Genomic DNA, 57,671 nt, shown 5'->3' on the forward strand with positions numbered 1-57,671 from the left:
TCTTCCGATCTGAGCAATAGATGATGGCCGCCGGCGTCAACTTCTCCGAGGCGACCTGCGGTGCCTGTATCGGGATCGGCCACGTGCCCGCGTCCGATTCCATCTCGCTGCGGACCTTCAACCGCAACTTCGAGGGCCGCTCGGGAATCGAAGACGACAACGTCTTCCTCTGTTCGCCGGAGGTCGCCGCCGCCGCGGCGATCAAGGGCGAAATCGTCGATCCGCGCGATCTCGCCGAGGAAGAGGAGGGCCTCGAGGCCCCCGGCGTCGAACTCCCCGACGAATACGACGGCTCCAAGACGGACCTCATCACGCCCGACGAGGCCGTCGACGACGAACTCGTCAAGGGTCCGAACATCGGCGACGTGCCGCTGAAGGACCAGCTCAGCGCCGATGTCGAGGGTGAAGCGCTGCTCAAGATGGAGGACAACATCACGACCGACCACATCATCCCTGCAACGCAGGACATCCTGATGTACCGGTCGAACGTCCCCAAGCTCTCCGAGTTCACGCTCTCACGCGTCGACGATACGTTCGCAGAGCGCGCGCTCGACGCCGATGGCGGCTTCCTCGTCGCCGGCGAGAACTACGGCCAGGGCTCCTCGCGCGAGCACGCTGCCCTCTGTCCGATGTATCTCGGCATCGAGGGCGTCCTCGCACAGAGTTTCGCACGGATCCACCGCGCGAACCTCTTTAACTTCGGGATCGTCCCGCTCCAGATCGACGAGGACACCTACGAGAACATCGACCAGGGCGACGACGTCGAAATCGTCGACGACGTCTACGACGCCGTCACGAGCGGTCAGGAAGAGTTCACCGTCCGCATCAACGGCGAGGACGAGTACACGGCGGTCCTCGACGCCTCCGAGCGCGAACGCGACATTCTCGCGGCCGGCGGCAAGCTCGCCTGGACGAAAGAACAGGCCGAGGGCGCAAGCGGCGCGGCTCCGGCTGACGACTGATCGGGTCAGTCGATTTGCGGATGTTTTTTTGCACGCAGTGTTCGTGACCCGCTGAAGTATCTGTCTCGAAGGGCGAGCGCGCCCAAGTAGTCCGTTCGGGCCTCGGTTTACCCGCTTCGTGTACGAGTAAATCTAAGACGTAAAGAGGCGAGTCGTTAACTAGGTACTATGGACGATCCTTCGCGTGATTTCCTCACCGAATTGCTCGAGACGCCCTCCCCATCGGGCTACGAAACCCGTGGCCAGCAGGTCTGGGTCGACTACGTCGACCAGTTTGCGGACGACGTTCGAACGGACGCTTACGGAAATGCCATCGCAGTGCACGAGGGAGCGCCCGATGCATCCGGCGCACCCGAAATCGTACTCACCGGCCACGCCGACGAAATCGGCTTCATCGTCAAATCGATCGACGATAACGGCTTCGTCAGACTGGGGCGAATCGGCGGCTCCGACCCCTCCGTTTCGAAGGGCCAACACGTCACGATCCACGCCGCCGGCGGTCCCGTCGAGGGCGTGATCGGGCAGCACGCGATTCACCTCCGCGAGGACGAGTCGGAGACCGACATCGAGGACCTCTGGATCGATATCGGGGCCGAAAGCGAGGACGAGGCGCACGACCGCCTCGAAATCGGGGACCCGATCACCGTCTCCTCGACGGTCTCGTGGCTTTCCGAGACGCGTCTCGCCGGCCGCGGCCTCGACAACCGGGTCGGGACGTGGGCCGCGGCCGAGGGGTTCCGGCAGGCCGTCGAAACCGGCACGGATGCGACCGTCTACGCCGTCTCCACCGTCCAGGAGGAAGTCGGGGGCAACGGCGCACGGATGGTCGAGTTTGACCTCGAACCCGACGCCGTCGTCGTCGTCGATGTCGGTCACGCCGTCGATTACCCCTCCGCGCCGAGCGAGAAGACGAGCCAGATGGAACTGGGCGGCGGGCCGGCACTCGGTCGCGGCAGCACGAACCACCCCGCCGTGTTCGACGCACTGCGCTCGGTTGCCGACGAGCGCGAACTCGAGGTACAGATCGAAGCGCTCGGCGTCGGGACCGGGACGGACGCCGACAGTTTCTTCACCGCGGCGGGGGCGATTCCGTCGCAGGTGGTCAGCGTTCCGAACCGCTACATGCACACGCCCGTCGAAATGATCGACACCGACGACCTCGAGGAAATCGCGGCGCTGCTTGGTGCGTTTGCGAGCCGGGCCGACGAGTTCACGCCGTTCGCGGTCGATATCTGATCTGCATCCGAATCGGCGGTCGAACCGATGAGTACCACCGGCGGCCTCGCGGACCGAAGCCGTCATCCGCCCGTGCCCGGTAGCTCGAGCGAATGCCGACTGGACACGAAAACGAGGGGTACCGACGGTTGTTCGAGACGGACGGACTCACGTTCGGCGCTGGATTCCCGCTTACCGGCACGAACCGATCGACGCCCGACCCCGAGGCGGAGATTCGGCTCGCGAAACGCGCCGAGGCGGTCGGCTTCGACGGCCTCTGGGCGCGCGACGTGCCGACGTACTGGCCGAAATTCGGCGATGCAGGCCAGACGTTCGACCCCTGGCCGTGGCTCTCGCACGTCGCCGCCCACACCGACGGGATCGCACTCGGCACCTCGAGTATCGTCCTCCCGCTTCGACACCCGATCCACGTCGCGAAATCCGCCGCGACGGTCGACCGACTTTCGGACGGGCGGCTCGTCCTCGGGGTCGCCTCCGGCGACCGCGATCCGGAGTACCCGGCCTTCGGCGTCGACCGCGACGAGCGCGGCGCGCTGTTTCGCGAGCACGTCGAAACCCTTCGTACGCTGTGGCGCGACGAGTTTCCCGAGCGCGAGGGACGGTGGGGCCGCCTCGACGGTGCACTCGATGTCGTGCCGAAACCGACGGCGGAGACGATTCCGCTGCTCCCGACCGGGAATGCCCGCCAATCGCGAGAGTGGATCGCCGAGCGCGGCGACGGCTGGCTGTTCTATCACCTCCCCGAGCGCACGCTGACTGGCTACCTCGACGACTGGCGGGAGGCCGCCGGAGAAAAGCCGTTCGCGATGGCCATCCGAGCTGAACTCGCGGACGATCCGACGGCCGATCCGGAGCAGTTACACCTGGGCTACCGGGCGGGCACCGAGTGGTTTCAGGACTACTTCGGACGGCTCGCTGAACTCGGCGTCGACCACGTTATTGTCTCCATCGAGAACGACGATCCGGAGCGGGGAATAGAGCGGTTTGCAGCGGCGATTATCGACGCGGACTGAGCGGGACGCGTATACGGTCGCGGTTCGAACGCTCGCTGCCGGGCCAGCGTCCCCATCACTGCTCGCTCGATTCGTCGTATTCGAGTTCAATATCCGGCGACGAGGTGCCGATCCGGAGGTGGTTCTGGTGGGCGTAGTGGCGATGAGCGAGCGCGAAGCCACCGAGGGTGATGACGACGAACCCGGACCAGGCGGCAGCGGGGAGTAGCGAAAACGGGACGATATCGAGTAGCGTTCCGCCGAGAACCACGGTGACGAGCGCCGTCAGCCCGAGGTAGTAGTCGCTCCAGGAGAGGTTGCGTCCGCGGACGGTATCCATATAGATTTTGACGTCGTCGAGCACCGGCGTCGGTTCGACGGTACCTCGGTCGCGGTCAAACTCGAGGACGCCGGCGTTGTCCATCTTCGGCAGGTGGGACTGTTGCAGTGCCGTATAGACGCGTTTCCGGTCGCTACTCGAAACCTCGTCGAAGGCGAGGTCGTCTTCGCTGGCGGCGATCGACTGTGAGAGTGTCCCGATATCGACCCGTTCGTCCCGGTAGATGAGCGTCTGAAGGATGTGCCGCCGACGGCGGTTTGCCAGTAAATCGAAGAGTTCGTCTTCGGTGAGTTCACCGTGCGCTGACTCCGGTTGTGAGAGCTGTCCCTCCATCACGAGTGCTACTCCGACCCCTGCATCAGTTAGAGAGTCTACATTTCCCTAGATAAAACTATCTATCGAAAAGAGAATCTGCAATGGTACCAGGAGTCAGAGGCAACTGTGCGATAGATCAGGAGCGCTGTGCTTGATTGTGTCGTCCCATAGCGGAAAGTAGTGATCGTCCCTGTCCGTCGCAGTCGATCGTTGTACTCTCGACAATTTCGAGATTGTGTCAGACAGTAAGAGAGATTATTCGTGGCGGAATCGGTTCCTCGCCACGCTCGTCTGTCACGCGCGAGTGAGGGGGATGAAATCACGGATTGTGCTCAGAGAACGGAAAGTCAACGCCAGCAATACTGGGGACAGGTGACGGAAGTCTCGCATTTCGACTCGTTGATACCGCGGTCAACGGTCGTATTACAATGATCCCACAGCCGTTCGGCGTTCTCGTAGCGCTAACGCACGGAGTGGGCCAACGGTGTGGCACCCCCATCACCGATCACGCAGGCGTCTCGATCCTCGATCGGCCCACCCGTGCGTTCAGCAGCAACGACAATCGATATGCTCACTGCTATGCACGAAGACGGACGGAAGTCGACAGGAGATGGGACCGACACCGATCAAATTTCGCTCTACGTCTACGAGTTCGAGACCGACGAACTCGTGGATGCGATTTACGACGCCGAGTCAATCGTGATCCCGGACGTGGGCGATCGCGTCTCGTTCGTCGAGGCCCGGGCGGACGGGGACCTCGAGACGGAGTCGGTCAGCTATCGGGAGGAGTCCGAAGCGGCGACGTACGTGGTCAGACAGCGGGAGATTACCTACATCTCGGTGGACTACGATATCGATGGCCTGCAACAGAGCGACGCGCTCGTTTCCGAGGTCAAACTGTGGGTAAGCAGCGATGCCGAAGACCGAGGGCTGGGTCGGTCAACCCGGTGAGTAGCGGTCGCAAGCGCTCCGCAAGCGCTCCGCAAGCGCTCCGCAAGCGCGACTGACCCAGTGCGCCGAGGGTATCAGAACCGATCCAGCCCGAACATACCGATCTCGTGGTCCGTCTCGTCCTCGAGCGCCAGATCGGCCATGATCTCGCCGACGACGCTGGCGAACTTGAATCCGTGACCCGAGAAGCCGGCCGCGACCGATACCTGCGGATGCGCAGGAAGGGTATCGATCACGAAGTGGTCGTCCGGCGTATTCGTGAACAGACAGGTCTCCAACCGCATCGTCGGCCCCGCCCCCGCCGGGAAGTACTGCTCGGCGAACTCGCGCAACAGTCGCTCGTCGGCCTGCGTCGGTTCGCGCTCGAAGGTGTCGGGATCGACGGTCTCCTCGCGGTGGTTGTACCGGCCGAACTTGAACCCGGGAACCCCGTGAATCGGAAAGCCGTAGAACCGCCCCTCGGGAACCTGCAGGTTCCAGACGGGGAACGCCTCGGGGTCGAAGGCGGCGGGTTCCTCGGGTTGGAGCCAGGCGAGAACCTGGCGCTCGGGGACAGCGAGCCCGTCGAGTTCATCGATGAACTCGGCGGCCCACGCGCCCGCGGTGACGACGAGTTCGTCGGCCTCGTAGGCGCGGTGGTCGGTTTCGACGCGGACGCCGTCGTCGGCGATCGGCTGCCAGTCGACGACGCGTTCGCGGGCACGGATGGTCGCGCCGTGTCGGTGGGCGCGGTCGACGTGGGCGACGATACACTCCTCGGGAACGAGAAAGCCGCCGTCGGGCTGGGAGACGGCCTCGTAATTCTCCGGGAGCTGGTAGCCCGGATAGCGGTCGGAGAGTGTCGCACTCGAGAGTACCTCGTGGTCGAGGTCGTGTTCCTCGCAGGAGCGCTTCGAGCCCTCGACGAGCGGGTCGCCGCGCGGACCGGCGTCGATGGAGCCGGTGCGGTACAACAGCTGGCGGTCGTGGTCGCTCTCGAGTTCGGTCCACAGTTCGTCGGCGCGACGGAGCAGCGGGACGTAGGCCGGGTGTTCGTAGTAGGCGAGACGGAAGATGCGAGTGATGCCGTGTGAGGACCCGTAGCCGTGGGGCACATCGTAGCGTTCGAGGCCGAGAACGTCGACGCCGCGTGCGGCGAGGTGGGCGACCGTTGCGCTTCCCATGCCACCGACGCCGAGCACGATAACGTCGTACCGGTCTGTCATGTGCGGTGATACGACGAGGGTGTCGAAAACCCTTCCTCACTGTCTCACCAGTTACCGGGAGTCTCGTGCTCGCTCGCGGAGGTGATGCTGTTGGCGACGTTCGCTGACGTGGTCGAGGCCGTCAGCCAGTTCGTCGCGAACGGCCGTTTCGAACGTCTCGACATCGGTGAGAAACACCCCGGAGAACTCCTCGACGAGTTCGTACGACCACTGGTCGTTGATCGCGCCGGCGGGGAGGTGCTCGTCGCGAAGCTGGTTGGCCCACTCATCGTGGCCGGCGTTGCGAAGTTCGGCTTCGGCGTCTCTCATGCGGTCCATCGCGTGCCCGAGTTGGTGGTGGAACTCGAGGAGTGCGCCGTAGGAACGATGGAGATTCTCGATGCCGAGTTGGAGATCGTGGAGGGCGTCGAGTTCGTCGTCGGTGAGGTCGAGTTCGAACGCGGGATGAGTGGCGTTCTGAGAGGTGTCTGTGGTCTCGTCCGAGGCAGTGTTCGTGTCCGCGGCTGTGTCGGTGGTATCAGTTTCGGACGCGGAATCACGCGCGTCGTTCGGTGTCGGCATAGCTAGCCGCCCCACGAATAGGACCAAGAGCGTTGTGGGCGCAAGTGAGGAGAACACCGGTGTACCGTTTGAGAACGGCGGCTGCACTGATTCTCGTGTGATTGCGGACGAGGCTGATCGTCTACGCCGTGAACTCGTACAACTCGTCGCCGACGTGGTGTAGCGAGTCGACGACTTTCCCCTCGTTACCGGCCATCTCCGCGCCCTCGACGCGCGCCCGGCCGACGGCCAGCACCTTGCCGTGGGTCTCCTCTGCGATGACGACCAGATCGTCCGGTGAGATATCCTCGGTGGCCACCGTGATTCCCGGGCGCATCACGTCGGCACCGTCGCTGACGAACGAGATTGCGCCGGTATCAACCGTCACGAGTCGTCGCTCGGGTTCGTAGGCGTTCGCGCCGCGAACCGTCAGGAACGGCTCCTCGTCGAAGAAGGCAACCCGGGGCTCGCCGTCGATCAGGATGACCTCGCGATCCGCATCCTCGAACTCGACGCGCTCGTAGGCGTCGCCGTCGAGGGAGACGCCCAGTTTGTCGGACAGATCCGTTTCGAGTTCGGAAACGTCGTCGCTGCGAAGGTGGTGACGGGATTTAACTTGCATACTCGCCCTACCTGCTATACCCATTTAACGGAATAGGTTTAGCGCGGTGATTCGCCGTCTCCGTCCGGGATATCGATGGCGCACATATCGTCATCCATCTTCTCGCAGTCATCGTCGAACTCCCGGTGGGATCGGAATCGATATCGGCCGGCCGCACCACCAGCCCATCCATCGGCGAACAGGAACAGGGACAGGGACAGGGACAGAGCCAACTGCCCCGAGACGTGCTCGGAGAGTCGGGGAAACCACTATCCCCCCGTGGCTGGTAGTACCCCGGACCGCGTTCGATGGCCAGCGAATACGTCTTCATCAGCGACCTCCACATGGGCGGCGACGAGCAGCTCACGGCACTCGATTTCGAGGCGGAACTGCTTGACTTTCTCGCCGAACTCGAGGAGCGCGGCGGCGACGTCGAGCTGATCATCAACGGCGACGCTTTCGGACTCTGGGAGTACGCCGAAGTGACGGGGACGGAGAAACTCGACCGGGTGATCGAGGACCACCCGCGCGTCTTCGAGCAGTTCCGCGCGACCGGCGAGGTGATCGACATCCCCCTCATCCCGGGCAATCACGACTACGATCTCGCTTGCTACACCTCGTACACCGATCGCCTCGCGGCGTATAACATCGTGCTCGAACCGGTGGTTTCGATCACGCGCGAGGTCGATGTCGACGGCGATGACGGAGACGAAACGCCGCGAATTTGGATCGAACACGGCCAGCAACACGACGCGAACAACCGGATGCCGGACTGGGGAAATCCCGACGCGCTCCCGGTCGGGTACTTCGTCGTCCAGCGGATCGTCGCCGCTGCCGGCCGTTACTCCGGGCGAGCCAGAGGCGACTGGCTTCGCGACATCCAGTCGGTCGCGCCGATGGAGGAGATCCCGCGCTGGCTCCTCTCGAACTACTTCTACCGGGAGATGAGTCCGTATCTTCGAGCCGTCGTCGTCCCGCTGTTGCTGTTTTTCAACATCACGCTTCTCTACCTGTTCGGGACCGTCCTCGAGGTGATGGGTATCCTCCCGTCGGCGTTTTTCACCGATAATCCTGTCATCCACGCACTCGGTATCGGCGCGGTCGTTCTCGAGTTCATCATCGCGATCAACGTCGTCGTTATCGCGATTCTCCTGTTGCTCGCGATCCCGCTGTGGCTGTTCAGACGCGATCTCAGACGGACGCTGGATCGTTTCGGGGTTATGCTGTCGGGCGTCCGCGTGGGGCAGGGGGACGAACCGTTTTTGCGTGCAGCAAGGGACGTTCTTGAGGCGAACTCCGACGTTGCCGTCTTCGTCTACGGGCACACGCATCGGGCATCGCTCACTCAATGGGGTGACCGACTGGTCATCAACACCGGGACCTGGCTGAAAAAGCTCCAGCACGTCGAGACCTGGTTTTCGCGGCTGCCGGGCATCTACTACCCCTCCTTTCGTCTGAACTACTTCCGGATCTTCCCCGAGGGGGACCGGATCGTCGTCGAGTACGAGGAGATCGAAACGGATCAACCGCTAGATCTCACCCGCTTTCAGCGACTGGTCGCGCGCCGTCCGCCGGCGGCGGAACCGATTCCGGCGCGAACGGTGATCGACCCGAACGGGACGCTTGAGACACCCGATGGCGCGTTCGAACGCGATTCCGACACTGGCGCTGACGCTGACCCCGGTTCCGGAAAGCCATTCGCGACCGTCGACGGAAGCGACGGCGACCGTGCAGACGCCACCGATCGGACGGGCGAGGAACGCGACTAGCCCGGTTCGTCGGGTGGAGTTCTGTCTCGTCCGATTGTCGGGTAGATGTGGCCGGTCACGGCAGCGGGGATGGCTATTCAGCACCTCGCGTCGAGAGATACCCGTATGGTCAGGGTACTCGGCGGCGAAGGAACGGACCGAATGGAGGGGATGAGCGACGGCGTCTTCGCGATCGTTCTCACGCTCCTGGTGTTGCAGTTCGAGGTTCCAGACGTTCCCGCGTCGAGGCTCCCGGCGGCGGTCGGCGACCAGGAGACGCTGCTGGTCAGTTACCTCCTGAGTTTCGTCGTCGGTCTCTACTGGATTATCCACCACAATCTCTTTCAGTCGATTACCGGTCACGACCGCGTGCTGCTGTGGCTGAATCTCCTGTTCTTGCTCTCGATTTCGTTTCTCCCGTACCCGACGGAGATTATCGGAAGCTACGGGACGCAGTTCGCCTGGACGGTGTACGCCATCAATTTCGTCCTGGTCGGTGTGCTCATGACGAGCGTCTGGGCCTACGCCACGCGCGCGGGATTTACGGACGACCGGATCGACGAGCAGGATGCGCGACTGATCTCGATCCGCGGACTCATCTCGCCGGTCGTGTTCGTGCTCTCGATCGTCGTCGCGACGCAAAGCCTCTCGCTGGCGTTTTTCACGCCGCTTTTGATCATCCCGCTACAGTGGGTGTGGGTCCGGTACTACCAGCGACGAACGGGCGCATCAAACGTCTTCCAGGACGCCGAATAGTCCCGAGCGAGACCGATTGACTGACCGAACACTCCCGCCCGAGCGAACGTGTGACAATTGCTAAGTAACCACATGGCCTTCTTACACCTATGTGGCCATGGTCCTCTCGCTCCCGTACCGCGACGGTCACGTGTCTCGCCTGCGGCGATAGCGTCTCACGGTCGACCGCCCGCGAGTACGACAAATACGGCGACCGGTGGGACCGCACGGACAAAGCGTTCGAACACCTTTGTCCCGACTGCCACACTGACCTCTGTCACCACCCGCGCGATGAACTCGAGGACCTTCTCGTCGAACTCCGCGCCGGCGAGGAGGAGACGGAGACGTTTCTCGAAGGGTACCTCGCCGCTGTCGAGGACCGCTATGGCCGCGTCGAAGAGGAATCCTGACGCCATGTTTCGGCGTCGGAGCAGCCACTGTCCTCAGCCGAATCGGTCGAGTCCCGACTGGTGGCGGCGCTTTCCGGCGGGGTTCCGACGCCAGGCCGTCTGCCTATCGCGTTCGGCCTCGAGTTCGACGTCGGAAGCCGGTCCGGAATCGTAGCCGGGACAGGACGGTCCGCACTCCGAGTTCGCGTCGACGAGTCGGTCGCGCCACTCGCAGTACGGCAGCGTCGCGCCGTCCGCGTCGGTCGGCGTGCAGGCCTCGCAGTCGGGAAAGTTGTACGTCCGCCAGCCCTTGCCGTAGGCTCGTTCGGCAAGTCGGCGGCGTGCCCGGGCCTTCGCAGTCGCCGTCACGGGTTCGATTGCCGCGTGACCGGGCTCGAACGCGAGCAGTTCGATACCCGGCTCGTCGGTCGGGAGCGGCGTCGGTTCGCGAACGACCTCGAGTTCGATCTCGGCTGCAGACGGACCCGAATCCGTGCGGTGAACGCGCCAGACGCCGACTTCGTCGGGAATCCGATTCAGGTGCGCCCGCGTGACGTAGCTCTCCGTCGCCAGCACGACCTCGTCGACCAGCGCGAGGCTCACATCGGTGCGCAGCTGTCTCTCGAGGTCGCCCGGTCGGCCGAGATCGGGCTTGTTCTCGATGCCGACGATGCGGTCGTACCAGTCGGGATAGCGCGCGACCTGTCGGACGAACTCGCGGCCGTTGCGGCGTTCGCACTCGAAAAAGCCGATCTCGCAGGCCCGGTCGACCGCCCGACGCGCGCGGTCCGGGTGACAGTCGAAGGCCCGCTTCCAGTAGCGGGCGCGACCGAGACCGACGGCGGATTCGATAGCGGCGTCGGGAATCTCCGCGCTCGTGATCGCCGTGCGGTCGTCGAACTCCGACCCGGGTTCGACACAGACCACGTCGAGAATCCGACCGCCGGGGTCGGCGACGCTCCCGCCGAGTTGCCGGGCCACGAGCGTATCGGTGCCCGCAACCGGTTGCTCGCGGGACTGCTCTAGGTGCGCACAGAGCGCGAGTTCAAACGCGAACTCGGTCACGAGGGATCACTCGTACTGTGGGTGGCGAGCGAGAAAAGGAGTCGGATTCGCGGTTGGTACCGGTCGATCGCTGGGTCGAATAGCGTGTCACGACCGTACGCCGATCACGTAACGAATCGGTGTCGCACCCGCCTGAGGACGAGGAGGGTTGCGACGAACGGGCCAACACCGTCGAGGAACACGGCGAAGAGGACCAGAACGGGGCGGTCGCCGATGACGGTGACGATCGTGAACGCGATGAGCGCCGATGCAACGAGCAGGACCGACAGGCCGACGGCGATACCGGCGGCCGTAAGCAGACCGTACCCGGGAAGCGGATCGATCGGACGAGGGGCGATCGGTGCGTGCATCATCTCTCGTCTCGACCGAGGCGTCGCTCGCCGATAAGTGTAGTCTGAAAAATATTTCAGTACGATCGCTAACTGAAATCCGTTTCATACGGACTGCTGTCAGTCATTTCCGGCGCAACCGCAGGACGATCCGCGGTTGCGCCGGGAAATCGTTACAGTAGACCGTATCAGTCGTCGACGGTCCGGGTCTCGAGCACGTCGAGATCGCCGTTCATCGTCACCCGCAACTCGTCGCCCGCGAGCGGAATCCGAACCTCGAGTTCGAGTGGGTCGCGCGAAACGAGCCGAGTGAACTCGTCGGCGACGCACCACGGCAGCGTCCAGTACGGCCGCTCCTCGAGCGAGACGCCGCGTTCGCGGTGGAACGAGACGACGGCGGAGTGATCGAGCAGGCGGAGCCCAGCGGCCGAGCACAGCGTGTGTGCACACTGGCGACACTCGTGGTCGACGCGGAGGCTGACGCCGAGACAGCAGTCGTCGTCCTCGACGATGTGCGTCTCCATGCGCCCGCTGCACTCCGGACAGACGCCGTCGGCGGCCAGACAGTGGAGGTGCCGAACGCGCTGGTCGAACGCGTCGGCGATTTCCGCTCGCGTTCGGTCGGTCAGCCCGCCGGGCGGAAACGCGTACTCGCCGTGTCCGTGGCCGCAGTCGACGCAGGTGATCGCGAGCCGTTCGTCCTCGTAGCTCGCGGTCAGCGAACTCCCGCAGTCGACACACCGGCCCGCCACGGGAAACGGGTCGATCGATGGGTGTTCGTTGAACGAGCCCGCGATCACCGAGCGGACGACCTTCTCGCCGGCGTGTTTGAACGCGTAGCCGTCCGCTTGCTGGGTGACGAAGTGGCCCGTGAGTTTCTGGAGATGGTAATTGAACTGTGCAGAGTCGCGCATACCGACCTCGCGCCGCAGGGTCGAGAACGAAACGGGCGACTCATCGGCCGCCCACAGTGCTTCGAGGATCGACAGCCGAGCATCGTTTGCGATCAGGGCGAACGCGTCTGCAGGGTCGAGACAGTCCGTACACTCGAGAACACTCTCGCGGTCGCCTGCCGTATCCGGCTTGCTCATACCCCTCGTATGCGTGCGGTACCCAAAGTAGTTGGCTCAAGGCAGTTTTTGTAAGCGTTCCAACAATCAGTGCGAGGCGTGTGAGCGGAGGCGGACGGCGGTCGAAACGAGTCCAAGACAATGACACTCACGAACAGGACCGTCGACCCGGTGAAGACGCCCTCAGAACAGTAGGTTTATCAATCGCACGGGGGAAGCCCTATCTAAGATTACTCATCGTCTTATGGCAGGAACTCAACAACCGGAGGTGAACATCGGGCTCGTCGGCCACGTCGACCACGGCAAGACGACGCTGGTACAAGCCCTGAGCGGCTCGTGGACGGACCAGCACAGCGAGGAGATGAAGCGCGGTATCTCCATCCGCCTCGGCTATGCGGATGCGACGTTCCGCGAGTGCCCCGACCGCGACGAACCCGAACGCTACACCGTCGAGGAGGAGTGTCCGGACGGCACCGAGAGCAAGCCGCTTCGAACCGTCTCGTTCGTCGACGCCCCGGGCCACGAAACCCTGATGGCGACAATGCTCTCCGGCGCATCGCTGATGGACGGGGCCGTGCTGGTCGTCAGCGCCAACGAACCCGTGCCACAGCCACAGACCGAAGAGCACCTGATGGCGCTCGACATCATCGGCATCGAGAACATCGTCATCGCCCAGAACAAGATCGACCTCGTCGACTCCGACCAGGCCCGCCGGAACTACGAACAGATCCAGGAGTTCGTCGAGGGCACCGTCGCCGAGGACGCCCCCGTCGTCCCCGTCTCGGCCGGCCAGGAGGTCAACATGGACCTGCTGATCCAGGCAGTCGAGGAGGAAATTCCCACGCCGGAACGCGATCCCGACGCCGACGCCCGAATGCACGTCGCCCGCAGCTTCGACATCAACAAACCCGGGACGACCGCCAGCGACCTCGCCGGCGGCGTCCTCGGCGGCAGCCTCGTCAAAGGTGAACTCGAATCCGACCAGGAGATCGAAATCCGCCCCGGTCGCGAGGTCGAAGAAGGCGGCCAGACCGAGTACGTCCCGATCGAAACGACGATTCGCTCGCTGCAAGCCGGCGGCGAAACCGTCGACAGCGCCACACCCGGCGGCCTGCTCGGAGTCGGCACGGGACTCGACCCCGCACTGACGAAAGGCGACGCCCTGGCCGGTCGCATGGCCGGCCCACCGGGCTCATTACCGCCGACCTGGCAGCAGTTCACGATGGATGTCGACCTCTTAGAGCGCGTCGTCGGCACCGACGGCGGCGAAGTGGAGGAAATCAGCACCGGCGAACCGCTGATGATGACCGTCGGGACGGCAACGACCGTCGGCGCGGTAACGAGCGCCCGCGAGGGCGAGTGCGAGGTCAACCTCAAACGCCCCGTCACCGCCGACCCCGGCGCGAAAATCGCGATCAACCGCCGGATCGGCGCTCGCTGGCGGCTGATCGGCCTCGGAACGTTACAGGAATAGGGCCGAGACAGACCGATACACGATGAGCACCCGAGTCGCCCTCGACACGAGCGCGCTGATGATGCCAGTCGAACTCGACGTCAGACTGTTCGACGAACTCGAGCGGCTCCTCGATTCGTTCGAACCGACGACGCCACAGGCGGTCATCGAAGAACTTCGCCGGCTCTCCGAGAAGGGCGGCCGCGAAGGCACCGCCGCGAACGTCGGTCACGACCTGGCAACCGAGCGCTGTCTCGTCGTCGACACCGAGGCATCCTACGCCGACGACGCGCTGGTCGAACTCGCCCGCGAGGGCACGGTCGACTACGTCATCACGAACGATCGACCACTACGCGATCGGGTACTCGAAGCGAAGAGACCGGTAATTGCATTACGCGGGAGAAACAAGTTAGCGATCACTCAACCATAGATGTACAAACGGGTTAGATTGAAGGATACGGTGGAGGTACCGCCGGAGGAGCTCGGCGACGTGTCGCCGACGCTCGTCAAGCGACTGCTACAGGATAAACTCGAGGGACGCATGGACGAGGAAGTCGGCAGCATCGTCTCTGTCACCGAGGTACGCGATATCGGTGAAGGGACCGTGCTTCCGAACCGCCCAGGCGTCTACTACGAGGCCGATTTCGACGCCGTCACGTTCGACCCACAGATGCAGGAAGTCGTCGACGGAACCGTCGTCGAAGTCGTCGAGTTCGGCGCGTTCGTCGGGATCGGCCCCGTCGACGGCCTGCTTCACGTCTCCCAGATCAGCGACGAGTATCTGGCCTTCGACGCCGAGAACCAACAGCTCGCCTCGAACGAATCAAACCGCACGCTCGGTGTCGACGACGCGATTCGCGCCCGCATCGTCACCAAAAGCATCGACGAGCGAAACCCCCGCGACTCGAAGATCGGGCTCACGGCAAAACAGCCCGGCCTCGGCAAGCACGGCTGGCTCGAGGAAGACCACGAAAAGCGCGAAGCGACCGCAGGTGAGTAACAATGGCATCCGACCGTCTCGTCTGTCGCGAGTGTCACCGGGTCAACGATCCGGACAGCGAGACCTGTGACGCCTGTAACTCCTCGTCACTGACGGAGGACTGGGCCGGCTACGTCGTCATCGCCCATCCCGAAGACAGCGAGATTGCAAGCGAAATGCAGGTCACCGAGCCCGGCGCGTACGCGCTCAAGGTTCGGTAATCGCCACAGCCGCCGTGACACCCGACGATAGCAGTTCGACCGACGCCAGCAAACGCGACTACGAGGAGCTACTGGTACTGCCCAAGGAACTTCGCCACGAACTCAAAGAGCCGATGGGCCCGATCGAAACCGACGCCGACCGCCTTCTCGAAACCGTCGACGGCCCGCTTATCACTGTCGGCGATGTCGTCACCTACCACCTTCTCGCGGCCGGCCGCGTTCCCGACATCGCGTTCGTCGACGAACGAACGAAACGCGACGCCGTCGACGCAGAGATCCGTGAGACCGTCGCAACCGAGCCGACCCACGAAGTCATCAATCCGCCGGCTGAACTCTCTGGCGATGTGATTCGCGCGCTACGGGAAGGGCTCACTTCCGACGAGCCCACGACGGTGCTGGTCGACGGCGAGGAGGATCTAGTTGCCGTCCCCGCAATTGCCGCCGCGCCCGAGGGTGCAAGCGTCGTCTACGGCCAGCCCGACGAGGGGATGGTCCACGTGACGGTGACTGCCGAGCATCGCGCGGAGATGCGCGATCTCCTCGAGCGCTTCGACGGCGACGTCGAGCGGCTCTGGGAGTTGCTCGAAATTCGATCGTAGGATCGTAGGATCCGTAGAATCGACCACACGAACTCTCCTTTGCGCTTCGAATTGCGATTCGCAATAGCGGCTCGCAGCGATTCAGAAAACGTATTACCTGACGGACGTGTTCCCCACTATGAGAAAGGCGATCAGTGCCGCGCTCGGGATCGGGCTGGCAATCGGCGGGACGTTATACGTCATGTTCGATTCGAACTTGTTCCTGATCGCCGCCGTCGTCGCACTATACACCGGGTGGGGCTACTTCGCCGTGCGGTATCGCCGAGTACTGATACGCGAGTTCCCGCAGTTCGATCGGTCGAGGGATCGACTCGGGTACGCGATCGGGCTGTTCGGTCTGAGCATCGGTCCTATCGCGTTCAGCCAGCAGTTCACCGCGGGCGATCTCAGCATCCAATTGTTCGTCGGCTACATCGGTGTCGTCGGCTTTTTGCACACCGCAAGCGCCGCGGCTGTCGAGGGCGAGAGCGAATCTCAGTAAGGCCGCAAACGGGGATCGGCTATGCGACGACCGTGTGCTCGAGTACGCCGATACCCTCGATTTCGAGTGCAACGGTATCGCCGTCTTCGAGCCACCGCCCGAGTTCGAGTCCGCAGCCTTCGCCGACGGTGCCGCTGCCGATGACATCACCGGGGAAGAGCGTCTCGGACTGGGAGACGTGTTCGACGATGTCGGCGAAGGTGTGGTACATCTCGTCGACGGTGCCGTCGGACCACACTTCGCCGTCGACGCGAGCGGTCATCGGTGCCTCGAGCACGTCGATGTCGGCTGCGGGGACGAGGTAGGGACCGAGGCCGTTTGCGAAGTCCTTGCCTTTCGCGGGTCCGAGTCGTCCGTTCATCTCCTCGCCCTGGATATCGCGGGCGCTGAAGTCGTTGAAGATCGTGTAGCCGGCGATGTACTCCGCGGCGAACACTTTCTATAGTAGACGTTAGAAATAATTGCTCGTCTCCGGGAGCGAGAGCTGATCAATAGCTGTATCAATCGCTGTTGTGAGCTCGTTGAGTGNTATAGTAGACGTTAGAAATAATTGCTCGTCTCCGGGAGCGAGAGCTGATCAATAGCTGTATCAATCGCTGTTGTGAGCTCGTTGAGTGAGTCAAAGAAGCGATTGCTAAGTGCCGCTTGGAGTTGTCTCCAGCACTCTTCGACCGGATTTAGCTCTGGTGAATACGCCGGCAATGTGACGAAGGCGAGGTCGTCACGGGCCGCCAGGTCCGTGACGGCCGACGCCCGAAAATACGGCGCTCCATCCAACACAATAATCAAGTCATCCTCGAACTCTTGGCATAACGCGAGAATGAAATGTTTTGCGTGATCGGCAGTCACGTACTCTTCAAACCGAGAGAAAAATCGATCACCGTCCTCGGTGATCGCGCCTAAGAGACACGTCCAGTCGCGTTGTCCGGACAGTTCAACAGACGGTCGCGTGCCGCGCGGAAACCACGCGGCACGCGGCTCAACTTGCACGGATTTCTTGGTTTGATCAATACAGACTACTGTGGCGTCCATTTTCCGCCGCTTTTTTTGAGTTCCTCGCGAAACGTTTCTTGGTCCTCAGCATCTGATTCGGCGGCTGTACGGCGTGGTTTTTGGAAGCTCAATCCCGCTTCTTTGAGCAACCGCCGGCAGCTTGGGATTGAGTACTCGACATCGTAGGTCTCCTCGAGATGGTGCTGGACGAGCGCCGGCGTCCACGCCGGCGCGTCGAGCCCAACTTCTTCAGGGGATCTGTGGACTNGACATCGTAGGTCTCCTCGAGATGGTGCTGGACGAGCGCCGGCGTCCACGCCGGCGCGTCGAGCCCAACTTCTTCAGGGGATCTGTGGACTGTTTCTTCGAACTCTTGCTGCTCTTTTTCTGAGAGTTTTCTCTTTCTCCCAGATCGATGAGCATCAGTAACAGCCTGCTCAAGCGACTCGTCAGTATCGAGTCGCTTGAGCCAACTGTAGATTGTTCGCCGGCCGGTGTTATGCCACTCGGCTANCATCAGTAACAGCCTGCTCAAGCGACTCGTCAGTATCGAGTCGCTTGAGCCAACTGTAGATTGTTCGCCGGCCGGTGTTATGCCACTCGGCTAGTTCAGTCTGTGTAACGCCGTTTTTGTACGCAATTGCTGCTAACAGCCGTTGTGTCGACTTCCTTCCCTCGACGTTGTCGAGTGCGTCGTGAAGTTCTTCGACAGAGATCTCGTCGAGATGATCCATTAGAAGCTTCAACAATCTATGGGCGGAAAGTTCTAACGGTTACTATAGNGTGAAGTTCTTCGACAGAGATCTCGTCGAGATGATCCATTAGAAGCTTCAACAATCTATGGGCGGAAAGTTCTAACGGTTACTATAGTTCAATTAACCAACAATCAACCCATCTTGTTCGGATGTTGGTTAAGTTGAGTTTTTTGCGCCCGGGAGAAGGGCGCAGGGCACGAGACGATGCAGTCGCACGTCGACGAGGATTCCTCAACTGAGGTGACTGAGATGAAAGATCCAGAGTCCAGAACCATCTTCGCTGGCGTCGATGGGCGTACCGACAACGAACTACCAGAGTGGTACCGAGAGCGACACGGGGATGCAGACCCTGTGACCTTCGCCGAGGCGATTCGCGATCTTCCGCAGGCCGTCGAGACGACCGTGGCGTACCAGAATCCGTACACCGACGAGTGGGTCGAGACAGAGCGGTTCAACGCGCTCGTCGAGCCGAGTCGGGCTCAGGAGCAGGCCCGAGATGAGGACGCGGACACGGACCCGTTGTTCCACGTTCCCACTGACAGCTACTCGATCATCAACCCAGTCGACGTCTACGGCCCGCTGGAGGAGGTCCTCCGCGAGGAGACCATCGACGAGACGCCGTTGGGCGAGGTGATGTTCGGCGAGATTCGGCGCTACCGGGGCGGCGGCGAGGTCCACATGGACATCATGTTCGACGGCCTCGAGGTGCGCCTTCCCGGCCGGTCGGACCCGATCACGATGGGCGTCACGTCAGGCTACGACTTCTTCGGCGAGCACGCCGTCTACGTGGAAGGGTTCGCTCAGGATGGCTACTGCTCGAACACGATGCGCTCGCTCACCGACAAAGAGGTCATCAAACAAGTCGGCGACGTGCGAAACTTCCGGACCTGGTGGGAGGAGCTCCTCGCACAGGTCGAACTCGTCGCCGACGACCTCTTCGAGTTCATCCGGGACGCCCAGGACATCGACCTCGATTTCTCGGAGCTCCCGTTCACCGTCACGGAGTTCTACACCCTGCTGGGGTTCCCGGACTACCTGGCCGAGCGTGCCGCCGGCGATGCAGAAGCCAATGCGGTGTCCCCATTCGAGATCGACATGTGGACGCTGCATTCCGGCGCTACGTACGCGCTCACACACTTCTTCCAGGGGAAAGAAGGGGCTTCTCTCGATCAGTACGTCCGTATCGCCAACGATATCCTGTTCAACCCGGAAAGCACGATCGAGCGCGTCGAGCAGGCCTACGAGCAGGAGTTAGAGGCGGACGGCGACGACGGGTCGCAGGCATCGCTGGCCGGCGAGCGGGCGCTCGCGAGCATCGAGCGCGTCAGCGACGACCTGCAGGAGAAAGTCGAGCAGTTCGAAGAGCGGGAGGATGCGCTTCGCGAACGGTTCCAAGACGCGATGGCCTGACGCCGCGACGGTGATGTAGTCGTTTGTTCTGTCTTTCTCACCCTTGAGGGGTGGAGGGTCAGGCATGGAACAATCCACAATCAGCGACGGGAGTGACGACGAATTCCCACCTGAGAAGCGTCTCGAAGCACCGAATTACCGATTGGTCAAGGCCGGTATCGCGACGATTCCCGATATGGAGACCCTGCAAGAGTGTGTTGCCTACGAGAACGCCAACCAGAATCGAACGCAGATCCTGCGCCGGCTCAAGTGGAAGGCCGAAGAGCTCCGTGAGGGCGAAGAGTAAGCTCTGTCCTTAACCAACATACTCCGCGTGAGTTCCCCTATCGTTGGTTAACAGACTGTACCTCGGTTTTTCGGACCCCTGAATGGGTGCGGGGCAGCCAGCAGCGACCTCGCGAACCCAATCATGTCCCTCGAGCTGAGCGCCAGCACCGCCCGCGAAATCGCCGCCGCCAGACAAGCAGACTACGTGGCGTTTCTGCATCGAGCCCCGTTCGTGGCCGATGCTCTAGCCCTCGGATTTCTCCCCGGGTTTCGGGAAGACTGTGGGTATCAGACGAATCAGTACCTGAACCTCGAGATTCCCGTCGGGATGCTCGACAACGATTTTCGGAATCCCGATCTGGAGCGGTTCGTCAACCGTTTCTTCGAGTACGAACCACAGGTCGGGGTCATCGGGGACGTCGACGAAATCGACGACGTCGACGCCCACGTCGCTGCTGCTCGTGAGATCCAAGCGAGCTACCCCGAGGCCGAGCTCATCGTCGTTCCGAAGTCGCGGGCGGTGATCGACGCGATACCCGAGACCCTCGTCCTCGGGTATTCACGGGGATACGCCGACCGCCTGGCCCACGAGTTCTCCGACCCAGCCGATTGGAGAGGGCGGCGCGTCCACATCCTCGGCGGGAGTCCGCCCAAGCAGCTCGACGCCATTCGACAGTTGACCCGACCGACACTCACGGACGAGCCACCAGCCGACATCGTCGGCGTCGACTGGAACGGGTTGCATCGCGGCGCACAGTTCGGTGAGTTCTGGACGGCCGACGGCTGGGACGACAGCGGTCGCGACGCCGACCACGTCACTGTCCGAAAGACGGTGCGCCACAGTCTCGCTCGCGTCCGTGAGTTTTGGAGGACCCACGGAATCTGGCCCGAAACGACACCGCAAGAAGAGGGGCTCGACGTCGAGTACGAGAGACCGAGTCCTGCCGATCTCGAGGACGCCGCCTGTACTGAGTGCGGGACGAACGTCTGGCGAACTCGCCGCGGCCCGTACGTCGCCGAGTACGATACCGGCGCAATCTGTGGATATTGCAGCTACGAGTGCTACTTCAACCACCGTCACCGGAACAACCTGGAGGAGATCGCCGGCGAGCAGAGCGTCTACCTCCCGCCGGCATGATTTCGTGAATTGTTTTTTGTGCCCCCGAAAGGGCGAGAGCTCTTTCGAAAGCTCTCAGAGGTGACTTCCAGTGAGTCAACAACAGCGTCCTGACAACGTCTCGATCGACGAGATCCCGGTCGATATCGACAACACGCAATCAGCGGAGGTCGATCCCGCCTACGTCCCCGACGAAATCGAATCCATCACCCGTGGGCTCGCCGGTAAACAGCCGCCGACGAATCCGCTGGTCGTGCTGAAAGCGGCCCGGTGGTGGTACATTCACGGCAAGGGCGGCATGGATCCCGCCTTCCAGTGGGCCATCGAGTGGGCGCGTCACCTTGCGACCGACACGCCCAGCGACGTCGAGCGGTTCGACGAGTTCCTTGAGTACCTTGTCACGGTTGGCTTTGCGGACGAACGCCACGAGCTCCGCTGACCGACAGAGCGGTTTTTGAACGCCCCGGAGTGGTGCGGCGCGGTCTGAACAGACGCAGTCGCCGTGAACTCGATTCGGTGAACACGATGTCCACGACCAGAGACTCGTCGGTCTCCTTCGACCAGACCGACACGCGATCCGACGAGATGAACAGTACCATCGAACAGTGGATCGACGACCTCGTTGCCGGCGTCGACGACGCGCAGGCCAGCGCGGAGTTCCAGGAGTGGCTGGACGTCCAGAGTCGCTTCCACGACTACTCCTACCGAAACACGCTCCTCATCAAGCGGCAGTGTCCCGAGGCGACCCGGGTGGCGGGCTACCGGACGTGGCAGGAAGAGTTCGACCGCCACGTCACGGAGGGCGAGTCGGCCATCTGGATCTGGGCACCAATCATCACGAAGCAGTGCCCGGAGTGCGAGAATTCGCCGAGCTACCACGAGGACAGTGACTGTAAGTACGACGAGACGCCGTCCGAGGAGTGGTCCGAGGGCCTAGTCGGGTTCAAGCCCGCGCCGGTGTTCGACGTCTCCCAGACCGAGGGCGAGCCGCTTCCCGACCTAGACACGGAAGCGACCGGGGACGCTGGCGACCTCGTCGAACAGTTGACTGCCGCCGCTGATGAGGTCGGTGTGACGGTGCGAATCGTTCCCGACGAAGACTGGAGCCACGGTGAGGCGAAGGGCATCTGCGAGCAGCTGAGCCTCGTCGACGTCCAGCCGCTCGTCGAGGTGCGTGATCGGGAGAACGAGGCCGACCTTGCGCGGACGCTAATTCACGAGTACGCGCACGCCCTGCTCCACTTCGACGTCGACGACGACATCGAGCGGTCAAAACGCGAAGTCGAGGCCGAGGCGGTCGCGTATGTCGTCGGGCGGTACTGCGGGCTCGACACTAGCGGATCGGCGTTCTACCTCGCTGCTTGGGAGTCAGACGATCCCGAGGTCGTTCGCGAGCGCCTTGGGCGGATTAGTCGAACCGCAGAAGAACTCATCGACGTTCTCGAGGGCGAATCCTCGTCCTCACTCAGTTAACCAACACGGTGATGGATTTCTTCCGCTCTGTTGGTTAAGTTTTCAGCGCCCGCTGAGGGGCGGAGGCGCGTTCTGACCTCCGTCGAATGATGACTGAACCCTATCTCACGACAGTCCTCGAGGAAGCCGAGCACGTTGCCGAGCAGCACGACCAGGTCGCCCGAACGACAGACAACCAAGCCCACGAGTACCTCCGATACGCTGTCCTCCGAGTGCTCGAAGGCGAGGCGGAACATTTCCCAGCAGAATGGACGCCGATCGACGGCGTGACCGTTGGCTACGGGAGTGACGACGCGATGTACGACAGCTGGGGCTCCAGCGAAGGCTGGTGGGATACCGTCCCGCCGCAAGAAGCGTGTACCCGCTTCCGGGTGTTCTTCCCGACCGACCACCAGACGGTTCCCCGCGACATCGTCGACGTGATGGCCGCGCTCGGAGCCTGGCGCGTCTGGACTGGGAACGCAGCGGCGTGCGGCTCCTACGACCATCGCGAACGCCGCGAGGTCCACTACCTCTGGCCGGAAGGCCATCCGGTGGAGGAAGTGCTCCACGAGCGGCTCAGTGGCCCTGCGGAAGCCGTCGCTCCGGACGGTGGCCGAACGGGCGACGTTCGCGACCGACTGGTCGTCGACGAGAACGCAGAGTCACAGAACGATCTCGAGCCCCGCACCAAGCGTGCCGTCGCCGAAGCGATGGACGTCTCGCTCCTCTCGAAAGGTGGCCGCTACGAGGTGCAGTCCGCGTCCGGCAACAGGTACGAAGTCGACATCATCGACGAATCGTGTACCTGTCCCGACTGGCAGCAGCGCTCACCCGAAGGCGGCTGCAAACACCTGCGTCGCGTCGATCACGAGATCAAACGGGGCCGCGTTCCCCGACCAGACGGCCGCCTCCCTTCCCCGTAGGTAGTGATTGAGCTACTCCATGGGACGGACTGTGTCGCCATCTCGACGAATCCGGTCGAACGTTGAGAGATACGCGATCCGGTCCCGAACCTCCTCGTCATCCAGCTCCAGTTCCGCGGCCAGTTCGTCGACGGTCATCGGTTCATCGAGTGCCTGGAGGACTTCGAGCCCCCGGTAGTACCTATTCGTGAGCTCCTGGACGCGGGCCTCGATCGGCGTGGTCACTCCGTACCGCTCCTCGAGTTCGACCAGGGCCTCGTTCGCGAACGTGGCGAACTGATCGTCCCCCAAGCGTTCGATCTGGGCTTCGAGTTCAGCCCGGACGACGTCGTAATCGAGGCCGGCCTGCACGAGCATATTCATGTCCTCGATGTCGTCGTCGCGGCCTGCGATCGCCTTGAACAGGAAGATGTCCTCGTTGCTGACCAGCCGGACCGTCAGTCGCTCCAGGCTGAGGAACGGCTCGCTGCGCTCTTGCATACCGTCGGTGAGCACGAGCTTGTTCGCGACCTGCTGGTTGAAGATATCGAGACGACACCCATCGTCGTTCTCGACGCAGCTCGTCGCCCCCAGCGCCCGGTAATCTGGATCCAGCGATGAACCTCCGCATACCCGAGGTCCATCAGGACGGCCCACAGCTGACCATACGCGTCGCCATCTGGGACGACCAGGTCGATATCTTTCGTCGCCCCCTTGAGGTCGCGCAGCGACATCGCGCCACCACCGATCAGGTAGACCGTGAGCGGTTCAGATAATCCGTCCCCGATTCGCTGGAATTCGTTCTCGATGTACTCGCGTCCGAATGTTGGTCTCATTGTGGTAGTGGCACCTCGTAGTCAGCCGCCAGCTCCTGGAACTCGTCCCACTTCGGGAGCCGCTCGTCATCGACCTCGCCGTGCGTCTCGAGGTAGCGGAGCAAGGCGTCGATTTCGTCTTCGAGGCCATACTTCGCCGCCTGCTCTCGGAGGACCTCCTCGTCGACGTCGACGTGGCTGAGCAAGAGGAGACAGTACGAGCGGTGGCGACTGCCGTCGTCGATTATCAGCGTGTGACAGCAGAGCTCCGCCGGCGAGACTGCGTCGAGCTCCTCGGAGTAGAAGTAGTAACGGTGGCCGGTGAGCAGGAACTGGAGGTCGAAGGCCGCGAATCGAGCGAGGCCGGTTTCGTGGAACGCCTCCGCGTCGATCTCCGTCTCGGTCTGGGCGAGGAATTCGTCGTAGTCCTCCCAGAGAATCGTACCCTTCGGGGCAACGGCTTCGAGGCGCTGGCGATGTAGATGATGTGCGAGTTCACGGGCGAACTCGTGGAGGCGGTCGAAATCGGCGTTGAACTCGTAGCGGCCGTCGGCCGTCCCGACGAGACCACGGTCGCGAAACCGCTTGAGAACGCGGTTGACCGTGTTGCGGTAATTGTTGCTCCGGTCGGCGATCTCGGAGACCGTTCGCGGCTGGTCGAGGTAGTACAACACCTCGAGTGCCTTGCCGGTCAGTAGCTCGGGGAAGTCGATGTGGGAGTGCTGGCGGACGAGGTCCTGATAGAGTTCGACGGCGCGAGCATCCGACGGGACGACTCGTTTTCGCCGGCCATCGCGTTCCGTGTAGACGAGTCCCTTTTCGACGAGGTCGCCGACGGCACGAGAGAGGTAGCTCTCGCTGTGGTCGAGCTTCGTCGCGAGCTCGGAGATCGTGTCGCCGGGGTCGACCGTGGCGAGGACCTCGAGTTCGATGCGCCGGAGCACGGTGTAACATAGTACGAAACTTGTATATAAAGAAGTTTCGAGTAGTGTTACAGCCAGCGATCGCGAGAACCGTCTCTATCGTCTTAACCAACAAAACTATGGATTCGTGAGCCGTGTTGGTTAACACGAGAGTAGCCGATGTCCTACGAACCCCCAACCCCACCGGCGAACCTTCCGACAGAGACCGTCAACATGCTCAATGAAGCCACACCGGAGCATCTTCGGGACGTTGCCAGCTACGCCGAGGCGTTGGCCGAACACAAAGAGCGGGAAGCTCGTCTCGAGGAGGAGGTGGACGACGCCGACGTGGAGGAGCGCCCCGATGACCTCCCGGACGACGTGCCAGCGAAGGCGACGATCACGATCAAGGAAATCAACGACAACCGCTACTACTACTGGCAGTGGCGGGAAGGAGATTCAGTGACGTCGAAGTACAAAGGGCCGGTGAATCCCGACGAGTAGACGAGATTGAACTGGAGCCAGATGTTCGTTTCAACGTGATTCGTAGCGTAGCAGATGACACCCCCCGGAGTGTGAATGGGATCGGTTCACCCGACACCCCTCAGTGTGAATGGGCTACCAACAGGTACTCTCTGACGGGACTTCACGTTGATAGAAGCCATAGAAACACATGGATAGATTACGCCTTGTTTACCCCCACACCCCTCAGTGTGAATGGTCCACCACCCAGGGTACCGCGATTAAGAAGTCCTTAACAGCAGAAGTCCTCACGCCGTAGGGAGGGTTCTCGCCTCAGTGACGAAGCTTCGGCTTCGGCACAAGGCCTCGCCTTTCAGAATACGTCCACTCGGAGGACTGTTTAGACTGTAGTATAATAAAGATAACTACAACTGCGGTGCGGTGCAGTAGCGGACCGGGTCAGCTACCGTGGCAGAACGTGTAAGCCGCCCTCCGTGCCGTAATAGTTCCTCAGACGGACGACACAGCTTCTATGGGTCGAGTCCGGCTCCATCTTTACAACAGTCGTGACCTATGGGGGACCATTCACACCGAGGGGTGGGGGTGTCACCATCCCATCAATGTCTGGAGTTCCGGCGTTGAGTTGATCAGTCCAGTTCGTGTACTCTCCACGTCTCCTTGGAGCGAATACGACCTGAACTTCCCCTGATCTCCGCCTTCCTTCTTTTTCGATTCGAGAACTCCTGTCGTCACGTGCTTGTTCAGAAGCTCAAGCGCACGATTGTACCCCTTGGGCTCTACTTCGACGTCCCGTGCTACTGTTTGGTAAACCTCGTGAATCTCTGACGTCCGGAACCATTCTTTCTCCGGGTTATTCCGGTCAAGACGTGTGAGAGCAAACAGGAGTAATTTCCCGGACAACGGAGTCCCTTTCACCATCTCCATAAAGAGCTCAACTTCGACGAGTTCGTCAGCTTCGAGAACGTGATTCGCGGTCACGATATCATCGCCTTCTTCGTCGGCGATCTCGCCCGCATTCCGGAACAATCGGACTGCGCGTCGAGCGTCGCCGTGTTCTTCAGCTGCGAGTTCAGCTGTAGTTGGAATCACCTCGTCATCGAGAACACCGTCGTAAAATGCGTCCCGTCGATTTTCGAGGATTGCAATGAGCTGGTCTTCTTCGTACGGTGTGAACGTTCGGTGTTCTGGCTGGAGAGTCGATTGAACCCGTGACTCGATTTCTCCTTTAAATTCGATGTCGTTCGAAATCCCGATTGTAACGACTGGGAAGTCAACGTCGTCTTTTGATTGTGTCCGTGATAGCGTGTAGAGGACCTCGTTGACTTCTCCGTGCTTGTCGATTTCATCGATGATGACGACGAGGCCACCAGAAAACTCCCGCTGAACAACGGGCCACAATTTCTGGTCGCGATAATGCTCGGCTGAGAGGCCCTGATAGGGGACATCGAGCGGGTTCTCTGCTTTCGCGTTCACCTGCTCTGCGATCTTTCGGAAGGTGGAGGTATACGTAGAGATGGGGTCTGGATTAATGTAGGCAGTAACGATCGGGGAGTCCGTTCCTGCAGTTGCTGCTTCGAGCCGCTCACAGACGTGTCTTGCAACTAGTGTCTTCCCCGTCCCGGTTTCGCCCCACTCCAAGACGTTATCCGGGACGCTGTTTGTCCGCATCTTTCGGAGATTCTTGGCCAAGAATGTGATATGGTCGTCTCGTCCGACAATTCGATTGGCGTCAGGAACGTTATCGATCTCGAGCAACCACGGTTTCTCAAAAATATCCGATTCGTCTTCGCTATCCCCCTCGTCGACATTTAATATCTCGTCGACGGTTGTTTGCGTGGAATCGTTGTTTGGCATGGACGGACCAATTCGCCCCATTCACATATAGGTTGCCCACCCTCGGTGTGATTGATTTGCCTCCATTCACACTCCGGGGGGTGTTCCAGAGAACAAGACCCCCCAGAGTGTGAATGGAGACCCCCCAGAGTGTGAATGGACTTGACCTCGTCGCCCACTTGTGATTTGCTCACCTCAGATGATATCTGAGCCTACTCATTCGTTCCGGGCCGCTGTGAACTCCGTTAGCTCCACCTCCTGGGTCTCGGCGAGTCTCCGTCGAATGTCTGTACGATCCCACCCAAGCGGCAACAGCACGCTCTCGACAGCTCTGACCAGCTGCGTCTCGTAGTACGAGGCGTCGTAGGTCTCGATCTCCTCGTGGGCGAGGGCGACACGGTCTCGCGAGGATTTCTCGTCGTCGACGACCACGTACTCGATATCCTGGCCCGGGTGGACTGCCAGATCCTGCTCGCGCGCCCGTTTCAAGGCCGCCACGTTCTGGGTATTCTGTGAGTAGCCTTCCAGCGGCTTGGAAACACGATTCCGCTCGACGAGCCGCTCCACTGCTACGTTGCCCGCCTGCAGTTGGTCGATTGCTCGTTCGAGACGTCCGAGTACCGCGTCCGGTGACCGCGTGGCATCGAGCCGGTCGAGACAGTCCCGCTGGACGTCCTCGATGAACGGCGGGGTTGAGCGCTGCCGGGCTTCGATGCCTCTGATCTTGAAGTCGTATTCGCCGGCGACCTTCCCGAAGTACTTCGTCAGCGCGCCGGCGTCGCTCTCGCGCTGCGGCACGAACGCCACCCAGTCGTAGTGGGCTTCGTGTTCGAGCCGAATCTCGACGCGTTCCGTGATCTCCGTCGCGAGCGTCTCGAGGTCCTCGCGGTCATCGTCGTCGACGTCGGGGTCCGGGGTCACCCAGATGGAGTCGACGATGCCGTGGACGACGCGCCAGCCGCCAGCTTCCAGTCGCTGTTTCGCCGTCAGCAGAATCTCGCGAGCGAACGCGTTGATCGCTTCGTGACACTCGATGCGGCCGAACTTCGCGTTGCTAAACCCTTGATAGCCGAAGCAGGCGACGAGGATCCACTTCAGTGCGCCCGACCGTCCCTCGAGTTCCGCCAGTCGGTCCTCGTCGGGGTCGTCCCGATCCTTCTCGCGACGGATGGCCGCCTTGATCTCGTCGCGGGCGTCGATGATCGGCTGCAGCACGTCGACGAGGTAGCCCCGGTCGTCGCAGATCGAGTATCCGAGGCCGGGGACGTCGTCGCGGTCGCTGTGGCAGTCACACCGGATGACGTCCGGCGAGACGTTCCGGGTACAGATGATGTTCGGATACAATGAGGAGAAGTCGAGTTCGTGGACGTTCTCGTGGAGGCCAACCTCGGGGGCGAAGATGAATCCGCCGCGGTCGGCATCGTGGAGCGTCCCCATCGGCTTGTAGAACTCGTGGCGCCAGGAGTTCCACGGGACGAGGACGCCGCGGTCGTGAGCCTCACAGATCTGGATCGCCGTGAGGACGTTTCCGATCGACGCCCACGCAAGCTCCTGGACGGGCTTCTTTGAGCGCGACACAAGGTCCAGGACGCCGTCGAGGTTCGTCTCCCCGTAGAAGAATGTGTTCGACTCGTCGATGATCGCCCGACCGGGCACGTTGTACCGCGCCGGGGAGTGACCGACGCGACCATAGCTCGAGTACGTCGACCGGCTCGCGAGCTGCTGATAGTCGACGTCCGGCCACCTGCTCAGCGAGAAGTCGTCGACGCCGGCGTCCGTCGCCATCTCGTGGAGGGTCGGGACGATCTCGCTCGTCGAGCAGACCAGGACGTCTGGATCGTGTGCTTCGAGCGCCCCCTGGACGGCGGTCAGGAGATCCGTCGGCGAGCCGGTGACGGTGTCGCCGGCGACGGACAGCTCCCCGTAGACGTCGCTGCTTGTTTCGGTCACCGGGACGCTGAGCCGGAGCGTCGACAACTCGCTCGCCGGCGTCGGATCGGCACCGGTCTCCAGACAGTACCGGAACTCCCGCGAGAGGTCGACGTTGAAGCAGGCGAGATCCCCGACTGGATAGTCCGACAGCTGGCGCGCTTGCCGGGTGAGTGGGGTGACGCGGTCGATGTGGGCGACATCGACCGCGAGGACTGTCTCCTCGTCCCGTCGAAAGCCGGGCCGTCGCGCAACCGTCTCGGTCGCGACGACGTCCGGGTGCTGGTCGTACACCGACTGGAGTGTCATGAGGTTGAGGTCGGTCGCTGGGTCGCGAGGGGCGACGTAGAATCGTGGGGTGTAATCATCGCGCTCGGTCGCGACGGCGCTGTCGGCGGTTGCCTCCCACTCCAGGACACGACCGTCGTCCAGAAAGTCGATACTGAACGGCATCGTCACGGGTTTGCGTCCGGTGGAGCGACCTCCTCGTCATAGTGTGCTGCGACCGCGTCTTCGAGCTCCTCGAGGCGCTCTTCGTGGTCGTCGAGGCGGGCCTCCTGTTCAAGATCGATGCTGAGTAGCGCCGGTAGCAGCGGATTCTGGTGGTTCAACAGCCCGCTTGCGTCGGCGTGCTCGCGGGCGTACTCGAACAGCCGGTCGAAGCGCGGCTGGTCGCGACGCCGCAGTGCCCGCCGGAACTCCGCCCAGCGCTCTTCGATGGCCCGCAGTGCATCACGGTAGGTTGGGTTCGTACGCCCCATCGCTATCGTCCTCCTGACCCGGTTGCGGTCCAGGCATCGAGCAAGGGGTCTGCGGTTGCCGCCACCGTCTCACCGTCAGCTGTGACGCCCGTCCCGACACCCTCCGAGGTCGGCGTCGACGGCGCCGGCGTCGTCGGTTCCACGCCGACCTGCGTAGCGCGTGCCGCGAGCAGCTGCCGCCAGTACGCGAATGTCGTCTGGTAGTACGCGCCGTCGTCGACGGGATAGACGAGCGTCTCGAAGTCCTCGCCGATGACCCGTGGCCCCATCCGAGTTTGCTCGCACTCCAGATGGTGGTCGGCGACCGTCGCGACTGATTCGGTGAATTTGTTTCGTTCGTTTCGCGTAACGAGAACCGGGATGTCGTATCCCTCGGCGTAGGTCGCCAACCGGGCGAGAGTTCGAGCCTGAAGAGTTTCCGCGTGGGTTTCGCCGAGGGTATCGTCGGCGCGGTACTGGGCGTCGACGACCGGCGCGACGATGAGGGCGGGCGTGTGGGGCGACGTGTCCTCGTCACGACTTGGTGCCCTTCGACCGGCCGCCCTGGCGTCGGTGGTGGACATCTGGATCGACTTGTTCACTGCCGTCGGGAGATCACAGACGGCGCCGTAGTGCTGGTAGGCGGTGAATCCGCGTGCCACGTGGATTCGGTTGAGCAACCGTTGACTGGGGGCTATCTGCGTCAGCGTGGCCGTCGTCGCAAGGCCGTTTGCGTCAATCCAGAAAGCGGGCCCATCGTGCAAGAGGAGATGATCGAGTACCAATGACTGAAGGATCGGAACACCCCGATCACCGTCGACATCGAGGAGCGTGATACCGTCCTCAAGAGAGGGAAGCAGCATTCCGTCTGTCGCTGGATCGGCTTGATTAGCCAGATTCTGGTTGCGGTCAGCGCTCCGTGTTGGCTGGTCTACCGCCAATCGGTTCGACGTCGATGTGGAGCGGTCGGGCATACTCCAGTAGATGGCCACGTACCAGATAAGCCGCGGCGTGTCGCTTCCGCATTTCCAAGAAATGACTGAGTAATGCGGTACATCGGACTCAGGCGCTGGATTTTGGCGATCGTCCGAAGGTTTCCGAGAAGGCTTCCAGAATGACCTTGGTTCGGATGATTCGTAGCGAGTGGGCCCATCCTTTCAGGTTGGGTCTGAGCGACAACACAGCCCCACAATCCAGTGTTACGGCTTGTCTGGATGTTCCACCGCCTCTAGACCGGCTTCGATAATCTCTTGATAGGCTTCTTCGAGGTCCTTGTCCTCTTGTTCGGCGTAGTCTTTCACCCGCCCATTCAGTGTGTGCGAGATGTCGATGTTCGGTCGCATCGTTTGTGTCCAAAAGACATTTAGACATTCAAGAACAAATGTCTGTTGTCGTGAGGCGAACCAATACGTTCGCGGTGCGACCGCTCTCCGAGCAGGATGAGCAGCTGCTCCGCGAGCTGTTGGACGCCTCCGCCAGCCTCTGGAACGAACTGAACTACGAGCGCCGCCAGAACTACTTCGACGGCGACTCCGTATGGGATACTGCCGACTACCGCAAACAGTACGTCGGTGTCCTCGGCTCCGCTACTGCCCAACAAGTCATCCGTAAGAACAGCGAGGCGTGGCGGTCGTTCTTCGCCGCCTGCGAAGATGGCGAGGACACAGCCCCTCCCGGTTACTGGGGCAACGACGAGGCCGGTAGAGAGTTGCGGACGTACATCCGTAATGACTCCTACACCATCGAAACTGGTGAACGGAGTCGCCTCGAAATCCCGGTCGGCCAAGACCTGAAAGATGAGTACGGACTTGGCTACTACGACCGCCTACGGCTCGAAGTCTGTGGCGCTCCCAAGTGGGACGGCGAACAGGGCCGATTGGAACTGTACTTCGACGAGATCGACGACACGTTCAGAGCCATTCAGCCTGTCACTGTCCCGGATTCTCGACAGGATTCACCACTAGCCGACGAATCGGCTGCTCTGGATGTAGGCGCGAACAACCTCGTCGCCTGTACCACCACCACCGGCCAGCAGTATCTCTACGAGGGACGCGACCTGTTCGCCCGCTTCCGTGAAACCACCGAAGAAATCGCGAGGCTCCAATCGAAACTCCAAGAGGGCCGAAACAGCAGTCAGCGGATTCTATCCCTGTACCGCAAGCGAACGCGCCGCCGCGACCACGCCCAAGACGCTCTCGTGCGGAATTTGATCGAGCGACTATACGACGAAGGTGTCGATACGGTGTACGTCGGCGACCTTACGGACGTGCTGGTGGACTACTGGAGCGCGGAAGTGAACGAGAAAACCCACCAGTTCTGGGCGTATCGCTCGTTCATCGATCGTCTCGCCATGACCGCCGAGGAGTACGGTATCACGGTCGAAGTCCGCTCAGAAGCATACACGACGGCGGAGTGTCCAGTGTGTGGCGAACGAGAGAAGACGGAGCGGGATGGCGACGTGTTCCGCTGTTCGTGTGGCTATGAGGGCCACGCCGACCTCGGTGCGTCACGGACATTCCTCGAACGACAGGCTGGCGTAAATCTGGACGTCGGGTCGATGGCACGGCCCGTGCGCCTCACGTGGGACGACCACAACTGGTCGGAGTTATCACGCTCTCCCGAGAGGGCAAGTCCCAACGAGGAGCGCACAAACCGGAGTACCCGCACGGGGAAACTTGCCTCCGTGGGTGCGGCATAGCCAATATCCCTACCGGAGGAATCCCATTCCTTCAGGAATGGGAGGGTGTCAATGGGCGCGATCTGGGCGAGTGTACTAGTTGTCCACAGTCCCGATACGCTTCGCCGTGGCGCTTCCGCGTTTCAGGAAAGCCACGAGATAGATGGCAGCCCGATCTTGGTCGTCGTGTTTGTGCGTACGATTGACTATCTCCGCTGGCGCTCAGTTAACCAACACACCGGATTTTCCGGGGCTGTTTGTTGGTTAAGAACCTCGGCGCTGACGCGATTCCTGTGCGACCACGTTGAAGATGCTTCCCTCCGAACTCCTCGGTATGTGTGGCCGGAACTCGCTCTTCATCGACCAGACCGACCTCGAGGCTCGCTTCAACGCCGAGGTCGTCACAGACGGCGGGTACACACCCCGATACAACATCGCGCCTGGCGACGACCTCCACATCATCACGAACGAGGCTCCAGACGAGATCGACGCCTACCACTGGGGGCTGATTCCGTTCTGGGCGGACGAACCCGAGGAGGGCATCATCAACGCTCGCTCCGAGACTGCCGACGAGAAACGCGTCTTCGAGCGGGCGTGGGAATCACGTCCCTGCCTCGTCCCCTCGTCAGGGTTCTACGAATGGAAATCGCCGAACGGCGGGTCGAAGCAGCCCTACCGGATTTACCGGGAGGACGACCCCGCATTCGCGATGGCTGGGCTCTGGGACGTCTGGGAGGGCGACGACGAGACGATCTCGTGCGTCACGATTCTCACGACGGAGCCGAACGACCTGATGAACTCAATCCACGACCGGATGCCGGTCGTCCACCCAAAGGACGCTGAGTCCGACTGGCTCGCCGCAGATCCGGACACCCGCAAGGGACTGCGCCAGCCGTACCCGAAGAACGATCTGGACGCCTACGAAATACCGACGCGGGTCAACAACCCCGGTAACGACGATCCCCAGGTCATCGAGCCGCTGGACCACGAGCAATCGGGCCTCGGCGAGTTCAGTTCCTGATAGCTGACGGGGTCACGGTCACTGCATCGGCGACACAGTTGCCGAATCGACGAGCGAGTCCTCTCGATCTCGGATGGTACCTTCTGCCTTAAGGCGGTCTTAGAGATGCTTACGCTCGGTATTATCCAATTGTGCCTTCCGCTGAGAGAGCATACGTACTATGCGACGATGACCCGTTTGTTATCGAGCTAGCACCCATCCTGATCATCTGATGCCGTGTCCGATGGCCATGTTGGGCCCTCTGGGCGAGGGATCTCCTCTACCAACCCCTTCTCGAACTGCGAAGCTCTCCAGGCTATCACGTTCTCCTTCCGCTGGACGTACTTTTCGTCGGTATCCAGCCAGCGGGAAATCTCCTCGTAACTGTGACCAGCACAGAGCAGCACCATCACTGCGAAATCGAAGCGATCGAGATTGCTCTCGTTCGCATCGGCATCAATCCGGTCGAGGAACGCCTGTGAGGCATCACCGACGAACTCCATCAGTATCTCATACAGTTCTTCGTCATCAAATCCATCAAACGTGAATCCCTCTGTGATGTTGTTCCTAGGATCACTCTCTTCGGTATCCCAGCGAATCTCTTCGAGGGTTGCTCTTTCACAGTCGTGAAGTCTCGATAGGCGCTCTGGATTCTCCTGTTCCCAGGTTGTGATTGTGTCGGCTACTGCCTCAGATTGAGCGTGTTCGATATAGGGATCACACCCCCGCTTCGCGATGACTGACTCGATGTTCTTTCCCGAAATCGTCAGTAGGACGGACGCACATCGATCAGTCTTCTTGAGGATTTGTGCGACTTCACGACGCGATTCGAGTTCGTCCAGGCCTGCACGCTTCTGCGCGTCGTGGACGAGGTTGTTTCTGCGTTCTTTGACCTCGACAAGCGATCCGTGGTCACCCCCGGTCAGTATTTGGATATCGCAGAGTTTCTCTAATCGCTTCGCGTGCCCCATACTCCGAACGTGCTCAGTGATGCTGTCGAGACGAGCTTCCTCGCGAAAGAGTTCGTTGAGGACCGTTTCTGTCGTCAACTCTTCGATGAGTGCCGAGGCGAGGAGTAGATACGAAAAGAATGACCGCTCAACGTCGCCGTCGATCTCGTCGGTGGACCGGAGTTTTTCAGCGATTTCAGCACGCTGTTCGAGATAATACTCGAGGACGTTGTCTGCGTGCCCGACGAGAGAGTTTTGGCGTTCTACGTAGGCAACTTGGAGGAGTAATTCCTTCTCGAAAGGAGTGCTCTCACTCAGCTTCTGGCACTTCTGGAGCGAATTTGTGGGGAGATGGCGGGTCAAATAATCGATGTCGTCGTAGACGAGCGGCGTATTCGTCGGGCAGTTGTCTACGATTGACTGAAAGTCGTCGTTGTCAGAGAGCTCGTTAAGAGCAGCGCGTATCTCGTCGACGCTAAGTTCCCGGATATCTTCTGACGGGTCTGATTCTTCACCGACCGGAACGACGCGGTACGATGCATCTCCAACGATGACTACCGGCCCTTCCAGATCGAGAACCTGGTATTCCCCGATAGGGCTCAGAGAGACTGTCTCTGAGTCTATTGCGAACGATAAGTCGAGATTAGTATCGTCACCCACGCGTCAAAAACTGCAAAGGGCTCTATTCGACCTGGGCTTCGTACTCGTCCCAAAGCGTGTCGATGTCCGTGCCGGTCTCCTCAGAGATATGGCGCAGCAACTGCGCCCTGTTCTCGAACCGACGGAGCTGGCCCTTTGCGCTCATAGTAGGACATAATCGCTCCTACAGTAATAAATCACGGGGGTACATTTTCCCGCTCAACAAAACACGACCTATTCGTTCCTCAATCACCCTGCTCAGCGAGTGTGGGAGATGGCTGGTCGATGGCTGTGTATTCCCGATCTCGGCTGGATCCGTCTTCTTTGAGGAGGTTGTATTGAGTCATCTTAGACAGATACGCCCGTACAGTCCGCTTCGTCCGTGGGTTATCGACGTCCTCGGTATAGCGCTCGTGAATCTCGCTCGGCCCGACCGGGCCGTACTCACGAACGATGTCGTAGACGACGCGCTGATGTGGCGTGAGTGAGTCGAGGCTCTTCTGCTTGATTTGGGCCCGAGCATCCTCGGCGGCGTCCAGGAGAATGTCGTCGGTGATGCGCTCGTGGTTCTCGCGATCGGCCTTGCCGGCGGCCGTTCGAAGGATGCCGATTGCGAGGCGGGCGTCGCCGGCGGCCGCGTCGGCGATCCGGTAGAGCTGGTCGTCGGTGATGACGTCCTCGTCGAGCCCCCACTTCGCCCGCGCACTGAGGATGTCGTACAGCTGCTCGTCGTGGTACTTGTCCATCCGGACGTGTTCGCTGGAGCGCAGCCGGCTCGCGAGGCGGTCGTCGACGCGGCTGAACAGCTCCTCTTCCTTGTTCGCGATGCAGATGATCGCGAACTGCGAAAGGCTGTGGAGGTCGTAGATGACGCTGGGGTCTTCGAGCTGGTCGACCTCGTCGAGGATGACGACCCTTCGCGGGCCGTCATGTTGCTGGAGGCGGTCGACGAGTTCGTCGTGCGGTGTCGACTGCCGGTGGATGTCGATGGTGGCGCCGAGGTCGTCGAGGATCTGGTAGAGCGTCCGGAATCGGGTGTAGTTGCGCCAGCAGTTGACGTAGGTGGTCTCGACGTCGAGGACCTCTTCACGCAGTCGTTCCGTGACGAACTTCGAGATGCAGGTCTTTCCGGTGCCGCTGGGCCCAGTAACGATGGCCGTGTCGGCGCGTTCACCGTTCATGATCGGTTCGAGGACACTGGAGAGGTGGTTGACCTCGGCGTCGCGATGCTCAACTTCTCGAGGGACGAACCCAGCGCGGAGAACGCGAGCATCGCGGATCATCTTTGCTTGATCGACTGATTTTCCGGCTAGTACTAAAAACGTGACCGGGTCGTTTCCGGAAACGATTCAATTAGCCCCGTTCTGTCTGTGGTGATTCCCGCGTTGTAACGCGATTTATTTTGTGGAAAACCCAGGCTTCCAGGAACTTCTGGGATTACGTTAGAATGATTCCTCAGAATGGCCGGAGATCGCGCCACCGGACATCAGTTTCCGTTCCATCCTTCAGCTGAACACGATACAGTACAGCATCGCGAGTATCGCCTGTGACGGTGCCGGCATCGTCCTCTAAGATAGCGATGATCTCGCCGTAGCGTCCGTGGAGCCGGTCGTAATCTGGATCCATCTCGTCAGGGATATCGATTCGGACGCGGTCACCTTCTTCGTACTGGTGGTCCGTCATTTTTGCTCCCGGAGGTACTCCGTCCGTTCGTGGACGTCTTTCTCGAACCCGACGAGCCACTCCTCGAACGGTGTATCTTCCTCGTCAGTGTTGAGGAACCGTTCAATGAATCCCTGGTTCGCATCTGTCGACGTCGGGTCAGCCGTTCGAACTGAGATGTTTTGTCCCTCCGGTTGTTGGCCTGCTTTCAGGAGTTCGAATGCCCGATCGACGATGGCCGGATCGTAGTCCAATCTGAGACGTCCAAGGTTGTTCGTCCACCTTCCAAGACGGCCTTTCTCAAGCTGGTCGACGTGATATGCGAGCTGAATTGTCGACATACAACACAGCGTTGCCAGATCATCGATACCACCGTCAGCAGCGCACTCTGCAATCCGCCTCCATCCCTCATCGATCGAGCCTTCGACAAACGGATACTCGTCTTCTGAGACGCGATACCGTAGAACTGTCTCTGTGAAGCTGGCATATTCACGCCAACAGTGCCGGAGTGACTCCGCTTCATCGGGGAGTGTCCACTTCCGTCCCTCCGTTGGGGAGATCCAATTGATGTCCTGATCTTTCACGGCAGGGCCGTACCGGTCAACGAGAGCCTCGAATATCTCGCCGATCTCACGGCTGTAGTAGTCCCCGACGAGGTGGTAGGTCACGTTCGAATCCGGTCGGCGTCGCAAGAGAAGCGTCATTTGGAAATTCAGTGGATGGAAGACCGCTCGAAATGTCGAGTAGTCAGCGTTGCTTGCTGTGGCTTTCGTCAGTTCGAGTAGTGACTCCTTGACGGGGCTTCGAAGGCGGTTCCCTTCCCAGGTCAAGGGAGCCGCATCAAACGCGTCTCCGAGTCCCTCAGCAGCGTCCTCGGTGACGTCAGTAAAGCCATGGTCGAGCCCATCGAGAGCGACCGCCTCGATATCGTCAGCCGCATCCGAAACGAGATCGTATTGCTCGTGAGTGTACGCCTGTTCCAAAATCGGCGGGACATACTCCGTGAGGACCTCAGTCGAAACGGCAGCTGCATACTGGTCGGCTTCCTCCTCGGAATGTTCGTTCTCAAGGTGCTCGAACGTCTTCGTGAGTACCATTCGAAGCCCATCGATCCCCTGTTCTGCGGTTTGGTATTCGCCCAGCTCAATCGCCCGAGCAATCGTTCGGTACAGTGGACGAATCGGATGTACCTCGAACTCCTGAAACTCCGTAACGGTCGCTGGGAGGTATTCGTCCGGTGCGAGTTCCCGTTCGACCAATACGGCGATGAGATCGTCGGGCGAGCTGCGTTGAATCATCATCTGGATGAATCGGTAGAGCGCAAACGTCGAGACGACAGCGAGGGCAAATGCGATCCCGACGGCTGCATTCGTCAGGCGACCGTTCTGGACCGGAAGCAGATAGACGACGAGCAGGTTGAACGCTATTGCGACAACGAAGAGCGCAAAGGTCGTGCGGAACAGCGGTTCTTTAACGAACAGCGAGGTGAGTCGGGCGGAATACCGCATTACAACGAGTTGCAGGGCGACGACGGTCACGGAGAAAACGATCGCAAGGACTGAGGCTTCTGCTGTCGTCAGGGTCGTCAGTAGTGCCCTGATATTCTCGGTCTCGACAGCCGGATTGAGGAGGGCAGCCAGTGCCGCAAACACTGCGGTCACGGTAAGTGTAAGGAGGATATATCGAACTATGAGGGAATGACCCCATGCCGAGAGCCTTCCTCGCCAATTCCGATCACTCATAAACTCGGTTTCATCCTGAATTGCACACTACCACTACATAATTCTGTCAATGGCAAGTCGATGGATGTGCTCGAGTTTTCTCACCAAACACTAAGTCACCTTGAGGGATACATTCGGTAACACGATGATTTCTCTCCCTCCCCTCGTCGATAACGCCAATCGAACTGTCGAAGACGTCTACAGGAAGATCATCCCACAAATCGAAGAAGCACGAATCGCTACCGGCTACTTCTACCTTTCTGGATTCGATCTGTATCGCGAAGATCTCGAACAACTCGCTGACCCAGACGAACTTGGTCACGCACCCCTTCGTATATTGATGGGGCGACAAACGAATCGAAGTACAGCAGATGAAATCGGAGAGGGACAAAGCCTACGTGACGAACTCAGAGATGAGGTCGAAGAGAGCATTGAGGAGCTCAACAACGCGCAGTTAGGACGGTTGGACCGGCTGCGAGACTTCATAGCCGAAGACAAGGTTAGCGTCCGTGTGCGAAATCCAGAGAATGGCTACTTCCACGCAAAAGGAGCCTCATTTAGAGCGCCACAGGACGATGATGACTGGGTAACTGACAATGATACGGATACGCGTCCCTGTGCGACGATTGTCGGATCCTCAAACTTCACTGCGAGTGGTCACCGAAACAATATCGAACTGAATCTTACGAGTCAAGATCGTCCTGAAGCTGAGGCGTTCGAAGACTGGTACGATAACCAGTGGGCGAATGCCGAGGACTTCAGCGAAGAGATCATCCGGATCATCGAGAACAGCGAGAAGTACCAGGACTGGCAGGAACAACAGGAAGAGGAATCAGATGATGAAGAGACGCCTGATGACTTAGGCACGTATATTGAACCATTCGAGCTGTACAAACTTCTCGCATACGACGAACTGAGCGGGAACGTCAACATCCGTGATAGCCCGCTGTACTACTTCCAGACACTCGGATACGAAAGCGCGAAGGAGAAACTCTCTCAGTTCAACGGCTGTATCATCTCTGACTCCGTCGGGCTCGGGAAATCGTTCATTGGCGGTGAACTTCTTCACGACTACCGTCAACGAGGAGATCACTGTCTCCTCATCGTACCTGCGAACCTCATCGAACAGTGGGAAGACCTTCTTCAAGACGATACTGATGAAGGCGGCAATCCGTACTTCGGTCTCGAAGTCGATGGGACCCACTTAGAGGTAATGAGCATTAGCAACTTCCAGAATCTCGCGTATGAGGAGGTACAGGACCTCAAAGACAGATTCGATGTCGTACTCATTGACGAAGCCCATCGGTTCCGGAACCACGGCAAGTGGAGACCGGACCCCGATGGCGAGGATGATTACAAGGGAACCCGTCGACATGCGAATCTGCGACAGCTTCGGGGGAAGACGATGATCATGCTGACGGCGACGCCAATTAATAACTCTGCGACCGATTTAGAGAACCTCATTAGTCTGTTCACCAGCCCAGAAGAACTGCGGAACAAGGCATCACTGAACTTCGACGCCTTTGAAGAATACATCGAGCTTTCCGAGACGCGAAAACAGATCGCTGCAGGGAAGGAGGAAGCCACAGAGGAGGAACAACGAAAAATCACCGAACAACTCCAGCGACACTCGGAAGAGATCTCGAAGATTCTGAATGAGGTAATGGTGCTCCGAACGCGGAAACACGTCAAAGACCAAATTCAGGTCGAGGAGGATTTCGAAATGAGTTTCAAACCGCCAACGCTCAGCAAGGAGCAGTATTCGCTTCCGGCAGCATACCAGCCAGTCTATCGGATGCTACCGGACGTGATGGACGCATTACACCTTCCGCACATCACAGTAAAAAATCCGAAAGCTGGTGGAACACTGAAGGCGCTGTATAAGCTAAATCTGCTCAAACGGTTGGAGTCTTCGACGTACGCGTTCGTGCAGTCCATCGAGACGCTACACCGGAGCGAACGCCAACTCCTCGGCCTTCTCGATGGGCTTCCAGAAGACGAGCAGATCGATGTGCTGCGTGCTGCTCAAGACGGCGAAAAATCGGAGACACTTGATGACTTTGTAGAAGGAAATGATGCCGCCGAAGATCTTGAACAGACGCTGGAAGAGTTTGGGTTCGATGCGACCGCGGTTCGGGCCGATGAAGACACTGAGAGTGACAATACGGACGAATTAGTGGATGCGACGATTGGTGAGGTGAAGACGTATATTCGAGAGGATCTGACGCTGCTGGCGTACTTCTTGTCGCAGTTTATTGGCGACATCGCGCAGGACTCCGGTGACGTGAGCGATCAGGCTGTTTCGACACGGCAGTGGCTTCACGATCACAACGTCGGAGTGCTTCCGGACGTTCCAGAAGAGGAATTGAACCCAATCCTCTACCCACGAAGTGACCTGACTGACGTTGATGAGGCGACGCGAGAGTTCTATGAGGCGGTGTTCTCGCTACGGGAGTTTCGTGACCCGAAGGTTGAGCAACTCGTGGACGTTCTTAAGAGGTATGATGATGAGAAGATCCTCGTCTTCACCCAGTACCGTGCCACGGCAGACTACGTCCACCGAACGCTCCTCAAGGATTCTGACTCGCCCCTCACGGAAGCGAATAGTGCTGTCGTCAAAGGTGGTGATGAAAACAAGCAAGACGTCATTCAGCGATTCGCCCCCGAAGCCTCGGGGTACCAGCAAACGCTGGCTGAATCCGGGGAATCCGAATTACAGTACGTTATCGCAACCGACACCCTGTCGGAAGGGGTCAATCTCCAGGACGTGTCCGTTCAAATATCGTTTGATTTGCCGTGGAATCCGATGCGGATCGTTCAGCGCGTGGGACGTATCGACCGGATTGGCAGTACCGAGCAGAAGTACGTTCACAACTTTCACCCTGATGGAGACATTGAAGCGGCGATTAAGCTCCTGAAGCGGCTACAGGCGAAAATCAACGACATTGCACTCATCGTTGGAAAAGAGAACAACATTCTAGACCCGAATGAAGACCAGATTCTGGAGAAGACCGGTGTGAACACGGAGAAGACAATAGGTGAACTTCAGGTGGATGAGATTGAAGACTCGCTTCAGAAGTCACGAGAGATCGACGACGTGAACGAGCTCGATGACACGAGTAAGAACCCCCTCCTTCGAAATGCAGGAAGTAACGAGCAGGCTGCCTATGAGCGGTTCCTGCTCAAGAAAGAGCTGAACGAGGAATTCGGTCTCTCGGAAGACGACTTCGAGTACGCCGCAGACTACTTTGAGGACCCCCCGGAGGAACGTGAACGCCTGTACACGAATATCACCGACCATGATTCAGGCCCGCGTCCGGGTGTGTTTGGGCTTGCACCCCTCTGGTTCGATGAGAACGACCACGAGTCACCACTAGGCCGTGTGCGGCGGGCCTTCTACTACAAGCCGTTCTCTGATGAGGTCAAGGAACGTCCTGTCGGGACACTCAAGATCGATCCTGAGGTGAGTGGAGAACCGATCACAGGGAACCCGGAAAATGTGTTGTTTAACCGCGGGGCGATTCAGGCGGTTCTCGACGACCGTCTGGAAGCGGTTCGAGAAGGCCAAACAGCTTCTATATTCAAGCAAGGAGACTCATTCTCAAAAGAGCAGGAAACGATTCTGGACTTTATCAGCCACTACTTGCAACCGAACCACGGCAAGATATCTGCCTCGGATGACGACTACGATACTCTTGCTGAGTGGGCTAATGATCTTCAGGAGCGCCTCCAAGATGTGAAGTTAGCCAACACAGACGAAGATCGTATCCTCCGAGATACTTTTCGACATAATGACCAGTACGATTCGTTCACAGATTGGCCGCCAATCGAATTTTTAGAGGAACTTGAATCGTTCTTAAAAGAGAACGTTGAGGAGTCTACTGAATACCAGTCAAAAATTATTGGTGAAAGCGAAGTACAAGCTGAATTAATGTGTTGGGGTATTGTCGGAAGGTGACTCCCGTCATCCGCACTAGGCGTAATTGCAAGGCCTCTTAGTCTACTGGTACGGTCCTTCCACTTCTAACTCGTCGTACTTCTCTAAAACCCGCTCAAAGTACTCGTCTGTCATGAATCTCGGATCCTGCAGCCGGTAGAAGTCATCGAGAACGAACTTAGTCTGTTCTCGATTCAGCCCATACGCGTGGAATGCGGCCGCATCAAGCTCAGACTGCGTTTCTTGCCGGGCGTCGTGTTCAACGACAGTGTCAATGCCACCGAGGCGGTCACGCATCTCTTCGAATGACTCTCCGTAGCAGTTCAGGCGAGCCGCCCGCTCAGAGATGAACTGGAACCAATCATCACCATCAGTCAATCTCGGAACCTGTGATTCCGCGAATTTGTACTTCGAAATATGTGTCTCCACCTTCTTGCTCATAATGAAGTCGAACGGTATGCTGTTCAACAAGCCGACCATCACAAACATCTCACGGTCACTATACGCACGTTTGTACGCCGAGTGCAGCGGGAAGTCTGAGAGGTCTTCTTCAGCTGGGTCAATTTTGAATGGGCGAATTGTCTGTAATGTGTCTTCGCACACTACACTTTTCGGTAGGACCGACGCGATAAGTGTCCTCTCGTTCGTTTTGTTCGTAATATCACGATATCCAATTCGATACTCTGAGCAATCCAATCGAATGTCCAATTCGCACAGCTCTTCGTCTCGGTGGTCCGTGAGTAGGTCATTCACGAACCCGATCTGAGACTTGCTGGTTGATTCCCCGCCGAACTCCGTATAAATCGCTTTCTTCAGGTCACCACTATTGTAGCGTTTTGTCCGTATACGGGACTTTGCGCTTGTCTCCGAGTCAGTCTCCTCACCGACACTCCAGTATTTCGGGCCATTCAGATCAAGGAGCAGGTTGTCGTGGTGGAACTGGTAGATGTTACTCCCACCGTAGACGGGGTAGTCGGCGTTCTCCGGCGTTTCTAAGAAGCGGTCGGAATCCCGTGCGGAGTGCAGTTCTTCACGAAGTGGTATGGCAGTCCACGCATCCGCTACATCTGTTTTCAGCGAGGGGTGTGAGAAGATCGTGTTTAGAACCTCCACTTGTGTTTGACTTGTGACCGCCGGGAAGATTCGAGCCTCTGGTGAGAATTCTAATAGTACTTGTTTCGGCACGCTGACAGCCTTCTGATCAAGATTCCGGAGCACTCCAGTATCCCGCTGGTCGAAAATTCCTTTCAGATCTTCAGTCTGACCACTGTTCTTGAACGTGAGCACACCGAACTTATACTGGTCGTGCAGGTCATCAAAAATACCTTTATTCTCGAAGTGAACGAGGCTGTTGACCGTCGTGTTGTCCAGTAACTCAACTCTGAGATCTTTCCCGATTGAGCCGCTGAACAGGATTCCTGGAAGGATTTGCGATACGTATGACTCCTCAGATGTTAGTTCCAGAACCCGCTCCAAGAATAACGCTGACAGTTCATTCTCACTGGCAACTCCTCTTCCATCCACGGTTGGGTTCTGAAGTCGATAGTTCGAGCTGTTGTTATAGTACGTAGCTTGCGTCTTCATCTCCTCTTTGTGCTGTTCCCAACCAGCTGCGATTGATTCATCTTCAAGCAGTTCCTCTTGAATCCGGTTTTTCTCACTTTGATCACGGGTTCGGAACACTTCGTCAAACTTTGGGAAGTAGTCATCCCGGCTGTGTTTCACCGTATCCCACGGCGGGTTACCGATGACGATATTGAACCCACCATCAGCGTATACGGACGCGAACTCTAACACCCAGTGGAACGGGTGGAACTTTTCTAAATCCTCCTTCGTAACGTATTCAGCACCCGATTCATGAAATTCATTGACAACTTTCTCGTCAAGTTTATCGGTGTGATCGGCGATCCGTGATTCCGCAACTCGGCGTGCATTCGTTGCAGTGGATGCACTCTTCGCTTCACGGTGGCGCTCCACAGCCGTGATAATGTCTTCATACATCTCTTTCACACTCTCACCAACTCCACCGCCATAGTTGGTGAGTGAAGCATCGCCTTGTTCGGTAACAACCTCCTCGACTTCCGTGAATCCGATTAGAGAGTTCCCCTGACGAATGTTGAAGTCGATGTTCGGTAACGGCTCAACCTCGTTTGGTTCATCTTCAATATCCGCAACCATCGAGAGCCACAGCCGAAGTTTACAGATTTCGACGGCTCCTTCCTCAATGTCTACCCCGCAGTAGTCGTGATTTTCATCACAAAAATATAACGAATCTACTAACAGAGCTGACTCATTCCACTACAGTACGGATATCTATTCTAAAGAGTAATAATCAATTCAGAATGTATACGTGGATAGAGTGACCACCACTTATGACAAAAGGGGAACTTCCATAGAGTATGACTCTCCGGCAGATCACCGCGAATGATATCGCGGGGTGGGACTCCCTCGAAGATATCGCTAATTCGTTCGAGAAACGCGGGTTAAAGCCGCGTCCAAACCTTGGAGAAGACAACCAACTCGTTCTTCAACTCTCAGACGACGAATTCGTCGTACTCGTCAACGCAGGTCCCGGAGAAGCAGCGACTGACTTCAAGCCGGATAATCGTTCCCGGCATACGAACCTTGTCGCTACGAACGACTTTGAGGAGTTTACCTTCCTCACTCGCATGCGGACGTGGGAAGGCCAACAGCACGGTCGGATCAAGCACCAGAAAATCTCCTTCACTAAGAACCAGTTCACGCGTGACAGCGGAGAAAAGAACACCGTCCTAAAGAAGCTTAACTCAATCGAGTACGGCTCCTCAACGGCTATCTACGACACACTGTACGATACACAACAGGTGGTCAAAGAATTTTACGAGGAGTTTGAAGATCTTCGTACTGATCTCGTTCAAAAGGTCTCTGGTATCCCTGATGACCGTGGTGATGCGAAGCAACGCTACGTGCAGGTCGTCCTGGATCGGATGATCTTCCTGTATTTCATTCAGGAAAAGCGTCTTCTGGACCGAAATCCCAACTACCTCCACGAACAGCCCGGGAACGTCGTAGATGACGGCGAAGATCGGTACGAGAATTTCTACCGGCCACTGTTCTTTGACTACCTTGCAGAAGACAAGCAGAATCCCGATTTCGGGAGTCTTCCATACTTGAATGGTGGTTTGTTTGCCAAGAATCCTGTTGAGGAAGACTTCCCGGATGCAAACCTAGGAGAGTCTGCCGAAGAAACAAACGAACTGTTCGACGACATTTTGGACTTCTTGTCTGGGTGGAACTGGAACGTGGACGAACGGCTTGATATCGTTGATCCGAAGAACCTCTCGCCCGCTATTCTTGGGCATATCTTCGAGCAGACGGTCAACCAGAAAGAGATGGGTGCGTACTACACGCCTGAGGAGATCACCGGCTTCATGTCTCGCCGGACAATCCATCCGTATCTGCTTGACCAGCTCAACGACTCAGTTGATACCGAATACAGCGAGATTGACGACGTGTTCGGATTCCCTAGCGTAGAAGCTGGTGGTAGTGGTGAAGCGGCGTTAGCGGATGGCGGGACAATGACACGACAGGTCCCCACTAATAACGTGGAGACCAAACACGTCGAAACACTCTATCACGACATCCTAAAAGAGGTGCACGTTCTTGATCCGGCGGTCGGTAGTGGTGCGTTCCTGCTTGCTGCACAGGACGTGTTGGTGGATATCTATATGCAGTGCATCGAGTACTTCCAGCAACTCGAAAGCGAAGGTAAAGGATGGGAGTTAGATTCTCGAACACGCGATGAACTAGAAGAGGTGAATAAAGGACAGGGTGGGGCATCGCTATACGCGAAGCGGACAGTAATTCTGAATAATCTCTACGGGGTAGACATTGAGGAAGGAGCCGTCGAAATCTGTAAACTTCGGTTGTGGCTCTCGATGGTTGCGGATATTGAAGATGAGCCGAACGAGGTAGAGCCTCTCCCCAATATTGACTTCAATATACGTCAAGGAAACTCTCTTATCGGCTTCACTGATTTGATCGAAATTGCTCGTGAGGATGAAGGTGATGGTTCCCTGAGGAACTGGGGTGGTGGTGCTGGTACTGGGGTGAAAGAACTCTATGATGACGTGATTGATGCAATCGAACGGCATCAAGGTGCGAGAAGCGCGTCCGAAGCGACTAATGCCCGTAAACTCGCTGAAAGTCGTATTTCGTCACATAGTGAGATACTTGACGAGAAAGTTTTGGAACAATTCTATTCGGCTGGTCGTGAGGATATGACTCCCGATGATGTGGAGGCTATCCATCCATTCCACTGGGTGTTGGAGTTCGCATCCGTCTATGATGATGGTGGATTCGACGTGGTCATCGGAAATCCGCCATGGGATGTCCTCCGTACAAACCGGGATGATTACTTCTCAAAATACGATGAACAGTTTCGTTTCAGAATGCCAGAAGAGAAGGACGAAGTAGAGGACCGCCTCCTTGAGGATGACGAGGTCGCTGAAGGGTGGGAAGAGTATCAAGAGGAAATGCAGACCCGGGCAGATTATTTCAACGACGCTGGGGTATACACGATGCAGTCTCCGACAATTGACGGGAAGAAAAACACCGCTGAAAATGAACTTTCAGCTCTATTTTTGGAGCGCGTGTTCAATTTGGCGAGTGACTCTAGTTGGGTATCGCTTATCCTTCCGAACGTAATTTTCTCCGGAAGTTCTGGGAAGGATCTACGATTACACCTCCTAAACAACACCACAGTCAGCTCAATTGCGCATTTCGAGAACCACGGTATCTTCGAGCAAATCCACGCCCAATATCGGTTTGGGATACTCACGTTCAAGAACTCCGGGACTACTGACCGCCTTAAGGGTACGTTCGACGAGCGAAACCTCGACATCTTGACTGATATTGGGTCCAATACGGTGGAGATCCCACGCGCTGTCCTAACACGGTATTCACCCAAGGCAGCGATGTTCCCACAGATATCTGCATCGGGAGACGAGGCTGACGCCTCTCTGCGAGTGAGTGCTCTTGAAAAGATCCTCTCGCATCCTCCGATTGAAGAGCCAGTGGATGATACTTGGAGGGCGATCACACACCGGGAACTCGATCGAACATATGATTCAGACCGTTTTGTGGAGAATCCTGATGCCGGATCGTACCCAGTATATGGGGGAAAGAATATCTACCAATACGCATACAACAGCGAGTTCTACGATGTTGCTCCTCCAGAATTCTGGAGTGTGGAGCCTGAGATTGACTCTGATTTGAGTGCTAAGCAACGGATTCGTGAAAAAGAGGTGCGAAACCTCAAGACTGCACTGTATGAAGCGCTTGGCGGGACTGGTTCACAAAAAAGCTTTGTGAACAATCTACTCAAGGAAAAACGCGGAAAGCCACTATCGGACGATGACGTACTGCTTGACTGCACTGAATACCGGATCGTGTTTCGGGACATCGCCGCAGCAACGAATGAACGGACCTTCATCGCAGCAGTCATCCCCCCTGGAGTAGTATGTCACAATACTGTTCGGTCGATCCGACCGTACATGCTAGACATCACGAGATCCAACCTAGATGAGTATCCGCTCCGGAGTATCTACAAGCGGATGTTTTCTGACCGAGAGCTGTTCGTGACACTGGGGCTGTTGAATTCATTAGTATTTGATAATCTTATGCGAACGAAAACAGACACGCACATTCTTGACTATAAATTCCGCGAGTCACAGCTCCCTCGACTTACTGATGGAGACAACTGGTTCCATTATATTTCTAATAGGGCTGCTCGTCTGAGCTGCTATGGGGTGGACTTCGCAGAAATGCGCGAGCGATTGGGCGGTATTGAACCAGCTACTGACGACTACGAACGTCGAAAACTCCAAGCCGAGATTGATGCTGCCGCTCTTCACGCATATGGTCTAAATAATCGTGATGCCGAGTTTATTCTCAATGACTTCCACCGTGTCTCTGATCCCCGAGTTATGACTGAAGAATACTTTGATATAGTCCTCGACAAATACGACCTACTTGAACAAACCGGGCCGCAGTCATAGCACTACAAACTGGATTTTCGTAATGCTCTTTCATTAATTTCGTATCAGTGGATGTTATCCAATGCTCGCCGAGTCATTGCGCCATCGACGTTGAGATATTGCCGAGCTGTAGCAATATCTTCCCAACCAAACATTGCTCGAAGTGCCGCTAAGTCTAATCCTCTGCTGGCGTGGTAGGAGGCAGCCGTCGCTCGGAGACCGTGTAATGAAGTTGTGTTTCTAGAAAGACGCGGAGCGAGATCAAGGGCGGTATTCAATCTTCGTTGTAATGTTGAGAAGGAGTACGGCCAGCCACCGTGTTCCGTAATCAGAAGGTCGATCGCAACTCGAACCCGATACGAAAAATGAAACGGCACTGTTCGAGCAGCCGCTTCTGTTTTTGGAAGCCAATACAGATCGGCAAAATCTTCGAATCTACTATCTGGATCATGTCGTAGGCGTTGTTCGATTGCCTGCCGACAATAACCACAGAGGCCACCATCCCTCCCTTTGGTGCAAGCGTGGTGCTCGGGAATGCGGATCATTTGTCGTTCGTGATCGATCCACGACGAACTCAGATGTGTCATCTCACCGGGTCTTAGTCCGAGACGTCCACCGATTAGAATCGCAGCCCGCGATTCGAGTCGTTGAACGGGCTCGTCGATACGTCCTGCTCCTTCTAACAGTAATTCAAACTCGCGTTCACTAAGTGACTTCTCCCGTGTTGGTGCCATCTAGATAGGAAACGACTTTGAAATTGTTTAGAAGGCGAGCAAACGGGATCTTGATACGGAGAATCTGTATATACTTCACCTGTTCACGAACTCATCTGACAAAGATTTAACCGACATCGCTGACCTTCTACGTGCGTGCCATTTCCCCGCGCCAAATCGCCACTCCAACTCTACGACGAAGTCAAATCGTACGACCGGGTGATCACCCCGGACGGACCGCTTGCAAGTGCTCTCAACCGCCACCTCGATCGTTCGCATCTCGGTCCGTTCGCGATCCCACCACGCCGACTTGCAGTCGGTCGACGCCAAGAGTCTGAGGACCGTCTCGCCTTCCTCGGCATGCTTGATCACGAGGACTTCTCCTGGAAGCGCTGTGCATACGCGGTCGGGAACATCCTCCAATGTTGGGAACACCGAGGGTCACACGACGCTATTTTTGAGTACGACGGCTACGTCGACGACGCCACCGTACGAGCTGTGGAGCGAATCGCGGAACTCGAGACCGCCTCGATGAAGCTCACAAACGAGACCATCGATCCGAATCTCGACGTGGTCGTCATCGAACCGGCGATGCTCACCCAACTCGAACGAGCGTATCTGCCTGCCGAGTACGACACGGTCGACCTCTTCGCTGATACCGAGTTCGAGCTCCCGCCGTTCCGTATACACGATTCGCCGACGGCGATCGTCGAGACCATCGTCGATTCCGTCGATGACGAGAACGCTGATAACGTCGGGATTGTTCTCGACCAGGAAAGCGAGTACTCACCGCTTATCGAGTCCGCGCTCGAAGCGGCCGATATCCCGTTTTTCGGCGGGCCGGGATTCACAGATCGCAGCGAACATCGGTTGTTCCTCCACCTCCTCCGGACTGCCCACCGGGGGACTGATACCCGAATAAGCGAGATCCGGTCGCTGTTGACGGTCTTCGATTGTGACGTCGACGACGCTGACACAGACAAGCGACTGCACGAGCTTGACGATGGAGATCTCCAGTGGCTGATCGACTTCTGCCACGATGTCCAAGAGTCCACGTTCTCGGACGCCCTTATTGTGTTTGAACGCCACGCCGACAACACGTTGGACGCCTTCCGCGAGGAACTGGAGACACTCACCATCGCGGACGAATCTATCACGGAAGCGCGCCTCGACGATTTGTCGTTCTATCTCCAGACCTACGAGGTGCCGGTCGATCGAGAGAACGAGGGCGTCTTGCTCGCCGACGCGAAATCAGCTTCGTACGTGGGTCGTGAGGTTGTCTTCTACCTAGGGCTCGACGACCGCTGGACTCACTCGGCACCACGTCGTCCGTGGGTCGACCAGGACGCCCAGTTTACACGGAATCTTAAGAGCTTCCAGCTGCTGTTACAGAGCGGCAGCCAGCAACACTATCTCGTCCAAGATGCGACCGGCGGATCACCCGTCACGCCATGCCTGTACTTCGAAGAGCTCCTCGAACCGGAGTACGACCGTTTCTCCGATCTACCTTCGACAAGTCATCAGATCGAAACTGCAGCACGAGCTGGTGACGGATTCGAGAACGAACCTGTCGGCGTGACGTCCGACCCGGTCGAGACGATCAGCAAGTCGAGTCTCAACACCTACGTGAACTCACCGCGGGACTACTACTTCAGCCGGATCGTCGACGGTCCGGAGAAGGCGTATCTCACCGAGGGTAACCTGCTCCACGACTTCGCGGAGTTCTACGTCAACCATCCGGACGCAGTTGGCGAGGAGACACCCTCGGAGGTCGTCGAACTCATGCTTGAGGACGTCCGTCCGCTGGTTCCCTCCGTCGACGAACGGACCCGGCGCACTGAATATCGTGCGAGCCTCGAGACGATCGTCTCATATCTTGACGCGAACCAGCCGACTGAGAGCGCGTTTCTGACGCCGTCTAGTGGGGGTGACAATGCCGTCGCCGCTCACTTCGGTCGGGATGTCGACTCCCCCGTGACTGAACGCCGGTTTACTGACGAAGAACTGGGCATCAACGGAATGATCGACCTCGTTCAGTCGGATCGAGACCTGCTCGACTACAAGAGTGGCAGCGAGAGCAGCGCCACCTCGATCGTTAAACACGCCGCGATCGACGAGCCGACAGACGAGCCTGACTTTCAGGCTGCACTCTATCTCACCTATTGGCGATCGCAACGTCGGGGTGAGCAACTCTCGTTCACGTTCTTCTACGTCACCGAGCTCGTCGACAACGTGATCGCCGGCGACGCCAACGTCGACGACGCGCTGACGACTGTAATGTACTACCCGGAGTCGCTCACAGCACACGTGCAACGTGAGGAGTTCTTCGAGTATCTCCGTGAGGAGGGGGCACAGAAGTGCCAGAAGATTCTCTCGAAGATCGACTATCAGACGTACGCCGCGCTCTTCGATGCTGCGGAGCTCGTCGAGACGACCGACAGCGACGAACTCATCGACTCGGAGTTCGGACGGATGATGATCGACCGGCTCGAGGCCGAGATTGGGCCTTACAAGTACGTGACAACGGGGAGCGAGCAGGTGATGCGAGCGATCGTCGACCGGCAGAAGAGTGCGTTCTTCGAACCCGATCTCGATGCGTTCGAATCTTTTGTCGACGAACAACTGACGGAACTCAACCGACGCCGCACTGGTAACGAGGCGTTCCAGATCGAGGGCCTCGCCGGCGAGCCGAACTACCGACGGGTCGACAACCGGGATCTCCTCCTGGAGGGTGTACAATGAGCGGCGTCGACCCGAACCCTGAGCAACGTGAGCTCATCGAGGCGATTGACGGCCTCTATCTCGTCGATGCGGGTGCTGGCACCGGGAAGACGTTCACCGTTACCCGGCGATACGCCAATATCGTGGCCCAAGATGGCGTTAATCCCGAAGACGTGCTGTTGGTGACCTTTACGTACAACGCGGCCGAGGAGATGCGAGAACGGATTGTGCGTCACAGTGGGTACGGGATGCGGGAGCTCGCGAACGCGCCGATCCAGACGTTCCACTCATTGTCACACGACTTGCTCGACGAATACGGACACGACGCACCGATGTCCCTCGGGATTGATGAGACGATCACTGGCTCGACGCGGATTATCGAGGATGGAATCATCGAACAGGCGCTGTTTCGTGAGTTCATCGGTCAGTTCATCGACAATCACCCGGAGTATGACGAGTTCTTCACGGCACTGTCGGAGACCTCGGAGCTGCTCGATCTGATCAAGGAGCTGTCCGCAAAGGGTGTGTTCCCCACTGCGGATGGCTGGTACCGGGACGGCAAGTCACACCTTGACGGCGACTTCGAGGCGTTCGAGACGCTGTTTGCCGACGGAAACGACCCTCGAAACGGGGGGAGCAAGCAATCGAAGATCCGAAAGAAGCTCTATCAGTATGGTGAAGACAAAACGTACCTCCCGGAGGCCCCCGCAAAGTGGGACATCCGCGGCGATGGCAAGCAAGTCCCAGCGGACCTCGCTGAACGCGTCTTCGAGGAGGACCGAACGGCACTCAAGCGGTTTGTCCACGACGTATATCACGCCTATCTCGAGTTCGCGCTTCGACGGAACTACCTGAACTTCGGGTTCCTCCAGCTGTTCGCGTTTGTGCTTCTGTGTGAAGATCACGACCTCCGAGAGCAGCTGGGGTACGAGTACGTGATGGTCGATGAGTTCCAAGACTCCAGTAAGATCCAGTTCAAACTCACGCTGCTGCTCGCCGGCACGAACAATATCTGCGTGGTCGGCGACTGGAAACAGAGCATCTACAGTTTCCAGTACGCGGACGTCGGCAACATCCGCGAGTTCGACGAACGTCTCGAACGATTTACCGCGGAGCTCAATCGGGACATAGATCGAGTCACGTTCCAGACGACGCCGGTTGACGACAAGCAGCTGACGCGGAATTACCGGTCGACACAGTCCATCTTGGACTTCTCTACCCACGCGCTGACTGCCCGTGCGACAAAGAACGAATCTCTGGATGCGGAGGCTATCTCCGAGCAGGTGACACCACTGACTGCCGATACAGATCGAGATGATAGCTACATCGAGGCGCTCACGAGTGAGGACGAACACGAGGCCATTCTCGCGAAGATCGACGCAATCGTCGACAATGATGATTTCGCCGTCGAAGGCGACGACGGCACGTATCGCGCTCCTGAGTACGGCGACATCGCTGTGTTGACGCGAACCCGCGATTTCGGTCGGGATCTGCTCGATACGGCGAGTAAGTTCGGTCTGCCGATGGCCTACGAGGGTGGGATCGAGGTCTTCCGGACCGACGCCGCGAAGCTGGTGTTAGCGTGGTTGCGTATCCTCGAACGTGACGCTGAACGCGGGTGGGCACTCGTCCTCGAAGAGGCTGGCTACACGATTGACGAGACGAAGACGATCATCGAGCGTGAGGCGTATCCCGAAGCTATGGTCGCATTCCGAGAGGATCTACGGGAGTTGGAGACGTTCGGCGGCGTCGCCCGACGCGTGTTCGAACAGTACGGCCGTTCCGGCCCCACCGCAGATGTCGTTCTCGACACTATCCAGTCGGTTCACGGGACGACGACGTTCACCCGTGGAGAGCTGATCCGATTCATCGAGGAGGCGATTTCTGATGGGAGTACACACGACGTCGACGCCGGGGCTGGGACGAACGCGGTGACTGTCCAAACGATCCACGCGACGAAAGGGCTCGAATACCCGATCGTCATCCTCGCAAATATGAACGCTAACAAATTCCCGTCTTCCGGTGGCAGCGGGAGCGATATCGCCTACACCGACCCGATTGGCCTCCGTCAGCGGAAGGTGTACTCAGAGGACGCACACGGCGTCCCACACGTCTACGACAACTGGAAGACTGAGGTTCTTAATCGCTGCCTCCCCCAGAACTACGACGAGGAACGTCGGCTTCTCTATGTGGCTGTCACGCGCGCTGAGAGCCACCTCGTCTTGACTGGCGGTACTGACCCAAATTCGTTCCTCGATTCACTCCCCGTTGATGTCGAAGATATCGACCCCGATCTATCTGCGTTCGACCCAGAACCCGGCGAGCATTCGACCTACACGGTCGATATTCCGGAGCCTGATGGACCGGCAAGCTATTCACCACACACCTTCATCGATGACGCCGTCTTCGAAGGGAATACCGGCGGCCGGGGAATGGAGTTCGGGTCAGACGTCCACGAGTTTGCGGAACGGTATGTTCTCGGTGAAGCAGTCGAAACCGGCGATAACCCTGACAAAGAGCACGTCAAGGCGTTACTCGACTCACTCGAGGGTGAGACGAGAGCCGAAATCGATGCGTTCCTTCCGCTTACCGTCGACGGCGAGAAGGTAACGATCGGCGGCATCATCGACTTGCTCCACGTGACATCTGACCGTGTTGAGATCGTTGACTACAAAACCGATATCACAACGCACGCAGAAGATGAATACCGGAAACAGCTCAGTATCTACTACCATGTCGTCGCCGACCAATATCCCGATCGGTCGGTCACTGCGTCTATTTTCTACACCGATGATGGCACTCGGCACAATATTACCCCTCTCGATAAGGCGGCTCTTCGAGAGCTAGTGCTAACACATAGTGTTTAAATTACTTGTCTCGTGGATACTGAGCACTAGAAACTCAATGGTCGAAATTCCCAGCTCCCTTCGCTCTCTGTTCAGTGCTCCAATTAAAGAGCAGGATGGGACGTACATAGTGGAGGTCCCTTCGAATGAAATCAACTATGAAGCGTTATCAGCTGACGAAACGTATCGCGTAGCTATTCTGGAATCTTCTGTCTCGACGGGGTCGTCAGTACAACAGGGGTCACAGAGAGCACCTTCTCGTGAGACTGCGAGCCATTCTTCCTCAGGACCTCCCGTGGAGGAAGGCGAAGTACGTGATGTGCCCATCGAGACAGTCGGCGATCAGGGCGATGGTATCGCAAAAGTCGAACGTGGCTACGTCGTGATCGTTCCCGGCGCTCAACCCGGCGACGAGCCAACCGTCGAAATTGAACAAGTTCAGGAGAATGTCGCGTTTGCGAGCATCGTCGATAGCGATCCACGAGCATTCTAACTGCTGTTCTTTCTGTGGATCAACCTGCTTCTCGGTAAACCATCGGTGTGAGGGGGCTCCGTTCGAGTTTGTCTGATGGAGGTGATTTTGAAAGTCACGTTATGCCCTCTCCGTTCGTTCACGATGGCACAATCTTCCAAAGCCGAAATTCAATCTATGACAAAGGAACCGATTGAGGTACTCGACGACTTGGCCGACCAGGTCGCCGATGAGTTCAAGGCGTATAGACAGCCAGACGAGTTCAAGGATGTCTCGCTCGTGATTGAGAACAGCGACGAGGAGCATCCGACGCTGATCGTCCACGTCGATAGGGAGGATGCGGAGGCCCTTGCCGACCGTATTGATGAGTTCCTCCGCGAGCACGGTGCTCGTACTGAACGGGAACGACACTCAGCTACGGATGTCCGTGTGTTAGCAACGGTCGACTGACACCGCCCCTCCAATTTTTTGACTGACTGCAAGCACCGCTGAAGGGCCCTATCTTCACTTCCGATCAAGGGAGTCCCGACCGTTTCAGCTCAGGTGATCAATCTGTGCAGACAGATACTCTTGGAGAGTGGTGACCGTCTCTTCTGAGACAACTGAGGCCCCGAAGTCACTCCGAAATCCGTGCTTGAGTTCGTCGCTCTCTAAGATCTCCAGGCCACGCTCAAGCTGCTCCCGGAGCGCATCGTCGTCCCCTCGCAGCAGGTGGGGCGTGACAGCGTCGAGGTCGATCTCTTCTGCGACTGCCAGGACGTCTCGGAGGTCTGTTTCCCGGCCGCTGTGGAGCTTTGCCGCGACGAGGACTGCCCCATCGATGACTCTGGCCGTCGTCGTCACTGTACCCCCGCTCACCTCCTGTTGGTGGCTGTGGTCGTACAGGTAGTTGAACGACCACTGTGCCTCCGTTTGGCGACACCCAAGTCCGTTTACCAGGAGGTCGAAGCCGATCGGCTGCTGCGGCGTGAGCCGCTTCTCGTACTCAATCACTTCGGTGTCGTAGAACCATTTCTTGGCGTGGCTGTCCGTTTCCTCGAAGTCCCGATGTTCGAGAAACCCGACGAACTCGGCCTTGGAGTCCGGTGCGACGACGATATCGAGGTCTGTGGAGAAGCGAGCATTGAACGCTGAGACAGCGTAACCGCCGACAAGGACGTACTCGTGGCCCTCTTGGGTGAGCTCCTCGAGCAGTTCGATGAGCGTGTCACTTCGGTTGTTGAAGCTCATGGCTGTGCCCGTTCGGTCTCTCGATACGTGACGCCAAGGTCGAGGTTCTCGTACATCCGATCGAGCATCGCCAGCCCCGACTGGAACTGGGCGTAGTTCTCACGCATATACTCGATTGTCTCTGCTCTCGGGATCACCGGGTACCCTTCGACGTGCTCGGTATCGAGTGACGCGCGTGGCTCGAGGACGATCTGCAGCGGTCCGTCCAGCTCGTTTCCGGGCTGTCGCTCGAATGCGGTAGTGAGGCCGAACGACTCGAAAAACGCTTCCCAGGCGTCGACGTCCTGCTCACGGACGGCCAGGAACAGCGGATAGTCATCCGGATTCCGCCCAACTTGGTAGCCGCCTTGGGTCCACACGTAGACGGCGTCGATCCGCGTGAACGCAAACGGCCAGTCGCCGAATTGTGGGATGACGTAGGACTCCTCGATGGTGGGTGGGCTGACGCTGGCGCTGGCAGCGACGAGTTCGCGCGCTGCGTCGCGTACGTGTCCGTCGACGACAGTGAGGCCGTCGTCATAGGTGACGTAGCCTGCGTCTTCGAGCCGATTGACGGCCTGTCTCACCGTCTCGTACGGTGTGTGGAGGTGTTGGGCGACACGACGGATGGAGTCACCGCTCTCGGTGGCGAGGATGATCTGCGCCGCCGTGTCGTCGAGAACCTCGTACATCTGATGGTTACCAATAATCCGGTAATAGTTAAAAGCCTTACTAGACCCTTGATTAGAGTAGCTCCGACAGAGTTGGACCACTCTGGTTTTCATATTGGATGGTTGGATTATGTCGCTATCTTACGCTGTCTACATAATTTAGATATTGTACACAATGTGGATTGCATGTATTGCGCACATTGGCTTGCTGGAAGAAGCGGTAATTGTGGTAAATGTGTGCGCAATGCAGATAATGTGAATTGTGTGAATTACGAATAATTGGTAGGGGTTGGGCAAATGAGGATTGGGTGCATTATCTATATAATGTGAAAAATGTGCGTTGTGTGGATAGCGCACCCAATTTGTCTGACGCAGAATTATGGTGAGTGAGCTTCATTTGCCGCGTATGAGCAGGACAAAACCCACATTATCAACGAAACGTGCGCAACCTTCAATATCTACACAATGTAAATTTCCTACAAAATGTGCAAAATTTACCTTTTGCGGGGGGCTGACCCATGAGTGCTGACGAGTTTGAAGGGCTTCCCGGAGCAGCAGTCTCGTTGCTTAAGGGCGGCGTAGGAAAATCCACGATCGCGCTCAACATCGCTGATCGACTCGCTG

General features: G+C 58.5%; 50 protein-coding genes and 4 pseudogenes (1 of these 54 running past the window's edge). 29 read left to right on the plus strand and 25 right to left on the minus strand.

Annotated features, from left to right (window positions below; translation table 11 throughout):
• Positions 1-20 precede the first annotated feature (20 nt).
• The 3 genes and pseudogenes from C484_RS06720 to C484_RS06730 all read left to right on the plus strand — a co-directional run.
• Positions 21-962, plus strand: a pseudogene (locus C484_RS06720) (aconitase family protein); the annotation flags it as partial.
• Between the two features lie 168 nt (positions 963-1,130).
• Positions 1,131-2,198: a M20/M25/M40 family metallo-hydrolase gene (locus C484_RS06725; protein ID WP_006825190.1), complete on the plus strand. Its 1,068-nt coding sequence runs from the start codon at positions 1,131-1,133 to the stop codon at positions 2,196-2,198.
• A gap of 92 nt (positions 2,199-2,290) precedes the next feature.
• A complete protein-coding gene (locus C484_RS06730) occupies positions 2,291-3,211 on the plus strand; it encodes a TIGR03571 family LLM class oxidoreductase (protein ID WP_006825191.1) in 921 nt (306 codons plus the stop codon).
• Between the two features lie 55 nt (positions 3,212-3,266).
• On the opposite strand, the gene C484_RS06735 is transcribed toward C484_RS06730, so the two are convergent.
• Positions 3,267-3,863 carry a DUF7344 domain-containing protein gene (locus C484_RS06735; protein WP_006825192.1) on the minus strand — a complete coding sequence of 199 codons (597 nt, stop codon included), beginning with the start codon at positions 3,861-3,863 and terminating at the stop codon, positions 3,267-3,269.
• A gap of 549 nt (positions 3,864-4,412) precedes the next feature.
• Here C484_RS06735 and C484_RS06740 point away from each other — a divergent pair.
• A complete protein-coding gene (locus C484_RS06740) occupies positions 4,413-4,796 on the plus strand; it encodes a hypothetical protein (protein ID WP_049915084.1) in 384 nt (127 codons plus the stop codon).
• Between the two features lie 74 nt (positions 4,797-4,870).
• On the opposite strand, the gene solA is transcribed toward C484_RS06740, so the two are convergent.
• From solA to C484_RS06755, 3 genes are all read right to left on the minus strand, one after another.
• Positions 4,871-6,001 carry an N-methyl-L-tryptophan oxidase gene (gene solA / locus C484_RS06745; RefSeq protein WP_006825194.1) on the minus strand — a complete coding sequence of 377 codons (1,131 nt, stop codon included), beginning with the start codon at positions 5,999-6,001 and terminating at the stop codon, positions 4,871-4,873.
• Between the two features lie 51 nt (positions 6,002-6,052).
• A complete protein-coding gene (locus tag C484_RS06750) occupies positions 6,053-6,562 on the minus strand; it encodes a hypothetical protein (protein ID WP_006825195.1) in 510 nt (169 codons plus the stop codon).
• A 121-nt stretch (positions 6,563-6,683) separates the two neighbouring features.
• Complete coding sequence (locus C484_RS06755; RefSeq protein ID WP_006825196.1) at positions 6,684-7,163, minus strand: RNA-binding protein; 480 nt, start codon at positions 7,161-7,163, stop codon at positions 6,684-6,686.
• A 287-nt stretch (positions 7,164-7,450) separates the two neighbouring features.
• On the opposite strand from C484_RS06755, the gene C484_RS06760 reads away from it, so the two are divergent.
• The 3 genes from C484_RS06760 to C484_RS06770 all read left to right on the plus strand — a co-directional run bounded on the left by C484_RS06760 (position 7,451) and on the right by C484_RS06770 (position 10,035).
• Positions 7,451-8,911: a metallophosphoesterase gene (locus tag C484_RS06760; RefSeq protein ID WP_006825197.1), complete on the plus strand. Its 1,461-nt coding sequence runs from the start codon at positions 7,451-7,453 to the stop codon at positions 8,909-8,911.
• Positions 8,912-9,016: 105 nt separating this feature from the next.
• Positions 9,017-9,646 carry a TMEM175 family protein gene (locus tag C484_RS06765; RefSeq protein ID WP_006825198.1) on the plus strand — a complete coding sequence of 210 codons (630 nt, stop codon included), beginning with the start codon at positions 9,017-9,019 and terminating at the stop codon, positions 9,644-9,646.
• A gap of 89 nt (positions 9,647-9,735) precedes the next feature.
• Positions 9,736-10,035, plus strand: a complete 300-nt coding sequence (locus C484_RS06770; RefSeq protein ID WP_006825199.1) for a DUF7562 family protein — start codon at positions 9,736-9,738, stop codon at positions 10,033-10,035.
• Between the two features lie 33 nt (positions 10,036-10,068).
• Here C484_RS06770 and C484_RS06775 read toward each other — a convergent pair whose 3' ends face one another.
• The 3 genes from C484_RS06775 to C484_RS06785 all read right to left on the minus strand — a co-directional run bounded on the left by C484_RS06775 (position 10,069) and on the right by C484_RS06785 (position 12,499).
• Entirely contained in the window at positions 10,069-11,079 is a 1,011-nt protein-coding gene (locus C484_RS06775) for a DUF5787 family protein (RefSeq protein WP_006825200.1), read from the minus strand.
• 104 nt (positions 11,080-11,183) lie between these two features.
• Positions 11,184-11,432 (minus strand): hypothetical protein, encoded by a 249-nt coding sequence (locus tag C484_RS06780; RefSeq protein ID WP_006825201.1) that lies wholly within the window; start codon positions 11,430-11,432, stop codon positions 11,184-11,186.
• Positions 11,433-11,596: 164 nt separating this feature from the next.
• Complete coding sequence (locus C484_RS06785) at positions 11,597-12,499, minus strand: DUF7351 domain-containing protein (RefSeq protein WP_006825202.1); 903 nt, start codon at positions 12,497-12,499, stop codon at positions 11,597-11,599.
• 223 nt (positions 12,500-12,722) lie between these two features.
• Between C484_RS06785 and C484_RS06790 the strand changes: the two genes are divergently transcribed.
• From C484_RS06790 to C484_RS06815, 6 genes are all read left to right on the plus strand, one after another.
• On the plus strand, positions 12,723-13,952 hold the full coding sequence (locus C484_RS06790) for a translation initiation factor IF-2 subunit gamma (RefSeq protein ID WP_006825203.1): 1,230 nt from the start codon (positions 12,723-12,725) through the stop codon (positions 13,950-13,952).
• 22 nt (positions 13,953-13,974) lie between these two features.
• Positions 13,975-14,361 carry a PIN domain-containing protein gene (locus tag C484_RS06795; RefSeq protein WP_006825204.1) on the plus strand — a complete coding sequence of 129 codons (387 nt, stop codon included), beginning with the start codon at positions 13,975-13,977 and terminating at the stop codon, positions 14,359-14,361.
• Positions 14,362-14,931, plus strand: coding sequence for a DNA-directed RNA polymerase (locus tag C484_RS06800; protein ID WP_006107702.1), 570 nt, complete (start codon positions 14,362-14,364; stop codon positions 14,929-14,931).
• 2 nt (positions 14,932-14,933) lie between these two features.
• A complete protein-coding gene (spt4, locus tag C484_RS06805) occupies positions 14,934-15,131 on the plus strand; it encodes a transcription elongation factor subunit Spt4 (protein ID WP_006107700.1) in 198 nt (65 codons plus the stop codon).
• 14 nt (positions 15,132-15,145) lie between these two features.
• Positions 15,146-15,730, plus strand: a complete 585-nt coding sequence (locus C484_RS06810; protein ID WP_006825205.1) for a GTP-dependent dephospho-CoA kinase family protein — start codon at positions 15,146-15,148, stop codon at positions 15,728-15,730.
• Positions 15,731-15,848: 118 nt separating this feature from the next.
• On the plus strand, positions 15,849-16,211 hold the full coding sequence (locus tag C484_RS06815) for a hypothetical protein (RefSeq protein ID WP_006825206.1): 363 nt from the start codon (positions 15,849-15,851) through the stop codon (positions 16,209-16,211).
• A 19-nt stretch (positions 16,212-16,230) separates the two neighbouring features.
• Here the strand turns inward: C484_RS06815 and C484_RS06820 are convergent.
• Together C484_RS06820 and C484_RS22850 are read right to left on the minus strand one after the other, a co-directional pair.
• Positions 16,231-16,641: pseudogene (locus tag C484_RS06820) on the minus strand (fumarylacetoacetate hydrolase family protein); the annotation flags it as partial.
• Between the two features lie 110 nt (positions 16,642-16,751).
• Positions 16,752-17,938: pseudogene (locus C484_RS22850) on the minus strand (IS630 family transposase).
• Positions 17,939-18,208: 270 nt separating this feature from the next.
• Here C484_RS22850 and C484_RS06835 point away from each other — a divergent pair.
• From C484_RS06835 to C484_RS06860, 6 genes are all read left to right on the plus strand, one after another.
• Positions 18,209-19,369, plus strand: coding sequence for a hypothetical protein (locus C484_RS06835; protein WP_049915114.1), 1,161 nt, complete (start codon positions 18,209-18,211; stop codon positions 19,367-19,369).
• A gap of 64 nt (positions 19,370-19,433) precedes the next feature.
• Positions 19,434-19,655: a hypothetical protein gene (locus tag C484_RS06840; protein WP_006825210.1), complete on the plus strand. Its 222-nt coding sequence runs from the start codon at positions 19,434-19,436 to the stop codon at positions 19,653-19,655.
• A 123-nt stretch (positions 19,656-19,778) separates the two neighbouring features.
• Positions 19,779-20,774: a DUF6610 family protein gene (locus C484_RS06845; protein WP_006825211.1), complete on the plus strand. Its 996-nt coding sequence runs from the start codon at positions 19,779-19,781 to the stop codon at positions 20,772-20,774.
• Positions 20,775-20,844: 70 nt separating this feature from the next.
• Entirely contained in the window at positions 20,845-21,192 is a 348-nt protein-coding gene (locus C484_RS06850; RefSeq protein WP_006825212.1) for a hypothetical protein, read from the plus strand.
• An 86-nt stretch (positions 21,193-21,278) separates the two neighbouring features.
• The gene (locus C484_RS06855) at positions 21,279-22,226 is read left to right on the plus strand and encodes an ImmA/IrrE family metallo-endopeptidase (RefSeq protein ID WP_006825213.1); all 948 of its coding nucleotides are present in this window, start codon (positions 21,279-21,281) and stop codon (positions 22,224-22,226) included.
• 89 nt (positions 22,227-22,315) lie between these two features.
• Positions 22,316-23,131, plus strand: a complete 816-nt coding sequence (locus C484_RS06860; protein ID WP_006825214.1) for a hypothetical protein — start codon at positions 22,316-22,318, stop codon at positions 23,129-23,131.
• A 12-nt stretch (positions 23,132-23,143) separates the two neighbouring features.
• Here the strand turns inward: C484_RS06860 and C484_RS24765 are convergent.
• Positions 23,144-23,946 (minus strand): annotated as a pseudogene (locus C484_RS24765) (DUF6036 family nucleotidyltransferase).
• The gene (locus tag C484_RS06870) at positions 23,943-24,869 is read right to left on the minus strand and encodes a helix-turn-helix transcriptional regulator (protein WP_006825217.1); all 927 of its coding nucleotides are present in this window, start codon (positions 24,867-24,869) and stop codon (positions 23,943-23,945) included. Before C484_RS06870 ends, C484_RS24765 begins: the two are co-directional and overlap by 4 nt.
• 138 nt (positions 24,870-25,007) lie before the next feature.
• On the opposite strand from C484_RS06870, the gene C484_RS06875 reads away from it, so the two are divergent.
• Complete coding sequence (locus C484_RS06875; protein WP_006825218.1) at positions 25,008-25,331, plus strand: hypothetical protein; 324 nt, start codon at positions 25,008-25,010, stop codon at positions 25,329-25,331.
• 564 nt (positions 25,332-25,895) lie between these two features.
• Here the strand turns inward: C484_RS06875 and C484_RS06880 are convergent.
• From C484_RS06880 to C484_RS23370, 5 genes are all read right to left on the minus strand, one after another.
• Positions 25,896-27,164 (minus strand): orc1/cdc6 family replication initiation protein, encoded by a 1,269-nt coding sequence (locus C484_RS06880; RefSeq protein ID WP_006825219.1) that lies wholly within the window; start codon positions 27,162-27,164, stop codon positions 25,896-25,898.
• Positions 27,165-27,359: 195 nt separating this feature from the next.
• Positions 27,360-29,525: a type B DNA-directed DNA polymerase gene (locus tag C484_RS06885; RefSeq protein WP_193364805.1), complete on the minus strand. Its 2,166-nt coding sequence runs from the start codon at positions 29,523-29,525 to the stop codon at positions 27,360-27,362.
• 2 nt (positions 29,526-29,527) lie between these two features.
• Entirely contained in the window at positions 29,528-29,833 is a 306-nt protein-coding gene (locus C484_RS06890; protein WP_006825221.1) for a hypothetical protein, read from the minus strand.
• A gap of 2 nt (positions 29,834-29,835) precedes the next feature.
• Positions 29,836-30,675, minus strand: a complete 840-nt coding sequence (locus tag C484_RS06895) for a hypothetical protein (RefSeq protein WP_006825222.1) — start codon at positions 30,673-30,675, stop codon at positions 29,836-29,838.
• A gap of 336 nt (positions 30,676-31,011) precedes the next feature.
• Positions 31,012-31,155 (minus strand): hypothetical protein, encoded by a 144-nt coding sequence (locus tag C484_RS23370; protein ID WP_004514842.1) that lies wholly within the window; start codon positions 31,153-31,155, stop codon positions 31,012-31,014.
• Positions 31,156-31,193: 38 nt separating this feature from the next.
• Here C484_RS23370 and C484_RS06900 point away from each other — a divergent pair, with 38 nt between their 5' ends.
• Positions 31,194-32,510, plus strand: a complete 1,317-nt coding sequence (locus C484_RS06900; protein ID WP_193364803.1) for an RNA-guided endonuclease InsQ/TnpB family protein — start codon at positions 31,194-31,196, stop codon at positions 32,508-32,510.
• A gap of 313 nt (positions 32,511-32,823) precedes the next feature.
• A complete protein-coding gene (locus C484_RS06905) occupies positions 32,824-33,510 on the plus strand; it encodes an SOS response-associated peptidase (protein ID WP_006825224.1) in 687 nt (228 codons plus the stop codon).
• Positions 33,511-33,698: 188 nt separating this feature from the next.
• On the opposite strand, the gene C484_RS06910 is transcribed toward C484_RS06905, so the two are convergent.
• From C484_RS06910 to C484_RS06925, 5 genes are all read right to left on the minus strand, one after another.
• A complete protein-coding gene (locus C484_RS06910) occupies positions 33,699-35,099 on the minus strand; it encodes a hypothetical protein (protein WP_006825225.1) in 1,401 nt (466 codons plus the stop codon).
• Positions 35,100-35,121: 22 nt separating this feature from the next.
• The gene (locus C484_RS24575; protein ID WP_008528531.1) at positions 35,122-35,244 is read right to left on the minus strand and encodes a hypothetical protein; all 123 of its coding nucleotides are present in this window, start codon (positions 35,242-35,244) and stop codon (positions 35,122-35,124) included.
• Between the two features lie 79 nt (positions 35,245-35,323).
• Entirely contained in the window at positions 35,324-36,361 is a 1,038-nt protein-coding gene (locus C484_RS06915) for a Cdc6/Cdc18 family protein (RefSeq protein WP_006825226.1), read from the minus strand.
• 172 nt (positions 36,362-36,533) lie between these two features.
• Positions 36,534-36,761 (minus strand): hypothetical protein, encoded by a 228-nt coding sequence (locus C484_RS06920; RefSeq protein ID WP_006825227.1) that lies wholly within the window; start codon positions 36,759-36,761, stop codon positions 36,534-36,536.
• Complete coding sequence (locus tag C484_RS06925; protein WP_083867298.1) at positions 36,758-38,482, minus strand: DUF2254 family protein; 1,725 nt, start codon at positions 38,480-38,482, stop codon at positions 36,758-36,760. Before C484_RS06925 ends, C484_RS06920 begins: the two co-directional genes overlap by 4 nt.
• A gap of 124 nt (positions 38,483-38,606) precedes the next feature.
• Here C484_RS06925 and C484_RS06930 point away from each other — a divergent pair, with 124 nt between their 5' ends.
• Positions 38,607-42,419, plus strand: a complete 3,813-nt coding sequence (locus C484_RS06930; RefSeq protein ID WP_006825229.1) for a helicase-related protein — start codon at positions 38,607-38,609, stop codon at positions 42,417-42,419.
• A gap of 42 nt (positions 42,420-42,461) precedes the next feature.
• Here C484_RS06930 and C484_RS06935 read toward each other — a convergent pair whose 3' ends face one another.
• Positions 42,462-44,681: an Eco57I restriction-modification methylase domain-containing protein gene (locus C484_RS06935; RefSeq protein WP_049915088.1), complete on the minus strand. Its 2,220-nt coding sequence runs from the start codon at positions 44,679-44,681 to the stop codon at positions 42,462-42,464.
• Between the two features lie 116 nt (positions 44,682-44,797).
• Between C484_RS06935 and C484_RS24185 the strand changes: the two genes are divergently transcribed.
• A complete protein-coding gene (locus C484_RS24185; protein WP_006825231.1) occupies positions 44,798-48,436 on the plus strand; it encodes an Eco57I restriction-modification methylase domain-containing protein in 3,639 nt (1,212 codons plus the stop codon).
• 44 nt (positions 48,437-48,480) lie between these two features.
• Here C484_RS24185 and C484_RS24890 read toward each other — a convergent pair whose 3' ends face one another.
• The gene (locus C484_RS24890; protein ID WP_006825232.1) at positions 48,481-49,149 is read right to left on the minus strand and encodes a tyrosine-type recombinase/integrase; all 669 of its coding nucleotides are present in this window, start codon (positions 49,147-49,149) and stop codon (positions 48,481-48,483) included.
• A gap of 135 nt (positions 49,150-49,284) precedes the next feature.
• On the opposite strand from C484_RS24890, the gene C484_RS06945 reads away from it, so the two are divergent.
• The 4 genes from C484_RS06945 (at position 49,285) to C484_RS06960 (ending at position 55,617) form a co-directional block, all read left to right on the plus strand.
• Positions 49,285-51,870: a PD-(D/E)XK nuclease family protein gene (locus tag C484_RS06945; protein ID WP_006825233.1), complete on the plus strand. Its 2,586-nt coding sequence runs from the start codon at positions 49,285-49,287 to the stop codon at positions 51,868-51,870.
• Positions 51,867-54,716, plus strand: a complete 2,850-nt coding sequence (locus tag C484_RS06950; RefSeq protein ID WP_006825234.1) for a UvrD-helicase domain-containing protein — start codon at positions 51,867-51,869, stop codon at positions 54,714-54,716. Before C484_RS06945 ends, C484_RS06950 begins: the two co-directional genes overlap by 4 nt.
• A gap of 37 nt (positions 54,717-54,753) precedes the next feature.
• On the plus strand, positions 54,754-55,188 hold the full coding sequence (locus tag C484_RS24580; protein ID WP_049915090.1) for a TRAM domain-containing protein: 435 nt from the start codon (positions 54,754-54,756) through the stop codon (positions 55,186-55,188).
• Between the two features lie 156 nt (positions 55,189-55,344).
• Entirely contained in the window at positions 55,345-55,617 is a 273-nt protein-coding gene (locus tag C484_RS06960; protein WP_006825236.1) for a hypothetical protein, read from the plus strand.
• A gap of 84 nt (positions 55,618-55,701) precedes the next feature.
• On the opposite strand, the gene C484_RS06965 is transcribed toward C484_RS06960, so the two are convergent.
• Positions 55,702-56,397, minus strand: coding sequence for a hypothetical protein (locus C484_RS06965; protein ID WP_006825237.1), 696 nt, complete (start codon positions 56,395-56,397; stop codon positions 55,702-55,704).
• Positions 56,394-57,068: a helix-turn-helix domain-containing protein gene (locus tag C484_RS06970; protein WP_006825238.1), complete on the minus strand. Its 675-nt coding sequence runs from the start codon at positions 57,066-57,068 to the stop codon at positions 56,394-56,396. The genes C484_RS06965 and C484_RS06970 overlap by 4 nt, the downstream gene beginning before the upstream one ends.
• Before the next feature lie 497 nt (positions 57,069-57,565).
• Between C484_RS06970 and C484_RS06975 the strand changes: the two genes are divergently transcribed.
• A protein-coding gene (locus C484_RS06975; protein ID WP_006825239.1) for a ParA family protein crosses the window boundary here: on the plus strand, positions 57,566-57,671 show its 5' end (the start). 767 nt of this gene lie beyond the right edge of the window; the window shows 106 of its 873 coding nt (coding positions 1-106); its start codon is at positions 57,566-57,568; the stop codon falls past the right edge of the window.

The organism is Natrialba taiwanensis DSM 12281 (genome assembly GCF_000337595.1).
In the GTDB taxonomy this organism is placed as follows: Archaea; Halobacteriota; Halobacteria; order Halobacteriales; family Natrialbaceae; genus Natrialba; species Natrialba taiwanensis.

Bases quoted from the DNA above. Each gene is read 5' to 3' on its own strand.
- C484_RS06725 (WP_006825190.1), top strand. From the start codon at position 1,131: ATGGACGATCCTTCGCGTGATTTCCTCACCGAATTGCTCGAGACGCCC.
- C484_RS06730 (WP_006825191.1), top strand. From the start codon at position 2,291: ATGCCGACTGGACACGAAAACGAGGGGTACCGACGGTTGTTCGAGACG.
- C484_RS06735 (WP_006825192.1), bottom strand. From the start codon at position 3,863: ATGGAGGGACAGCTCTCACAACCGGAGTCAGCGCACGGTGAACTCACC.
- C484_RS06740 (WP_049915084.1), top strand. From the start codon at position 4,413: ATGCTCACTGCTATGCACGAAGACGGACGGAAGTCGACAGGAGATGGG.
- solA (WP_006825194.1), bottom strand. From the start codon at position 6,001: ATGACAGACCGGTACGACGTTATCGTGCTCGGCGTCGGTGGCATGGGA.
- C484_RS06750 (WP_006825195.1), bottom strand. From the start codon at position 6,562: ATGCCGACACCGAACGACGCGCGTGATTCCGCGTCCGAAACTGATACC.
- C484_RS06755 (WP_006825196.1), bottom strand. From the start codon at position 7,163: ATGCAAGTTAAATCCCGTCACCACCTTCGCAGCGACGACGTTTCCGAA.
- C484_RS06760 (WP_006825197.1), top strand. From the start codon at position 7,451: ATGGCCAGCGAATACGTCTTCATCAGCGACCTCCACATGGGCGGCGAC.
- C484_RS06765 (WP_006825198.1), top strand. From the start codon at position 9,017: ATGGTCAGGGTACTCGGCGGCGAAGGAACGGACCGAATGGAGGGGATG.
- C484_RS06770 (WP_006825199.1), top strand. From the start codon at position 9,736: ATGTGGCCATGGTCCTCTCGCTCCCGTACCGCGACGGTCACGTGTCTC.
- C484_RS06780 (WP_006825201.1), bottom strand. From the start codon at position 11,432: ATGATGCACGCACCGATCGCCCCTCGTCCGATCGATCCGCTTCCCGGG.
- C484_RS06785 (WP_006825202.1), bottom strand. From the start codon at position 12,499: ATGAGCAAGCCGGATACGGCAGGCGACCGCGAGAGTGTTCTCGAGTGT.
- C484_RS06790 (WP_006825203.1), top strand. From the start codon at position 12,723: ATGGCAGGAACTCAACAACCGGAGGTGAACATCGGGCTCGTCGGCCAC.
- C484_RS06795 (WP_006825204.1), top strand. From the start codon at position 13,975: ATGAGCACCCGAGTCGCCCTCGACACGAGCGCGCTGATGATGCCAGTC.
- C484_RS06800 (WP_006107702.1), top strand. From the start codon at position 14,362: ATGTACAAACGGGTTAGATTGAAGGATACGGTGGAGGTACCGCCGGAG.
- spt4 (WP_006107700.1), top strand. From the start codon at position 14,934: ATGGCATCCGACCGTCTCGTCTGTCGCGAGTGTCACCGGGTCAACGAT.
- C484_RS06815 (WP_006825206.1), top strand. From the start codon at position 15,849: ATGAGAAAGGCGATCAGTGCCGCGCTCGGGATCGGGCTGGCAATCGGC.
- C484_RS06835 (WP_049915114.1), top strand. From the start codon at position 18,209: ATGAAAGATCCAGAGTCCAGAACCATCTTCGCTGGCGTCGATGGGCGT.
- C484_RS06840 (WP_006825210.1), top strand. From the start codon at position 19,434: ATGGAACAATCCACAATCAGCGACGGGAGTGACGACGAATTCCCACCT.
- C484_RS06845 (WP_006825211.1), top strand. From the start codon at position 19,779: ATGTCCCTCGAGCTGAGCGCCAGCACCGCCCGCGAAATCGCCGCCGCC.
- C484_RS06855 (WP_006825213.1), top strand. From the start codon at position 21,279: ATGTCCACGACCAGAGACTCGTCGGTCTCCTTCGACCAGACCGACACG.
- C484_RS06860 (WP_006825214.1), top strand. From the start codon at position 22,316: ATGACTGAACCCTATCTCACGACAGTCCTCGAGGAAGCCGAGCACGTT.
- C484_RS06875 (WP_006825218.1), top strand. From the start codon at position 25,008: ATGTCCTACGAACCCCCAACCCCACCGGCGAACCTTCCGACAGAGACC.
- C484_RS06880 (WP_006825219.1), bottom strand. From the start codon at position 27,164: ATGCCAAACAACGATTCCACGCAAACAACCGTCGACGAGATATTAAAT.
- C484_RS06885 (WP_193364805.1), bottom strand. From the start codon at position 29,525: ATGCCGTTCAGTATCGACTTTCTGGACGACGGTCGTGTCCTGGAGTGG.
- C484_RS06890 (WP_006825221.1), bottom strand. From the start codon at position 29,833: ATGGGGCGTACGAACCCAACCTACCGTGATGCACTGCGGGCCATCGAA.
- C484_RS06895 (WP_006825222.1), bottom strand. From the start codon at position 30,675: ATGCTGCTTCCCTCTCTTGAGGACGGTATCACGCTCCTCGATGTCGAC.
- C484_RS23370 (WP_004514842.1), bottom strand. From the start codon at position 31,155: ATGCGACCGAACATCGACATCTCGCACACACTGAATGGGCGGGTGAAA.
- C484_RS06900 (WP_193364803.1), top strand. From the start codon at position 31,194: ATGTCTGTTGTCGTGAGGCGAACCAATACGTTCGCGGTGCGACCGCTC.
- C484_RS06905 (WP_006825224.1), top strand. From the start codon at position 32,824: ATGTGTGGCCGGAACTCGCTCTTCATCGACCAGACCGACCTCGAGGCT.
- C484_RS24575 (WP_008528531.1), bottom strand. From the start codon at position 35,244: ATGAGCGCAAAGGGCCAGCTCCGTCGGTTCGAGAACAGGGCGCAGTTG.
- C484_RS06915 (WP_006825226.1), bottom strand. From the start codon at position 36,361: ATGATCCGCGATGCTCGCGTTCTCCGCGCTGGGTTCGTCCCTCGAGAA.
- C484_RS06920 (WP_006825227.1), bottom strand. From the start codon at position 36,761: ATGACGGACCACCAGTACGAAGAAGGTGACCGCGTCCGAATCGATATC.
- C484_RS06925 (WP_083867298.1), bottom strand. From the start codon at position 38,482: ATGAGTGATCGGAATTGGCGAGGAAGGCTCTCGGCATGGGGTCATTCC.
- C484_RS06930 (WP_006825229.1), top strand. From the start codon at position 38,607: ATGATTTCTCTCCCTCCCCTCGTCGATAACGCCAATCGAACTGTCGAA.
- C484_RS24185 (WP_006825231.1), top strand. From the start codon at position 44,798: ATGACTCTCCGGCAGATCACCGCGAATGATATCGCGGGGTGGGACTCC.
- C484_RS24890 (WP_006825232.1), bottom strand. From the start codon at position 49,149: ATGGCACCAACACGGGAGAAGTCACTTAGTGAACGCGAGTTTGAATTA.
- C484_RS06950 (WP_006825234.1), top strand. From the start codon at position 51,867: ATGAGCGGCGTCGACCCGAACCCTGAGCAACGTGAGCTCATCGAGGCG.
- C484_RS24580 (WP_049915090.1), top strand. From the start codon at position 54,754: ATGGTCGAAATTCCCAGCTCCCTTCGCTCTCTGTTCAGTGCTCCAATT.
- C484_RS06960 (WP_006825236.1), top strand. From the start codon at position 55,345: ATGACAAAGGAACCGATTGAGGTACTCGACGACTTGGCCGACCAGGTC.
- C484_RS06965 (WP_006825237.1), bottom strand. From the start codon at position 56,397: ATGAGCTTCAACAACCGAAGTGACACGCTCATCGAACTGCTCGAGGAG.
- C484_RS06970 (WP_006825238.1), bottom strand. From the start codon at position 57,068: ATGTACGAGGTTCTCGACGACACGGCGGCGCAGATCATCCTCGCCACC.